General features: G+C 67.1%; 49 protein-coding genes and 1 pseudogene. 20 read left to right on the top strand and 30 right to left on the bottom strand.

The genetic code is table 11. The features are described from left to right. Positions 1–3: 3 nt before the first annotated feature. The 4 genes from ODI_RS10835 to flgB form a co-directional block, all read right to left on the bottom strand. Positions 4–1,452, bottom strand: a complete 1,449-nt coding sequence (locus ODI_RS10835; protein ID WP_067750907.1) for a flagellar hook-basal body complex protein — start codon at positions 1,450–1,452, stop codon at positions 4–6. 63 nt (positions 1,453–1,515) lie between these two features. Beyond that, positions 1,516–2,217 (bottom strand): flagellar hook capping FlgD N-terminal domain-containing protein, encoded by a 702-nt coding sequence (locus ODI_RS10830; protein WP_067750910.1) that lies wholly within the window; start codon positions 2,215–2,217, stop codon positions 1,516–1,518. A gap of 25 nt (positions 2,218–2,242) precedes the next feature. Beyond that, positions 2,243–2,659, bottom strand: coding sequence for a flagellar basal body rod protein FlgC (flgC, locus tag ODI_RS10825; protein WP_067750914.1), 417 nt, complete (start codon positions 2,657–2,659; stop codon positions 2,243–2,245). A 31-nt stretch (positions 2,660–2,690) separates the two neighbouring features. Further along, a complete protein-coding gene (flgB, locus tag ODI_RS10820) occupies positions 2,691–3,098 on the bottom strand; it encodes a flagellar basal body rod protein FlgB (RefSeq protein ID WP_067750916.1) in 408 nt (135 codons plus the stop codon). Between the two features lie 158 nt (positions 3,099–3,256). Here flgB and flgA point away from each other — a divergent pair, with 158 nt between their 5' ends. From flgA to ODI_RS10805, 3 genes are all read left to right on the top strand, one after another. After that, a complete protein-coding gene (flgA, locus tag ODI_RS10815; RefSeq protein ID WP_231968230.1) occupies positions 3,257–3,970 on the top strand; it encodes a flagellar basal body P-ring formation chaperone FlgA in 714 nt (237 codons plus the stop codon). Between the two features lie 199 nt (positions 3,971–4,169). Then, positions 4,170–4,457: a flagellar biosynthesis anti-sigma factor FlgM gene (gene flgM, locus ODI_RS22515; protein WP_067750919.1), complete on the top strand. Its 288-nt coding sequence runs from the start codon at positions 4,170–4,172 to the stop codon at positions 4,455–4,457. 68 nt (positions 4,458–4,525) lie between these two features. Further along, positions 4,526–4,999 (top strand): flagella synthesis protein FlgN, encoded by a 474-nt coding sequence (locus ODI_RS10805; protein ID WP_067750921.1) that lies wholly within the window; start codon positions 4,526–4,528, stop codon positions 4,997–4,999. A 79-nt stretch (positions 5,000–5,078) separates the two neighbouring features. On the opposite strand, the gene flhF is transcribed toward ODI_RS10805, so the two are convergent. The 14 genes from flhF to flhD all read right to left on the bottom strand — a co-directional run bounded on the left by flhF (position 5,079) and on the right by flhD (position 20,062). Then, the gene (flhF, locus tag ODI_RS10800) at positions 5,079–7,481 is read right to left on the bottom strand and encodes a flagellar biosynthesis protein FlhF (RefSeq protein ID WP_067750924.1); all 2,403 of its coding nucleotides are present in this window, start codon (positions 7,479–7,481) and stop codon (positions 5,079–5,081) included. Then, positions 7,478–9,592 carry a flagellar biosynthesis protein FlhA gene (gene flhA / locus ODI_RS10795; protein WP_067750926.1) on the bottom strand — a complete coding sequence of 705 codons (2,115 nt, stop codon included), beginning with the start codon at positions 9,590–9,592 and terminating at the stop codon, positions 7,478–7,480. Before flhA ends, flhF begins: the two co-directional genes overlap by 4 nt. Before the next feature lie 5 nt (positions 9,593–9,597). Continuing rightward, a complete protein-coding gene (flhB, locus tag ODI_RS10790) occupies positions 9,598–10,755 on the bottom strand; it encodes a flagellar biosynthesis protein FlhB (protein WP_067750929.1) in 1,158 nt (385 codons plus the stop codon). A gap of 220 nt (positions 10,756–10,975) precedes the next feature. Next, positions 10,976–11,614, bottom strand: a complete 639-nt coding sequence (gene cheZ, locus ODI_RS10785) for a protein phosphatase CheZ (RefSeq protein ID WP_067750930.1) — start codon at positions 11,612–11,614, stop codon at positions 10,976–10,978. Positions 11,615–11,627: 13 nt separating this feature from the next. Then, positions 11,628–12,017 carry a chemotaxis response regulator CheY gene (gene cheY, locus ODI_RS10780; protein ID WP_067750933.1) on the bottom strand — a complete coding sequence of 130 codons (390 nt, stop codon included), beginning with the start codon at positions 12,015–12,017 and terminating at the stop codon, positions 11,628–11,630. Positions 12,018–12,115: 98 nt separating this feature from the next. Next, positions 12,116–13,183 (bottom strand): protein-glutamate methylesterase/protein-glutamine glutaminase, encoded by a 1,068-nt coding sequence (locus ODI_RS10775; protein WP_067750935.1) that lies wholly within the window; start codon positions 13,181–13,183, stop codon positions 12,116–12,118. A 46-nt stretch (positions 13,184–13,229) separates the two neighbouring features. After that, positions 13,230–14,078: a CheR family methyltransferase gene (locus tag ODI_RS10770; protein WP_067750938.1), complete on the bottom strand. Its 849-nt coding sequence runs from the start codon at positions 14,076–14,078 to the stop codon at positions 13,230–13,232. A gap of 20 nt (positions 14,079–14,098) precedes the next feature. Next, positions 14,099–14,596, bottom strand: coding sequence for a chemotaxis protein CheW (gene cheW / locus ODI_RS10765; RefSeq protein ID WP_067750940.1), 498 nt, complete (start codon positions 14,594–14,596; stop codon positions 14,099–14,101). Positions 14,597–14,609: 13 nt separating this feature from the next. Next, positions 14,610–16,706 carry a chemotaxis protein CheA gene (gene cheA / locus ODI_RS10760; RefSeq protein ID WP_067750942.1) on the bottom strand — a complete coding sequence of 699 codons (2,097 nt, stop codon included), beginning with the start codon at positions 16,704–16,706 and terminating at the stop codon, positions 14,610–14,612. Further along, positions 16,703–17,104 (bottom strand): response regulator, encoded by a 402-nt coding sequence (locus tag ODI_RS10755; protein WP_067750944.1) that lies wholly within the window; start codon positions 17,102–17,104, stop codon positions 16,703–16,705. The genes cheA and ODI_RS10755 overlap by 4 nt, the downstream gene beginning before the upstream one ends. 7 nt (positions 17,105–17,111) lie before the next feature. Further along, positions 17,112–18,128: a flagellar motor protein MotB gene (gene motB / locus ODI_RS10750; RefSeq protein WP_067750946.1), complete on the bottom strand. Its 1,017-nt coding sequence runs from the start codon at positions 18,126–18,128 to the stop codon at positions 17,112–17,114. An 8-nt stretch (positions 18,129–18,136) separates the two neighbouring features. Next, positions 18,137–19,009: a flagellar motor stator protein MotA gene (gene motA, locus ODI_RS10745; protein WP_067750948.1), complete on the bottom strand. Its 873-nt coding sequence runs from the start codon at positions 19,007–19,009 to the stop codon at positions 18,137–18,139. A 129-nt stretch (positions 19,010–19,138) separates the two neighbouring features. Next, on the bottom strand, positions 19,139–19,717 hold the full coding sequence (gene flhC / locus ODI_RS10740; RefSeq protein WP_067750950.1) for a flagellar transcriptional regulator FlhC: 579 nt from the start codon (positions 19,715–19,717) through the stop codon (positions 19,139–19,141). Positions 19,718–19,738: 21 nt separating this feature from the next. Continuing rightward, the gene (gene flhD, locus ODI_RS10735; RefSeq protein ID WP_067750952.1) at positions 19,739–20,062 is read right to left on the bottom strand and encodes a flagellar transcriptional regulator FlhD; all 324 of its coding nucleotides are present in this window, start codon (positions 20,060–20,062) and stop codon (positions 19,739–19,741) included. Positions 20,063–20,403: 341 nt separating this feature from the next. Here flhD and ODI_RS10730 point away from each other — a divergent pair, with 341 nt between their 5' ends. From ODI_RS10730 to ODI_RS10685, 10 genes are all read left to right on the top strand, one after another. Beyond that, the gene (locus ODI_RS10730; protein WP_067750955.1) at positions 20,404–21,153 is read left to right on the top strand and encodes an RNA polymerase sigma factor FliA; all 750 of its coding nucleotides are present in this window, start codon (positions 20,404–20,406) and stop codon (positions 21,151–21,153) included. Positions 21,154–21,370: 217 nt separating this feature from the next. Next, the gene (locus ODI_RS10725) at positions 21,371–22,504 is read left to right on the top strand and encodes a FliC/FljB family flagellin (protein ID WP_067750958.1); all 1,134 of its coding nucleotides are present in this window, start codon (positions 21,371–21,373) and stop codon (positions 22,502–22,504) included. Positions 22,505–22,736: 232 nt separating this feature from the next. Next, positions 22,737–27,476 carry an O-linked N-acetylglucosamine transferase family protein gene (locus tag ODI_RS10720; protein ID WP_067750961.1) on the top strand — a complete coding sequence of 1,580 codons (4,740 nt, stop codon included), beginning with the start codon at positions 22,737–22,739 and terminating at the stop codon, positions 27,474–27,476. Between the two features lie 59 nt (positions 27,477–27,535). Then, positions 27,536–28,306, top strand: a complete 771-nt coding sequence (gene rfbF, locus ODI_RS10715) for a glucose-1-phosphate cytidylyltransferase (RefSeq protein ID WP_067750963.1) — start codon at positions 27,536–27,538, stop codon at positions 28,304–28,306. Then, positions 28,288–29,382 (top strand): CDP-glucose 4,6-dehydratase, encoded by a 1,095-nt coding sequence (gene rfbG / locus ODI_RS10710; RefSeq protein ID WP_067750966.1) that lies wholly within the window; start codon positions 28,288–28,290, stop codon positions 29,380–29,382. The genes rfbF and rfbG overlap by 19 nt, the downstream gene beginning before the upstream one ends. Continuing rightward, positions 29,379–29,930: a dTDP-4-dehydrorhamnose 3,5-epimerase family protein gene (locus tag ODI_RS10705; protein WP_067750969.1), complete on the top strand. Its 552-nt coding sequence runs from the start codon at positions 29,379–29,381 to the stop codon at positions 29,928–29,930. Before rfbG ends, ODI_RS10705 begins: the two co-directional genes overlap by 4 nt. Further along, positions 29,927–31,150, top strand: a complete 1,224-nt coding sequence (locus ODI_RS10700; RefSeq protein WP_067750971.1) for a class I SAM-dependent methyltransferase — start codon at positions 29,927–29,929, stop codon at positions 31,148–31,150. Before ODI_RS10705 ends, ODI_RS10700 begins: the two co-directional genes overlap by 4 nt. Continuing rightward, a complete protein-coding gene (locus ODI_RS10695; RefSeq protein WP_067750974.1) occupies positions 31,147–31,974 on the top strand; it encodes an NAD-dependent epimerase/dehydratase family protein in 828 nt (275 codons plus the stop codon). The genes ODI_RS10700 and ODI_RS10695 overlap by 4 nt, the downstream gene beginning before the upstream one ends. A gap of 9 nt (positions 31,975–31,983) precedes the next feature. Further along, positions 31,984–32,736 carry a cephalosporin hydroxylase family protein gene (locus ODI_RS10690; RefSeq protein ID WP_067750976.1) on the top strand — a complete coding sequence of 251 codons (753 nt, stop codon included), beginning with the start codon at positions 31,984–31,986 and terminating at the stop codon, positions 32,734–32,736. Then, a complete protein-coding gene (locus ODI_RS10685) occupies positions 32,711–33,274 on the top strand; it encodes an acyltransferase (RefSeq protein ID WP_231968228.1) in 564 nt (187 codons plus the stop codon). The genes ODI_RS10690 and ODI_RS10685 overlap by 26 nt, the downstream gene beginning before the upstream one ends. A gap of 57 nt (positions 33,275–33,331) precedes the next feature. Here the strand turns inward: ODI_RS10685 and ODI_RS10680 are convergent, their stop codons facing one another. Continuing rightward, positions 33,332–34,687: an amidase gene (locus ODI_RS10680; protein ID WP_098020894.1), complete on the bottom strand. Its 1,356-nt coding sequence runs from the start codon at positions 34,685–34,687 to the stop codon at positions 33,332–33,334. A 104-nt stretch (positions 34,688–34,791) separates the two neighbouring features. Here ODI_RS10680 and ODI_RS10675 point away from each other — a divergent pair, with 104 nt between their 5' ends. Then, positions 34,792–35,751, top strand: a complete 960-nt coding sequence (locus tag ODI_RS10675; protein WP_067750984.1) for a DMT family transporter — start codon at positions 34,792–34,794, stop codon at positions 35,749–35,751. Between the two features lie 42 nt (positions 35,752–35,793). Here the strand turns inward: ODI_RS10675 and ODI_RS10670 are convergent, their stop codons facing one another. Continuing rightward, positions 35,794–36,504 carry an ABC transporter ATP-binding protein gene (locus ODI_RS10670; RefSeq protein WP_098020893.1) on the bottom strand — a complete coding sequence of 237 codons (711 nt, stop codon included), beginning with the start codon at positions 36,502–36,504 and terminating at the stop codon, positions 35,794–35,796. Here ODI_RS10670 and ODI_RS10665 point away from each other — a divergent pair. Next, complete coding sequence (locus tag ODI_RS10665) at positions 36,503–37,171, top strand: arylesterase (protein WP_067750987.1); 669 nt, start codon at positions 36,503–36,505, stop codon at positions 37,169–37,171. The two genes, ODI_RS10670 and ODI_RS10665, sit on opposite strands and share 2 nt — an antisense overlap. Positions 37,172–37,316: 145 nt before the next feature. Here ODI_RS10665 and ODI_RS10660 read toward each other — a convergent pair whose 3' ends face one another. Further along, positions 37,317–39,275, bottom strand: a complete 1,959-nt coding sequence (locus ODI_RS10660) for a SurA N-terminal domain-containing protein (RefSeq protein WP_067750989.1) — start codon at positions 39,273–39,275, stop codon at positions 37,317–37,319. Between the two features lie 239 nt (positions 39,276–39,514). Here ODI_RS10660 and ugpQ point away from each other — a divergent pair, with 239 nt between their 5' ends. Continuing rightward, positions 39,515–40,261: a glycerophosphodiester phosphodiesterase gene (gene ugpQ, locus ODI_RS10655; RefSeq protein ID WP_067750992.1), complete on the top strand. Its 747-nt coding sequence runs from the start codon at positions 39,515–39,517 to the stop codon at positions 40,259–40,261. 49 nt (positions 40,262–40,310) lie between these two features. Continuing rightward, entirely contained in the window at positions 40,311–41,168 is an 858-nt protein-coding gene (locus ODI_RS10650) for a 23S rRNA (adenine(2030)-N(6))-methyltransferase RlmJ (RefSeq protein ID WP_067750995.1), read from the top strand. Between the two features lie 92 nt (positions 41,169–41,260). On the opposite strand, the gene ODI_RS10645 is transcribed toward ODI_RS10650, so the two are convergent. From ODI_RS10645 to ODI_RS10635, 3 genes and pseudogenes are all read right to left on the bottom strand, one after another. Next, the gene (locus ODI_RS10645; RefSeq protein WP_067750998.1) at positions 41,261–44,416 is read right to left on the bottom strand and encodes an efflux RND transporter permease subunit; all 3,156 of its coding nucleotides are present in this window, start codon (positions 44,414–44,416) and stop codon (positions 41,261–41,263) included. 13 nt (positions 44,417–44,429) lie between these two features. Next, on the bottom strand, positions 44,430–45,629 hold the full coding sequence (locus tag ODI_RS10640; protein ID WP_067751055.1) for an efflux RND transporter periplasmic adaptor subunit: 1,200 nt from the start codon (positions 45,627–45,629) through the stop codon (positions 44,430–44,432). Between the two features lie 386 nt (positions 45,630–46,015). Continuing rightward, a pseudogene (locus tag ODI_RS10635) lies at positions 46,016–46,744 on the bottom strand (pseudouridine synthase); the annotation flags it as partial. A 176-nt stretch (positions 46,745–46,920) separates the two neighbouring features. Here ODI_RS10635 and ODI_RS10630 point away from each other — a divergent pair. Beyond that, complete coding sequence (locus ODI_RS10630; RefSeq protein WP_067751000.1) at positions 46,921–47,493, top strand: chorismate--pyruvate lyase family protein; 573 nt, start codon at positions 46,921–46,923, stop codon at positions 47,491–47,493. Between the two features lie 25 nt (positions 47,494–47,518). On the opposite strand, the gene ODI_RS10625 is transcribed toward ODI_RS10630, so the two are convergent. Together ODI_RS10625 and ODI_RS10620 are read right to left on the bottom strand one after the other, a co-directional pair. Then, on the bottom strand, positions 47,519–49,132 hold the full coding sequence (locus ODI_RS10625) for a gamma-glutamyltransferase family protein (RefSeq protein WP_067751002.1): 1,614 nt from the start codon (positions 49,130–49,132) through the stop codon (positions 47,519–47,521). Between the two features lie 29 nt (positions 49,133–49,161). Further along, complete coding sequence (locus ODI_RS10620; protein ID WP_067751004.1) at positions 49,162–50,136, bottom strand: Bug family tripartite tricarboxylate transporter substrate binding protein; 975 nt, start codon at positions 50,134–50,136, stop codon at positions 49,162–49,164. Positions 50,137–50,428: 292 nt separating this feature from the next. On the opposite strand from ODI_RS10620, the gene ODI_RS10615 reads away from it, so the two are divergent. Then, positions 50,429–51,313, top strand: a complete 885-nt coding sequence (locus tag ODI_RS10615; RefSeq protein WP_067751007.1) for a LysR family transcriptional regulator — start codon at positions 50,429–50,431, stop codon at positions 51,311–51,313. Between the two features lie 71 nt (positions 51,314–51,384). Here the strand turns inward: ODI_RS10615 and ODI_RS10610 are convergent, their stop codons facing one another. From ODI_RS10610 to ODI_RS10600, 3 genes are all read right to left on the bottom strand, one after another. Next, positions 51,385–51,723 (bottom strand): P-II family nitrogen regulator, encoded by a 339-nt coding sequence (locus tag ODI_RS10610; RefSeq protein ID WP_067751009.1) that lies wholly within the window; start codon positions 51,721–51,723, stop codon positions 51,385–51,387. A gap of 14 nt (positions 51,724–51,737) precedes the next feature. Further along, a complete protein-coding gene (locus ODI_RS10605) occupies positions 51,738–53,384 on the bottom strand; it encodes an NAD+ synthase (RefSeq protein ID WP_067751011.1) in 1,647 nt (548 codons plus the stop codon). Between the two features lie 66 nt (positions 53,385–53,450). Continuing rightward, a complete protein-coding gene (locus tag ODI_RS10600; protein WP_067751014.1) occupies positions 53,451–54,755 on the bottom strand; it encodes a mechanosensitive ion channel family protein in 1,305 nt (434 codons plus the stop codon). 74 nt (positions 54,756–54,829) lie between these two features. Here ODI_RS10600 and argH point away from each other — a divergent pair, with 74 nt between their 5' ends. After that, positions 54,830–56,242: an argininosuccinate lyase gene (argH, locus tag ODI_RS10595; RefSeq protein ID WP_067751016.1), complete on the top strand. Its 1,413-nt coding sequence runs from the start codon at positions 54,830–54,832 to the stop codon at positions 56,240–56,242. Positions 56,243–56,334: 92 nt separating this feature from the next. Here argH and rlmD read toward each other — a convergent pair whose 3' ends face one another. Further along, positions 56,335–57,642 (bottom strand): 23S rRNA (uracil(1939)-C(5))-methyltransferase RlmD, encoded by a 1,308-nt coding sequence (gene rlmD, locus ODI_RS10590; RefSeq protein ID WP_082985202.1) that lies wholly within the window; start codon positions 57,640–57,642, stop codon positions 56,335–56,337. Between the last annotated feature and the right edge of the window lie 29 nt (positions 57,643–57,671).

The following is a 57,671-nucleotide window of genomic DNA, read 5'->3' as shown; positions in this document are numbered from 1 at the left end:
CGATTAGCGGATCTGCATCAGGGTCTGCAGAACCTGATCCTGGGTCTTGATCGTCTGCGAGTTCGCCTGGTAGGTGCGCTGCGCGATGATCATGTTGACCAGTTCCTGGCTCATGTCGACGTTGGAGGCCTCGAGCGCCTGGCCCTTCAGCAGCGACATGCCGTTGCTGCCCGGCACGCCCAGCGTGGCCTGGCCCGATGCCGAGGTTTCCGTCCAGGCATTGCCGCCGACGGGCTGCAGGCCCTGCAGGTTGTTGAAGTTGGCCAGCACGATCGTGCCGACTTCCATGGTCTGGCCGTTCGTGTAGTTGGCCACCAGCGAACCGTTGGTGTCGATGGAGATGCTGGCGAACTGGCCGGTGGCGTAGCCGTCGGGCTGGATGTTGTAGCGCAGGTCACCGCCGAACTGGGTGGTGCCGGTGTAGTCCAGCGCGATCTGCAGCGGCTCGGCGGGCGAATCCACGCCGCCCGGCGCGTTGTAGGTGATGTTCGTGACCGGGGCGCTGGTCAGCACGCCGCTCTGGTTAAAGGTCATCTGGACCGGACCGCCGCCCGCGGGCACGTCCATGGCCTGGCCGTCCATGTAGTAATAGGCGTCCCATTCGCTGGAGGTCCCGGCGGTACCTTCGCGCTTGACCATGTACTGGACCAGCTGGTGGGCGTTGCCCAGCGAGTCGTAGACGGTCGACGGGACGCGGTGCGTGTAGCTGGCGGGGTTGTTCGGATCGAAGGGCGTGGCGACGACGGCCGGCACGGCGGGCGTGTAGGCCTGGTAACCCGGCTGGGCGGCCAGCGTGCCGGAGGTGATCGCGCCACCGGCGCCGATCACGATGCTGCCGCCGTTGTAGTTGCCGGCGGGAGGCGCGGTCACCCAGCTGACGGTGTTGCCGACCTGCGAGAACTGATAGACCGTGCCGTCCAGCTCCACTTCACCCGGCACGGCAGGCGTGCCCGGGGTGCCGGTCAGGCTGATGACGGGGCTGTTGGCATCCAGGTTGATGCCCATGCGCTCGGCACGCGTGGTTGCCTGCGGGGCGATGTTGCCGGTGGGAACGGTCAGTTCCACCGGGTCCATGCCCACGCCGCCCACAGGATAGCCCGTGAGACGCTGGCCCTGGGCGTTGGTGATGTAGTTGTCCTTGTCGGCGAAGAACTCACCGTTACGGGAGTACAGCACCTGGCCGCTGGCGTTGACCACGCGGAAGAAGCCCTTGGCGCCATCGATCGCGATGTCGAACTGGCCACCGGTGGTCGAGACGTTGCCCACGGTGAAGCGCTGGTTGACGGCGGCCACCTGGGTGCCCAGGCCCACGCGCGAGCTGGCGTAGACGTCGGCGAAGCTGATGCCCGAGGCCTTGAAGCCCACGGTGCCGGAGTTGGCGATGTTGTTGCCGATCACATCCAGGTTCTGCGAGGCGGCATTCAAGCCGCTAAGTCCTTGTCCGAAACCCATGTCGTACCTCGTTCGTGAGAGTGTGTGCGTTAGCTCGGCGGACGCGGCGCGTCCGCCAGGTGTTTAGAGAATCTTGCGGATGTCCAGCAGGCTGGTCTTGCCGTTCAGGCCCATGTCCAGGCGCAGGCCTTCGGCGGTATAGGCCACGCTGCCCACGTTGCCGTAGGTCAGCGCGCCCACCGTCACGGCCTCGCCGTCGGCGTCCTTGGCGGCAACTTTGAAGGTGTACTTGCCGTCCGGCAGCGCGATGCCCGTGTCGTCCTTGCCATCCCAGGACATCTGGTAGATGCCCACTTCCTGGGGATCGGTGATTTCGATGGTCCGCACGGCCTTGCCGCCGGCGTCCAGGACGGTGACGGTGACCGAGGCAGCCGGGCTGATGACATCCAGGCCGAAAGGCGTGGCTTCGCGGGTGGTGCCGTCGGCGGCCGTGCCCAGCGAGATCTTGTCGCCCGGGAACAGGACGTTCTTGCCGATCAAGCCGGCGGCCTGGATCGACTGCGACACATCGACCTGGCCCGACAGCGCGAGCAGGGTATTGTTCAGCTGGGTGATGCCGTTAACCGTGGAAAGCTGGGCGATCTGCGAGGTGATCTGCGCGTTGTCCATGGGGTTGAGCGGATCCTGGTTCTGCATCTGCGTGACGAGCAGCGTCAGGAAACGGTCCTGGGTTTCATCGATGAGGCTCTTCGATGCGGCATTGGCCGACTGGAAGGCGGCCGAGGTGTTTTGCGTGCTGGTGGTGGTGTTGACAGCGGTTGCCATGGCGATCCCTCTGGGCGTTGCGTGCTTACTGTCCGATGGTCAGCGTGCGCTGCATCAGGCTCTTGGCGGTGTTGACCACCTCGACGTTGGCCTGATACGAGCGCGAGGCGGAGATCATGTTGACGGTCTCGGCGACCACGTCGACGTTGGGCATGGTCACGTAGCCGTCGTTGTTGGCGAACGGATGCTTGGGGTCGTAGACCAGGCGGGGCGGCGCGGGATCGTTGACCACCGCCGCGACGTTCACGCCGCCGATCTCGGTGCCCAGGTTCTGGCCCGGGGTGGGCGCCAGCTGGAAAACCACCTGGCGCGCCTGGTAGGGCTGGCCATCAGGCCCTGCCACGCTGTCGGCGTTGGCCATGTTGCTGGCCGAGACGTTCATGCGCTGCGACTGGGCCGCCATGGCCGAACCGGCGATCTGGAAGATGTTGATCAGGGACATGTACTTGGATTCCTGGTGTCGTCGGCGCGGCTTACTGCTGCTGCAGCACGTTCATCAAGCCTCGGATCCGGCCGGACAGGACGGTCAGGCTGGTCTGGTACTTGAGGGTGTTGTCGGCGAAATTGACGCGTTCCACGTCCATGTCCACCGTATTGCCGTCCAGGCTGGGCTGCAGCGGCTGGCGGTATTGCAGGAAAGTCGGGTCCGGCGTGGCCGCCTTCGCGGGAATGTGGCGCGACGAGGTCAGCGACAGGTGCGTGTCGGGCAGGCTGCGGTTGCCGATGGCATCCTGCAGGGTCTGCGCGAAATCGAAATCGCGCGCCTTGTAGTTGGGCGTGTCCGAGTTCGCAATATTGGAAGACAGCACCTCCTGGCGCTCGGCACGCAGGCCGATCGCGCGCTGCGCGAAGGAGAATTCCTGGCTGAGACGGTCGATCATCGGGAAAGAGAATCCTTGTTCGGCAAGAGCGGACACGGCACACAGGCCGGTCCGCCATACGCCATGAATAATAGGTTCCAGCCCCCGGCCACAATTACCCAAACAAGGCGACCTTTTTCAGTTAATTCCGGTATTGGGCTGTAGCACGGACTTCTACAATGCCTTCCATGCACCTGCCCTTGCCTCGCCTGTTTGCCCTTGCCTGCTTCGCCAGCCTGCTGGCGCTTGGCGCCGGGCGCGCGCAGGCGGCCGACCAGGATGCGGCGCAAGTCGCCACCGTGGCCGAGCAGTTCCTGCGCCAACAGCTTGCCCACCTGCCCGGTGAGCCCGAGATCGGGCTGGAAGCCGTGCGCACCGACAAACAGCCAGCCTGCGAAGCGCTCTCCGCCTTCCTGCCCTCGGGCGCGCGCCTGCGGTCGCGGATGGCCGTCGGCATCCGTTGCGCCGGACCGAAGCCCTGGACCCTCTACGTCCAGGCCACGGTCAGCGTGCCCGGCACCTATTTCGTCGCCGCCCGCGCCCTGCCGCTGGGCCACACCATCAGCGAATCGAACCTGTCTCCGCGCGCCGGCGACCTGCTCAACCTGGCGCCGGGCACCATCGTGCACCCTGCCCAGGCAGTCGGCTACATCACCAGCCAGCGCGTCGGCGCTGGGCAGGCCCTGCGCGCCAGCAGCCTGCGCCACGCCCAATCGGTGCTGCGCGGCCACACCGTCCGCGTCCAGGCGCGCGGCCCGGGCTTCATGGTTTCCAGCGAAGGCCAGGCCCTGGAAAATGCCGCGCCGGGCAACCAGGTGCAGGTCCGGACCCCGAACGGCCAGATCGTGATCGGTGTGGTGCAGGACGCCGGCACGGTGGAAATCCAGCTATGACCCCTTCCCGTGCCGCTACGCCAGGACTGGCAGGGCCCGTTTCCACCCAGATAAAAACCCGCGGGATCCGCTTTGTCACGCCCGGACAACAGACCGGCGACAAAAAAAGCAAGGACGGACTAAAGTTACGGCTTGGATGGTCGTTACCGGCAACAGGACCTGTTTCGCCGTCCCATCCGAGGTCCAGCGGAGAACCCTTTTGAAAGTCAATTCCAACCCGGCTCATGCCACGGCTTCGCCCGCCGCACCCGCCACGCGCAGCGACACCGCCCCGCTGCCCTCGGGCGCCGCGCAATCGAGCAGCAGTGCCAAAGTGGCATTGAGCAGCACGTCGCGCACGCTCCTGGCCCTGCAGAACGGGGAAACGGATATCGACGTGGCAAAGGTGGCCGCCATTCGCGAAGCCATCGCCCGGGGTGACATCAAGATCGACACCGGCAAGATCGCCGACGGCCTGCTCGCCAGCGCCCAGGAACTGCTGCGCTAACGCAGCGGTTTCCGCTCTGACGTCGTCCGTCCGGCATCGCGCCCCTTCACCGCCAAGGAACCCGCCCCATGCCCTCCCCGACCGACGACCTGCGCACTCTCCTGCTGGCCGAGACGGCCGCCGTCCAGAAATTCGCCAAACTGCTCCAGACCGAGTCCGACGCCCTGACGGAACAGGGTCTGTTCGACCAGTTGCCCGACCTTACCGCTGAAAAGAATCTGCTTGCCCAGGAATTGGGCGAGCTGGCCGTCCATCGCAACGCAGCCCTGCGGACGCTGGGTTTCGGCGCCGACCACGCCGGCACGCAGGCAGCGGCCCAGGCCCATCCGGAGATCGCCCCGATCTGGGAAACGCTGCTCGCCCACTCCGCCGAAGCGCGCGACCTGAATCTGCAGAACGGCACGCTGATCGACACCCATCTGCAGCACGTCCGCCTGTCGCTGGACGCATTGGGCGTCGTCACGGGCGCGAACCAGCAGCTCTACAACGCCCAGGGCCGCGCCAGTGGACTGCCGTCCGGCAAGAGCCTCGCCACGGGTTGAATGCAACACCGAATGCCCCAAAGGAAAACGGCCCATCCAGGGCCGTTTTCCTTTTTGCCTGCCAGCAACGCCAGGGTCATCAGCCCCTGGCTGCCTGACTGAGTTCCGTCAACGCATACAGCTTGAGCAACCCCGACACCAGTTGCCTGTCGGTCAGGTTGCCCTGCCCCTCGGCCATGTGCGCCAGTACCCTGCGCAAGGATTGCGCCCCGGCAGCGTTGCGCACCTGCCAGGCTGCCGCGCCCAACTGACCGGCCACGAGCGCCCAGGCGATCCAGCGGTCGACCCCGGTGTGGCAGGCATCGAGCGATTGCCAGGCCTGCACCATCAGTCGGTGGCCTGCCTTGCTTTCCTCTTGCAGGACCAGCCAGCGCGCCAGTTCATCGGTGCCCGCCTCCCCCTCCTCGAGGTTGGCAAGACCGTGGTATTGCGCCAGCACCTTGCCCTGTGCGTCGATGCGGCGGGCCGAGATATAGCGGCACGTCTTGCTGGCGCCACGGCGCGCGCCCAGCGAGACCGCCGCCTCGGCCACCCACAGCGCATCGGCGACCCCTTGCGCAGAAGCGCCCAACATGCCGCCCGCTTGCGAGGCAGACAGGGTCTGGACGCCATCCAGGCGCGCGGGCACGGGACGATGCGTCAGGGTCTTCGAAATGGCCTGCGCCGTCGTGGGACACGCTTCGTGTTCCAGCTTGCGCGCGCCGGTGCAGCGCGCCAGCCAAAGCGCATCGGCATTGCGCAGCAGCTCGGGCGTCAACGCCGTGTCGGCATCGAAAAGGTGGACCGTCGGCAACTGCGGCAACTGCAACGCGAACCAGGCCACCCGGCTGGCGGCGTCAGCCGACCCGGCGGGCGCCCACGACGCGATACTGCCCTGCGGCAATTCCAGCTGCTGCAGCGGCGCGGCCAGCGCCACGCCCTGGTCGCTCAGCGCAAGACTGGCGCAGAGATAGGCGCCGGCGCCGTCCTTGCCGACGGCCACCCGCGTGCGGGCATGCGACACCAGCAGATAGCGGTGGCAAGTCTTGGGATAGGCTTTTTCCAGCAGGGCAACCTGGGGCTGGACCAGCGCGTCCGGCGCCAACGCGGCGTCGGCCTGCTGCTGACGCAGCAGCACCGCGCGTGCCTGGACGCTGGCGATTTCACGATCCAGCCAGGCCAGGCCCGCGTCGAGTTCGTTGGCCGCCAGCCCGCCACGCGGACCGCTGATGGCGGCCATCAGCAGTTGACGGGTGCGCGCCTGCTGGCGCGCGTCCTGGACGCTGCCCCCCGCGCCGGGCTGATTCGCCGACCACAAGGCGCTCAAATCGGCGTCGGTCGGGGTATACAGGGCGGCGGCGTCGCCTTGCGCGCCCAGCGCCTGGTTCACCAGGTCGATGGCGCGCGGCACCGTCAGGTGCTCGGGCACCTTCTGGCCATGCGAGACATATTGGATGGGCAGGCGATGCCGGATGGCGGTATCCAGCGCGGCGCCGATGCGCGAGGCCTCGTCCAGCTTGGTGATGATGCAGCCCGCCACATCGTCGCCCGCGCCGCTGCGATAGGCATGCGCCACTTCGTCCAGGGTGTCGCCCTGGCTGGCGGCGTTCAGCACCAGCAGCTTGCGCACCGGCATGCCGGCGTTGCACAGCATGGCGGCCTGTTCCGCCACCAGCCGATCGCGCTGGCTGATGCCCACGTTGTCGATCAGCACGATGCGCCGCTCACCCATGTCGCGCAGCACCCGCTGCAGGCCATCGGCGTCCTGCACGGACAGCACGGGCACGCCCATCAACTTGCCGTAGATCTGCAACTGCTCGTGCGCCCCGATACGGTAGGTATCGGTGGTGATCATCAGCACCCGGTCCGCGCCTTCGCGCAACACGCAACGCGCAGCCAGCTTGGCCAGCGTGGTCGTCTTGCCCACGCCGGTGGGGCCCACGAGCGCGAATACGCCGCCCTGCCCCAGCAGGTCGTCTTCGTGGCGCAGCACGGGCAGATGCGTGATCAGTTCCTTGCGCGCCCATTCCAGCGCGTACTCATGGCCCAGGCCCTCGGGCAGGCGCTGCAGCATGGCGCGCACCAGCGCCGTGCTGAAACCGGCCTCCAGCAGGCGGCGGAACAGCGCGGCAGCCACCGGCGTACGGCGCAGGTGCTGGCCCCAGGCCAGTCCCTGCATGCGGTTTTCCATTTCGCCGCGCAAGGCGCTGATGGCGCCCAGCACTTCCGCGGCGCCGAGGGGCGGCGCGGACGGCGGCGCGACGGGCGCGGGCTGGGCAGCGGCAGGCCGGGGCCTGTCTTTCGGAACATCCTGGGAGACCGCGGCAGGCAGCTCGGCCGCCGTTGCTTCGGCTTCGGCCATGGCCGTGGGATCCCCGGCCATGACTTCGACGCCGCCATTGATGCGGCGGTTGGAGACGATCAGGGCATCCGGACCCAGCGCCATGCGCACCTGGCGCATCACTTCCCGGCTGGTGGCCCCGACAAAACGGCTGAGATTCATCGCGCACCCGCTCCGACGATGGTGGTGATACGGACGATGCGCTCATCAGGCAGCTCGGCATTGGACAGGACGCCCATTTGCGGCATGTGATGGCGCAGGAAACGAGACAGCGGCGCGCGCAGCGGCGGAGACACCAGCAGGACGGGCGGATCGCCGGCGGCTTCCTGACGCTGGATCGCGGCGGAGGTTTCGCGCAGCAGCGTCTCGGCCAGGCCGGGCTCCAGCGCGCCGCTGGTGGACAAGGCCTGGTTCAGCACGCGCTCGAGCTTGGCATCCAGGCCGATGGCGCGCAATTCGCCTTCGCCGGGAAACCATTGCTGCGTGATGGCACGGCCCAGTGCGCGGCGCGTGAGCGCCAGCAGTTCCTGCACATCCGGCAGGCCGCCCACCGCAGCGCCGGCCGACAGGCGCGGCGCGTGCTCGGAAATCGTGTCGAGGATCGTACGCATGTCGCGGATCGGCACTTCCTCCTCGAGCAGGCCCTGCAGCAGTTTCTGCACCGTGGTGAGGCTGACCGTCTTGGGCACGAGGTCCTCGATGAGTTTCGGCGCTTCACGGCCGACGCGGTCGAGCAGCTGCTGGACTTCCTGGCGCCCCAGCAGGCCCGCGCCATGTCGATGCAGCAGGTGGTTCAGGTGCGTGGCAATGACAGTGCCGGAATCGACCACGGTGTAGCCCGCGACCTGCGCGCGGTCGCGCTGGGACGCGTCGATCCAGATGGCGGGCAGGCCGAAGGCCGGATCGGTGGTCGGCGTGCCGGGCAGCTTGGACGTGACGCCGCCCGGATCGATGGCCAGCCATTGACCCGGGGCCGCCGTGCCCTGCCCGATCTCCACGCCAGACAGCAGGATGCGGTAATCATTCGGCTTGAGCTCCAGGTTGTCGCGGATGTGCACGACCGGCGGCAGGAAGCCGACCTCCTGGGCGAATTTCTTGCGCAGGCTGCGGATGCGATGCAGCAGCTCGCCGTTCTGGCCGTGATCGACCAGGGGGATCAGGCGATAGCCCACCTCCAGGCCCAGCGGATCGACCATCGACACGTCATCCCAGCTGGCCTCGGCCGCGGCGGCATCGGCCGCGACCTGCACGTGCGCGGGGGTTTCCGCGGCGCTGACCTTGGCGGCGGCCTGGCGTTTCTGGATTTGCCAGCCCCCCCAGCCCATCAGGCCGGCCAGCGCCAGGAAGGCGACGTGCGGCATGCCCGGGATCAGGCCCATGATGCCTACGATGGCGGCGGTGATGAACAGCACGTTCGGGTTGGCGAACAGTTGGCCGACCATCTGCTGGCCCACGTCCTGGTCGGTCGCCACGCGGGACACGACCACGCCCGCTGCCGTCGAGATGATCAGCGCCGGGATCTGGGCCACCAGGCCGTCACCGATGGTCAACAGGGTATAGACCCGACCGGCCTCGCCGAAGCTCAGGTCGTGCTGCGCCACGCCGACGACCAGTCCGCCGATCACGTTGATGACCATGATGAGCAGGCCAGCCACCGCGTCGCCGCGCACGAACTTGCTGGCGCCGTCCATCGAACCGTAGAACTCGGCTTCCTGGGAGATTTCGTTGCGCCGCCGCCGGGCATCCTCTTCGCCGATCAGGCCGGCGTTCAGGTCGGCGTCGATGGCCATCTGCTTACCCGGCATGGCGTCCAGCGTGAAGCGCGCGCCGACTTCCGCGATACGGCCCGCGCCCTTGGTGATCACGATGAAGTTGATGATCACGAGGATGACGAAGACGATGATGCCGACCGCGAAATTGCCGCCCACCAGGAAGTGGCCAAAGGCCTCGATCACCTGGCCGGCAGCGTCCGGGCCATTGTGGCCGTGCAGCAGCACCACGCGGGTGGAAGCCACGTTCAGCGCCAGGCGCAGCAGCGTGGCGAACAGCAGCACGGCCGGGAACGCCGCGAAATCCAGCGGCCGCTTGGTGAACATCGCCACCAGCAGGATCATCACCGACAACGAGATGTTGAACGTGAACAGCAGGTCCAGGATGAACGTCGGCAACGGCAGGATCATCATGGACAGGACCATGATGATCAGGATGGGGCCCGCGAGCAATCGGGCGTGCTGCGCCCCGTTGTTCTTGATCAGGCCGAGAAAGGCATTCATGAGGCTCAAGCTCCTTGCGTGGCCCGATCCGCCAGGGGATCGAGCTCACGGGGGACGGACAGGCCGGTCGGTTCGACAGGAACGACCTTGCCTTCGCCGGAACGCCAGGCCCGCAGCTGGAACACCCAGGCAAGCACTTCGGCGACGGCGGAATACAAAGCGGCTGGAATTTCCTGTTCCAGCTCGACGTGACGGTGCAGCGCCCGCGCCAGGGCCGGGGCCTCCAGCAGGGGCACGCGGTGTTCGGCGGCGATCTCGCGGATCCGGGCGGCAATGGCGCCCGTGCCCTTGGCCACCACCCTGGGCGCGCCCGTGCCGCCTTCGCGGTACTGCAGCGCCACGGCGTAGTGCGTGGGGTTGGTGACGACCACGTCGGCCTGCGGCACGGCGCTCATCATGCGGCGGCGGGCCATCTGGCGCTGCAGTTGCTTGATCTGCGCCTTGACGTGCGGATCGCCTTCGCTTTCCTTGTATTCCTGGCGCAGGTCCTCCTTGGACATGCGCAACTTCTTGAAGTGGCTGAAGATCTGCCACGGCGCGTCCAGCACCACGATGATCAGCAGCGAGGCGACGATCAGCGTGCAGGAGATCAGGATGAGCCGGATCGCGCGCGACATCGCCTCCGTGGGCGCCGCGTTCATCAGCACGAGCATGTCGTCGTGCGAGGACCAGATGACCCAGATGCCGATCCCGCCGATCAGCGCCGCCTTGGACACCGTCTTGAACAACTCGATGATGGTGTTCATCGAGAAGATGCGGGCCAGGCCCTTGATCGGATTCATCCGGCCGAACTTGGGCTCGAGCGCCTTGGTCGACAGCAGCAGCCCCCCCATGGCGACAGTGCCAAGGACCGCGGTGACCGCCAGCACGCCGAAGATGGGGACCAGCATCATCAGGGCCTGGAGCACGCTGTTGACGATGGTGGCCAGCGTCGCGCCCGGATCGGTGACCACCCGGCCATCGAAGGTCAGGCTGGTGCGCATGACCCCGCGCAGGTTGTTGTACATGGCGCCGCCGCCGATCCACAGCATGGAGACGCCCGCGACCAGCATCAGGAACGTCACCAGCTCCCGCGAGCGCGCAACCTGCCCTTCCTCACGCGCCTTTTCCAGGCGCCGCTGTGAGGCGGGTTCGGTTTTTTCAAGATCGCTGTCGTCAGCCATGCAAGCGGGATGCGGCGGTTTCGGGATATCCGGCCCGGCCGGCCAAACGCCGGACAGGCGAGCGCCGGCCAAGATGGCCTGCCGGCATTCTAGAAGCGCCGACTTGGCGCCGAATCCGCAAGAAACCGGGAATAGAGGGCGCTATTCCCCGCAACCCCGCAGGGGCTGCGGGAAAGGCGATCCGGCCATCTTCGCCGGTCCGCCCTTCCACCGCCTGGGCTCAGAAACCCAGGCTCTCCAGCAGGTCGTCGACCTGGTCCTGGCTGGTAACGATGTCCACCTTGCCCTGGGGGTTGATCTGGGGACCATTGAGCAGGCTGTTGGCTTCCTCGCGGCGATCAGCCGGGACATTGTCGATCAGCACCTGCAGCAGTTCGCGTTCGATCGTGCCGATCACGCCCATCATGCGCATGATCACCTGGCCGGTCAGGTCCTGGAAGTCCTGGGCCATGATGATTTCCATCAGGTGGGCCTGGGTTTCCTGCGTGCGGACAGGCACGTCCTGCAGGAATGCGCGCGTATCGTTGACCAGTTCGCGCGCCTCGGGCAGGTCCTTGGGTGCATCGAACCACTCCTGCCAGCGTTGGTCCAGCGCAACAGCGCCGCGCTGCATGCTCTCCTGCAGGGGACGAGCCGTTTCCGACGCGTTGATGGCGCGATGGGCGGCCTGCTCCGTCATGCGGGCGACGTAGTGCAGGCGGTCACGTGCGTCGGGAATCGCCTGGGCGGCGTCCTTGATGGCCTGGTCCAGCCCGAGTTCGCGCATGCTGTCTCGCAGCGTGCGGGTCAGGTGCCCGATGCGGACGATCAGGTCATCGGAGGCTTGGAACTGGGACGTAGGCTGCTGCTCGACTGTCATGATTGGCCCCTGCTCACTTACCGAGCTTTTCGAAGATCTTGGTCAGTTTTTCCTCGAGCGTGGCAGCCGTGAAGGGCTTGACCACGTAACCGCTCGCACCGGCCTGGGCGGCGGCGACGATGTTTTCCTTCTTCGCCTCGGCGGTCACCATCAGCACGGGCAGCGATGCCAGCGCGGGATCGGCGCGGATCTGCTTGAGCATTTCCAGGCCATCCAGGTTGGGCATGTTCCAGTCCGACACGACGAACTGGAAACCGCCATTGCGCAGCTTTTCCAGGCCGATGGCGCCATCCTCGGCTTCATCGACGTTCTCGAATCCGAGTTCCTTGAGGAGGTTGCGCACGATGCGGCGCATCGTGGGGAAATCATCCACCACGAGGATCTTCAGGTTCTTGTCTACCATTACAGCTCCAGATAAAGCGTTTGTTCGATTGTGAGGACTGCGGTGTGGCCCGCTGCGGGACAGCCCGCCTGGTACAGCTTGTTCCGATGACGCCCGTATCAGACCCGATGGGCGCGTTCGCCCAGGTTGCTCAGGCGAGCAAGAATGCGTTCACTCATGTTGCCCAGCGGCACGACCTCGTCGGCGGCGCCCAGCGCGATGGCCTCGCGCGGCATGCCGAAGACGACGCAACTGGCCTCGTCCTGGGCCAGCGTCTGCGCACCGGCGCGCTTCAAGGACAGCAGGCCGTTGGCGCCATCCTTGCCCATGCCGGTCAGGATAACCCCGATCGCGTTCTTGCCCGCGGTCGCCGCGGCGGACTCGAACAACACGTCCACCGACGGGCGATGACGGTTCACCGGCGGACCGGCTTCCAGCTCGATCACATAGTTGGCGCCGCTGCGCGCGAGCTTCAGGTGCATCTCGCCGCCCGGCGCCAGGTACACATGGCCGGGCAGCACGCGTTCGCCATGGACCGCCTCGGAGACCGTCACGGCGCACAGGGAATCGAGCCGCTGCGCGAACGAACGCGTGAAACCGGCAGGCATGTGCTGGGTGATCAGGATGGCGGGGCTGTCCGGCGGCAAGGGCTGCAGGACGTCCTTGATGGCTTCCGTGCCTCCGGTGGAGGCGCCGATGACGACGATCTTTTCCGTACTGGCAAGCGGGCGCGTCAGCCGCGCGGGCGCGGGCGTGGAAGCCGAAGCCGCCGTTTGGGGGCGCAGGCGCGCGCGCGAGGTCGCGCGGATCTTGTCGGCGATGAGCTCGGAATACTCCATCAGCCCGTCACGAATCCCCAGGCGAGGCTTGGTGATGAAGTCCACCGCGCCCAGCTCCAGCGCACGCAAGGTGATCTCGGAACCGCGCTCGGTCAGCGAGGACACCATCAACACGGGCATCGGACGCAGGCGCATCAGGCGCTCGAGGAAGTCCAGGCCGTCCATGCGCGGCATTTCCACGTCCAGCGTCAACACGTCAGGGTTGTGCTGCTTGATGAGCTCGCGCGCAACCAGCGGATCGGGGGCCGTGGCGACCACCTCCATATCGGGCTGGCCGTTGATGATCTCGGTCATCAGGCCACGCACCAGTGCCGAATCGTCGACGCAGAGAACTCGAATCTTGCTCATGGACGCTACTGGAAAAGGGGACGCACGACCGGCCGTCCCGATGGGATCAATGGGAAACGCACTCGTACACGGTTTGGCCGCGCAACCGGAAACTCTGGCTGATGTAGGTGAAATTCTCGGAGTGTCCGGCAAACAGCAAACCGCCCGGCTTGAGCAAGGGCGCGAAACGGGCCAGGATCGCCGCCTGGGTGGGCTTGTCGAAATAGATCATGACGTTGCGGCAAAAGATCACGTCGAAGGGGCCACGCACGTCCCAGCTGGGCGCCAGCAGGTTCAGCGGCGCAAAACTGACGAGATCGGCCACCTCGGGACGCACCCGCACCATGCCGGCATTCTGCCCGCGCCCCTTCAGGAAGAAGCGTTGCAGGCGCGCCGGCGACATCTTGTCCACGCGGTCCGCGGTGTAGACGGCGCGTTCGGCCTTCTGCAGCACCTGGGTGTCGATGTCGGTGGCCAGCACCGTCGCCTGCGACGCCCTCGCCCCCAGCGACTCGTGCAAGGTGATGGCGATGGAATAAGGCTCTTCACCCGTGGAGGCCGCGCAGCACCAGACCGAAATCGGCGCCTGCCGGGTGCGCACGAAATCCGCCAGGATGGGGAAATGATGGGACTCGCGGAAGAACGCCGTCAGGTTGGTCGTCAAGGCATTGACGAACTCTTCCCACTCGGGCGCGCTGTCGGCGTGCTCCAGGCTGTCCAGGTAGGTGCTGAAGCTGTGCTGCGACAGGCTGCGCAGGCGGCGCGCAAGACGGCTGTACACCATCTCGCGCTTGTGCTCGCCCAGCGAAATGCCGGCACGCCGATAGATCATGCGGCGCACCCGGTCGAAATCGGCCTGGCGGAACTCGAACTGCTTTTCCGCCTGGAAGCCGCCAGAGGGCGCGACGTGGTCCATGGAAATCCGGACGTCTGGGATCAGGCGGCGACGCGCTCGACCAGCGCCATTTCGTCGCTGGTCATGAGCTTCTCGATGTCGACCAGGATCAGCATGCGGTCATCCACGGTGCCCAGGCCGGTCAGGTACTCGGTCGAGAGCGTGGCGCCGAACTCGGGCGCTGGACGGACCTGCGCGGTCGACAGCATCAGCACATCGGACACGCCGTCGACGACGATGCCGACCACCCGGTGGGCCAGGTTCAGGATGATGACGACGGTCTGCTCGTTGTACTCGACCTTGCCCAGGTTGAACTTGATGCGCAGGTCGACGATGGGAACGATGATGCCACGCAGGTTGGTGACGCCCTTGATGAAGGGGGGCACGTTGGCGATGCGCGTCACCGTCGCGGCGTCATAGCCGCGGATTTCCTGGACCTTCAGGATGTCGATGCCGTATTCCTCTTCGCCCAGCGTGAACACCAGGAATTCGCTTCCGACGTCTTCGCCGCGGCCCGCCACTTGATGGGGGTTGTTCATGGTTGATTCTCCGTCAATTCAGAATGGCATCGGCCTGCGACCACTTCTCGCGGTTCGCACGGGCCAGCGCGAATACGTCGACGATCAGCGCAACGCTGCCGTCGCCCAGGATGGTGGCGGCCGAAATGCCGGGCACCTTCCGGTAGTTGGATTCGAGGTTCTTCACCACGACCTGGTGCTGGCCGACCAGATGGTCCACCAGCAGCGCGAACCGGCGCTCCTCGGCCTGCATGATCACGGCGATGGCCTGGGTGGGATCGGTCTGGGCGCTCGGCACCGAGAAGATCTTGTGCAGCTCGACCAGCGGCAGGTATTCGCCGCGCACGTGGATCACGCGCTCGTTGCCGGCCACGGAGTGGATCTGGTCCTGCACGGGCTGCAGCGACTCGGTCACGTGGCTGAGCGGCAGGATGAAGGTTTCCTCGCCCACGCACACCGACATGCCGTCCAGGATGGCCAGCGTGAGCGGCAGCACGATACGGGTCGTGGTGCCCTGCCCAGCCCGCGAGCTGAGCTGCACGTGGCCGCCCATCGCCTGGATGTTGCGGCGCACGACGTCCATGCCCACGCCGCGGCCCGAGATGTCAGTGACTTTCTCGGCGGTGGAAAAGCCGGGCGCGAAAATCAGCTGCCAGACTTCGTCATCGGGGGTGTTCTCGGTGACCGGCAGGCCTTGCGAGATCGCCTTGCGCAGGATCTTCTCGCGATTCAGGCCGGCGCCGTCATCGCGCACTTCGATCACGATGTTGCCGCCGTTATGCTGGGCAGACAGCACCAGCTTGCCCACCGGGCTCTTGCCGGACGCCACGCGCACGTCGGGCGCCTCGATGCCGTGGTCCAGGCTGTTGCGCACCAGGTGGGTCAGCGGATCGATGATGCGCTCGATCAGGCTCTTGTCCAGCTCGGTGGCGCGGCCCAGGGTTTCCAGCTCGATCTGCTTGCCGGTCTTGGAAGAGATGTCGCGCACCACGCGCGGGAAGCGGCTGAAGACGTAGTCCATCGGCATCATGCGGATGGACATCACGGCTTCCTGCAGGTCGCGCGCATTGCGCTCGAGCTGCTCCATGCCGTTCAGCAGGCGGTCATGCACCACCGGGTCCAGCGTCGAGCCGGTCTGGGCCAGCATGGCCTGGGTGATCACCAGCTCGCCCACCAGGTTGATGATCTGGTCGACTTTCTCCACGCCGACGCGGATGGAGGTGGATTCCTTGTCTGCATGCGCGGCGGCCGTATTGGCGGCGCGGGCAGGCGCCGGCGCAGGCGCTGCCGCGGCGGGAGCAGCCGGGGCCGGTGCAGGCGCGGCGGCGGCGGCAGGCGGGGCAACGGGCGCGGCGGCGGCGCTGAACTCGGCGGCAGCCTGGGCGAAATCATCGATCTGGCTTTCAGCCGCGGCGGGCGGCGCTGCCTCGGTGATGACGATCTGCTGCGCGTCGACGATGAAGCAGCACACGGCTTCCAGGTCGTCGTTGGTGCAGGAGGTTTCCATCCACACCGACAGCACGCCCTGCTCCGCCTGTTGCTTCAGCACGGTGCCGAGGTGGCCCAGTTCTTCAGCCAGAGACTGCTGGTCACGCTCGGAAGCACCGCGGATTTCAACACGCAGGCTGCGCTGGCCGCCCGCGGCAGGCGCAGTCGCCGGGGTGGCCGCGACAGGTGCCGCGGCGGGAACCGGTGCCGCGGCGGGAGCGGGCGCCGGTGCAGCCTCGCCCTTGTGCTCCAGCGCGATCTGGCGCAACACGGCGCAGATCCGCTCGTAGGCAGCCTGGTCGGGCTCGCCCGACGCCCGGTAGGCATCCAGCTGGCCTTTGAGCACGTCCTTGGTTTCCAGGAAGGTATCGATCATGTCCGTCCGCAGGGCCATCTCACCGCGCCGGATTGCATCGAGCAGATTCTCGAGCAAGTGCGTGGTGTCGGCGAGCATGCCAAAGCAGCCAAAAGTCGCGGCGCCACCCTTGATGGAGTGCGCGGCGCGAAAAATGGCGTTGAGTTGTTCGATATCGGGCGATTGCGCGTCGAGCGTGAGCAGCAACTGCTCCATCTCGGCGAGCAGTTCGTCCGCCTCGTCAAAGAAGGTTTCGTAGAACTGACTGAGATCCACACCGGCACTCATGGTCGGGCCGCCTTGTCCTCAAGAGGAAGTTGATGTGCCAGCGTACGCGCAACGAGCTCGACCAGCATCTGGGGGTCCAGGGGTTTGCTGAGCCACGCGCCGACGTTCAAGCCGCGCGTGACTTCCTGCAAGGTATCTGCATCTTCGGTGGTCAGCACGATCACCGGCGTCTGGACGGTCTCTGGACGCGCGCGCAGGCCGCGGATGAGATCCAGCCCCGACTGCGGCGACATGTTCCAGTCCGTGACCACCAGGTCCACGGGCTCGCGCGCGGCCACATCCAGCGCGGCGCCGCCATCGGCGGCGGCAAAGACCGTCCAGCCAGACTGCTCGAGCGCGCTCTGGACAATCATCCTCATCGTCACCGAATCATCGGCGACCAGTATCCTTGCTGCCATCTTCGTCCTATCGTGCCTGCTCGCCTCCGGGCGCCGGGACCGGCGCAGGTGCCGGGGTCGGCGCAGGGGCCTGCTGCGTGTCAGCAGCGCCGCCGGCGGCATCGATCAATTCCTGCACCGCATCCATCGCGCTGCCGGACCCAGCGCCACCCGTGCCCACTTCGGCCACGGAGGCGCCCTCGCTTTCGATCTGCCGCTCGGTGCGCTGATTCAGCACCACCAGACTGATTCGACGGTTAACGGCAGCGTACGGGTCGTCTTTAACCAGGCTCATGCTGGAAGACAGGCCCATGACGCGCATGACCTTGCTTTCGTTCATACCGCCCGCCACCAGCTCCTTGCGGGAAGCATTGGCGCGATCGGCGGACAGTTCCCAGTTGCTGTAGGCGCGCTCGCCCTGGGCGTACTGCACGGCATCGGTATGGCCGGCCAGGCTGACGCGGTTGGGCAACTGGTTCAACGCAGGCCCCAGCTCGCGCAGGATGTCCCGCATGTAAGGCTGGACCTGCGCACTGCCGGTGGCGAACATCGGACGGTTCTGGCTGTCGATGATCTGGATGCGCAACCCTTCCGTCGTCATGTCCAGCAGCAACTGCGGGCGGAAGTTCTTCAGGACCGGATTGGTCTCGATCAGGTTCTCGAGATTCTGGCGCAGGACCTCCAGGCGGCGGCGGTCACGGCGCTCGCCTTCGCTTTGCGCCTCGACACGGCGGCCATCGGCGCGGCGCACATCCCCCACGTCACGAATGGGATCGGCGCCGCCACCCGGCACGGGGCTGGGATTGGCGCTGCCATCGGGGCCGCCCACCAGCGCGACCTTCAGCGGCATCTTGAAATAGTCGGCGATGCCCTTCAACTGCTCGCGCGGCACGATGGAGATCAGCCACAGCACGAGGAAGAAGGCCATCATCGCCGTGATGAAGTCGGCGTAGGCGATCTTCCAGCTGCCGCCATGGTGGCCATGACCGCCATGGCCCTTCTTGCGGCGGATGACGATCCGATGGTTGCTGTTATGCGTATTCATGGCCCCGATCAGCCCTTGCTGCCCTGGCCCTTGGTCTGCTTCACGTGCTCTTCAAGCTCGGAGAAGGACGGACGCACCATCGTGAAGAGCACCTTGCGGCCGAACTCCACGGCCAGTTGCGGCGGATAGCCGTTCATGCTGGCCAGCAGCGTGGTCTTCACGCACTCGAGGATCTTCAGCGTTTCGGTGGCACGGCGCTCCACGCGCGAGGCCAGCGGCCCCACGAAGCCGTAGGCAAGCAGAATGCCCAGGAAGGTGCCGACCATGGCCTTGGAGATCAGGTCGCCCAGGATGGCGGGCGGCTGGTCGACGGCGGCCAGCGCCTTGATCACGCCCAGCACCGCGGCCACGATACCGAAAGCCGGCAGCGCATCGGCCGACGCCCGCAGGGCCTCGGCAGGCACGGCCTGCTCATGGCGGTAGGTGTCGATTTCCTCGTCCATGAGCGTTTCGATCTCGAAGGGGCTCATGTTGCCGCTGATCATGATGCGCATGTAGTCCGTGATGAACTCCATGAGCTTCTCGTCCTTGGTGATGCCAGGATACTCGGCGAAGATGGGGCTGGCGCCCGGGTCCTCGATGTGCGATTCGATCGCCATCAGGCCTTCGCGGCGAGCCTTGTTCAGCAACACATACAGAAGCGCCATCAGCTCCATGTAGCTGGCCTTGCTGTAGGGCGAGCCCTTCAGCGTGTTGGGCAAGGCCTTGCCCACGAGCTTGAGCGACTTGGCGCTGTTGCCGGCCAGGAAGGCCCCCACAGCCGCGCCGCCGATCAGCGTGAGTTCGAGCGGCTGATACAGCGCGCCCAGGTGACCGCCCAGTCCGGCGAAGCTGCCGAACACAGCAACCAGGACAATGATGTATCCGATGACGATTAGCACACGACCCTCTGCCTAGAATTAACACGCAATCGCCCAGAATGATCTCCTCTAAGCCCGGTTTGGAAAACCGGGTTCAAAGGGGCTTTTTCGTGGCTTTTTGGCCTTATCGGCCACGGAGAGGGATGACGCTCAGGCCTGCCGAGCGTCAGCGCCCGTCCCGACCAGCTGCCGGGCGGCCCGCTCGCGCGCGGCGGCACGGGTCTTGCCGGCCCGGGGAGGCGGACGACAGATGGCGCAGACGAAGTCCGATTGCGGATCGTGCGCATGGGCGACGAAATTGCCGCCGCACTGCGTGCACTGGGACAGCTGCAGCATGCCGCTGTCGAAGAAACGCACCAGCATCCACGCACGCGTGAAGCTCAGCACGGGCTCGGCCTTGTCTTCCACCGCCGCGTGCTCAAGGTACAGGCGATACGCATCGATGGCCGCATGCACGCCCTTGCTGGGCGTGCGCTCGACCATGAAGCGGTAAACGTTATAGAACAGCGACGAGTGGATGTTCGGCAGCCAGGTCATGAACCAGTCCACCGAGAAAGGCAGCATGCCCTTGGGAGGGGAGCACCCGCGGATCTCGCGATAGAGACGGGCCAGCCGATCATGGCTGAGGCTGGTTTCAGCCTCGAGCACCTGAAGCCGCGCGCCCAATTCGATCATCGCGCTGGCGAGACGAATTTCGTCGGCTTCTTTCGTTACGCTTTTACTGGCCATGGCAATCAGGAATCCGAAGTGTCAGCTGAGTGCTTCAACCGGCTGCTTGGCCAACAGGATGGTGGCATGGGCCTGCTGCAGCGCGCCGCCAAGCACATCGTGCGTGAGCGCGGACAGGAGACTGTAATCGTCGAAACGGAAACGGCACAGCAGGGAGCTGGACCCCGCGAGCTTGACCAGTTGGGCCGGCGACAGGCGCATCATGATGTCGGCGACTTCGTTACTGAATCCAAGTCGGAAGATGGCGGCGGAGTAGTCATCTCGCAGCATGCGCTGGGCGAGCAGGAGATAGGACAGGTTAACTTCGCGGATGTCACTTAGCAGCGCGTTTTCGGCCATTTTCATTGCTTGTCCCAGTAAGGAAGGTGAAGCCAGGTCGTAAAAGTGGTCATCCGGCGACCCCACGTCCGCAGCGGAAAACCCTTATTTGATGCTAAATGTATCAATTATCATTGCAATTGATTCAATGTAGCACATTACGTATCATTTTCCTCACAAAATATGACAACTATTGTGCACCGGGCGTTGAAACTTTTTTTATCGAAATAATTAGATACCAGCATAACTGCCATTTTCCCAGGAGAACACGCAATCCCTTGAACAAGCGCAAAAAAACTTGCGTGATCGCGCTATGTTTCTTGTTGCACGAACGACACAATTGCAGGGTCACCAATCCTGCCCTCCCTATGTACGACGCGGAAGACCGACTCGTAGCCCTGCACGCACCCATGGTGCGACGCCTGGCGCTGCAATTGCTCGCCCGCCTGCCCGCCAGTGTCGAGCTGGATGACCTCATCCAATCCGGCATGATCGGACTGCTGGACGCCGCACGCCGCTACCGCGCGCTGCCGGAGGCGCAGTTCGAGACCTATGCCACGGCCCGCATCCGTGGGGCCATGCTGGACGAACTGCGCAGCCAGGACTGGCTCCCCCGCAGCGTCCGCGCCAAGGCCCGCCGCATCGAGCAGGCCATCCAGAAGCTCGAACAGGCGCTGGGCCGCCCTCCCCTTGAAGCCGAGATCGCCCAGGCGCTGGATCTTCCGCTGCCCGAATACCGCGACCTGCTGAACGACGCCCAGGGCATGCAGGTCGTGCACTATGAAGACTTCGGCCGCGACAGCGAGGGCGACTCCGACTGGCATGACCGCGCCGCGCCGGCCGACGCCGAGGCCGACCCGCTGGCCCGCATGCTGACCGGCGACCTGCGCAACGCCCTCATGGCCGCCATCGATACCCTGCCCGACCGCGAGAAACTGCTGTTGTCGCTGTATTACGAGCAGGACCTGAACCTGAAGGAAATCGGCGCAGTCATGGGCGTGACCGAGGGCCGGGTCTGCCAGCTCCGCACCCAGGCCACCGCCCGCATCCGCGCCAAGCTGGCCGAACGCGCCTGGCGCGAAATGCCGCAACACCTGAGCGCCACCCAGGTCATCTAGGCCGCCCGGCCCCCGCCCATGCAGGGCCAATCCCGGCGTTTCACCCGGGTAATGAAAAAAACCGAAAAATTTTCGATAAACGCCTAAAGCCCAGGATCGGCCTGCCGTTACCCGGGACATCGGTTCAGATTGGCGGCCCCTCCGGATGCCGCTGAAGCGATACGCAGGGCGGCCTTGCTGCCCGGTTTGAAAAAGCCTTCTCTCTTGGGAGCCCATCATGGCTGCTGTTATCAATACCAACTACCTGGCTCTGGTTGCTCAGAACAACCTGAACAAGTCGCAATCCTCGCTGGGCACCGCCATCGAGCGCCTGTCCTCCGGCTACCGCATCAACAGCGCCAAGGATGACGCCGCCGGCCTGGCCATCGCCAACCGCTTCACGTCGAACGTCCGTGGCCTGACCCAGGCTGCTCGTAACGCCAACGACGGCATCTCGCTGGCTCAAACGACCGAAGGCGCCACCGGCGAAATCACGACCCACCTGCAGCGCATCCGCGAACTGTCGCTGCAAGCCGCCAACGGCACGTACTCCTCCAAGGACCTGGCTTCGATGCAAGCCGAAGTCGAACAGCGCCTGGAAGACATCGACCGTATCAGCCAGCAAACCGACTTCAACGGCGTGAAGGTTCTGTCGGAAGACACCAGCCTGACGCTGCAAGTCGGCGCCCGTGACGGCGAAACCATCACCCTGAACCTGAAGGAAATCAGCGTCTCGACCCTGAGCCTGGACACCTTCAGCATCGCTGGTCCCTCGGGCACCACGACCGCCTACGGCAGCGGCGCTTCGGTCTCGGGCCGCAACTCGGCTGGCGAACGCGTCGAAGTCGGTTCGGGCACCACGTCCCTGACCTTCTCGAACGCCACCGCCGGCGGCGGCACGTTCTCGGCTGCCAACCTGGTGCAAGACACCCGCGGCAACTGGTACGTGTCGAACGGCGCCACCGGCGACGCCGCTCGCTACTACGCTGCTGACATCCGCGTGACGGACGCCACCCAAGACGCCAACATTACCGGCGCCGCTGGCCTGCCCACCGCCACCGTCACCTTCGACAGCTCGAAGGAACTGCGCGTTGCCAGCACCAACCCGCTGGCCGCCGTTGACACCGCACTGAACACCGTCGACACGCTGCGTAGCGACCTGGGCGCGATCCAGAACCGTCTGGAATCGACCGTCTCGAACCTGAACAGCATCGTCAACAACCTGACCGCCTCGCGTTCGCGCATCGAAGATGCCGACTACGCCGTGGAAGTCTCGAACATGACGAAGAACCAGATCCTGCAACAGGCTGGCACCTCGGTTCTGGCCCAAGCCAACCAAGTGCCGCAAACCGTTCTGTCGCTGCTGGGCTAATCCCCACGGCGCCAGTGCGCGGGAAGGCCTTCGGGCCCTCCCGGCAGGCTCAAAGCCCACCCTTCGGGGTGGGCTTTTTACGTTTCAGGCCACGGTTTGCCGCGCAAGCCCCTCCAGGGTCGCCGGGAATCCGCAAGAAATACGGCTGCTTTCTCGCTTTCACCGGGCCATTGCGGGGCGCGGGCTTCGTTTAGCCTGCTGGCACGCTCAAATTCGTCCCGTCATCATTTCCATGTCCCGGTCCTCCCGCCCCACTCCTCCTGCCACCGTCTCGGCCGCCGTCATCGCCGGCTTCACTCTCCAGCAGGCCAAGGCACGTACCCGCAGCCATCCACAGGATGCCCTTGCGTGGAAAAGCCTGGGTTACCACCAGTACCGCAACGGCGAGATCGACCAGGGACGAGCCAATCTGCAGCGCTCGCTGGCTCTGGACGACCAGGACGCCGACACGCATGCCATGCTCGGCCTGCTGGAGCAGCAACAGGGCGATGACGAACTGGCGCGCAATCACTTCTCCCGGGCGCTCAAGCTGTCCCCCAACTCGACCGAAGCCAATCTTGGCATGTCCGACGTCCATGCCAAGGCGGGCGGCTATGACCAGGCGATGGCCTGCCTGGACCGCCTGTCTCCCCAGGCGGCCGACGGCCTGCCCGCGCTGACGCGCAGGGGCCCGCTGCTGTTCAGCAAGCACCGCTATGGCGACGCCGAGGCACTGTTCCGCAAGCTGACGGAACGACAACCCAATCAACCGGAGCACTGGAACAGCCTGGGCAATGCCCTGCGCGCCCTGGGCCGCCTGGACGAGGCTTACGTCTGCTACGACCGGGCCACGACCCTGCTGCCGACCGACCCGGTACCGCGTTCGAACTACCTGACCTCGCTGCACTACGACCCCAAGGCGTCCGTCGACACCATCCTGAAGGCAAGCCAGGCCTGGGGCGCCATGTTCACGCCCACCAAAGCGGTCGTCCGTCCGTCGCCCGCCGACAAGTCCGCCAATCGCGTCCTGCGCATCGGCATGATCTCCGACGGTTTCCGCCAGCATCCCGTGGGCGCCATGACGACGCCCGCCCTGGTGCACCTGGGCCGCTACGGCATCGAACTGCATGCCTACACGACCAGCAACGTCGTGGATGCCATCACCAAGCGCATCATGGGTGCGTGCGCGTCGTGGCAGCCCATCTCTCACATGAGCGACGAGGCGCTGGCCCAGCGGATACGCGAAGACCGGATCGACATCCTGATCGACCTCTCGGGCCACAACACGGGCACGCGCATGCGCGCGCTGACCATGGAGCCCGCCCCGGTGCTGGTGAAATGGGTGGGCGGCCTGATCGGCACGACCGGCGTGAAAGCCATCGACTACCTGATCAGCGACCGCGTCGAATCGCCCCCTGGCAGCGACGCCCAATACACCGAGAAGCTCATCCGCATGCCGGATGACTACATCTGCTACCTGCCACCCGCCAACGTGCCGCCGGTCGCGCCCCTGCCCGCGCTGCGCAACGGCTACATCACGTTCGGCTGCTTCAACAACCCGACCAAGATCAATCCCGAGCTGCTGGGCCAGTGGGCCTTCCTGATGCACCAGGTGCCGAACTCCCGCCTGCTGCTCAAGGGCGGGCAATTCGAAAGCCTGCACCTGCGCGAGCAGATCACGCAGACGATGGCCGGCCACGGCATCGATGCATCGCGCGTGCGCATGGACGGCCACTCGCGTCACGTCGACCTGCTGGCCACCTACAACGAGGTGGACGTCGCGCTGGACCCCTGGCCCTACTCCGGCGGCCTGACCACCTGCGAAGCCATGCTGATGGGCGTGCCCGTGGTGACCCTGCCCGGCCCGACATTCGCCGGCCGCCACTCGGCCACCCACCTGGTCAACGCCGGCATGCCCGAGCTGGTCGTGGACGACTGGGACGCCTATCGCGCCCGCGTGCTGGAGCTGGTGGGCGACCTGCAAAGCCTGTCCACGATCCGCAGCCACCTGCGCGACATCCTGCTGCAATCGCCCGTCTGCGACGGCGAGCGCTTCGCCGTGAACCTGGCCAACGCCCTGCGCGCCATCTGGCAGCGCTATACCGAAGGCAAGGCGCCCGCCGCGCTGGTGCTGGACGCCGAAGGCCTACCGTACTTCGAGGACGAGGCCGGCCCGACCGACATCCAGCATCCGGCCATCGCTTCTGAAGATCCGAGCTTCCAGTGGCAGTTCCAGGGCAAGATCATCGCCATCGACAACGGTGGCAACCTGGTCTCGCGCGCCAACGTGCAGAAGATGCTCAAGCGGCGCACGCTGGAGCTGGTGGTGTTCGACCCGGCCAGCAATGCGGCCAACTCGCCCGCCACGCAGCAACCCGACCTGCACTACTACGCCAACATGAGCCTGGGTGACGGCAAGCCCGCCACCCTGTTCGCCTGCCTGGATGCCACACAGAGCGGCTCGCTCGAGCCCCTGCCCGCCGACGGCCCGGGCGCGCCCACCGGCGTGCTGGCCCGGCTGCCCCTGAACACCGTCGCGCTGGACCGCATCAACGGCCTGCCCAGCCTGGACTGGCTGGTGCTGGACGCCTATAACGACAGCGCCGCCATCCTGGACAACGGCGCGCGCGTGCTGGCCAATGCGCTCATCATCGAAGCCCGGGTCAGCTTCCAGCCCACGCATGCGCGCCAGCCGAACCTGGCCGAACTGCAGCACTGGGCCAGCCATCACGGCTTCCAGCTGTACCGCCTGCACGACATGGCGCACGCGCATCCATCGAAGCATCCGGGCATGCAGGGCCTGCAAGCCACCGCCACCCTGCACGCCGACGCGCTGTTCATTCCCGGCAAGGCGCGCCTGCAGGCGCTGGACACGAATGCCCGCACGAAGCTGGCTTTCCTGCTGCACGGCATCTATGGCCTGGAAGACATTGCCTACGAGGTGCTGTCGCCCCTGCCGAAAAGCGGCCGCTACCTGGACGACGTACATGTCGCCAAGGTGCTGGGCGCCAACAGTGACGCCTTCACGCTGAACAACGTGCGGTCGGTGCCCGAGGCCGAAAGCATCGCCGAGGTGGTCGGCCACATGGGCGCCTGGAGCGACGCCGCGCTGGATGCACTGATCAACCGGGGCAAGGCGGCCCGTGACCGGGACGGCGCCAACAACACCGCGCACTTCGTGCAGACCCATGCCCTGCTGGCCAAGGGCGGCAAGGCGGCGCCCGCCGAACTGCGGATCGACCCGTCACTGCTGGCGCGCCTGACCGACATGGGCTGGCGCCACAAGGCCGCGCTGTACGCGCACTGGTTCGACAGCGCCAGGCGCTATACCGAACGTCCCGACGCGAAGATCAGCGCCGTGCTGATCTCGAACCGCTACAAGCCGGAAATCGTCGAAACCGCCAGGATCCTGCGCGCGCAGAAGCAAGGCGAGATCGAGATCCTCTTCGTCAACAACGGCGCGCCGGCGGAAGACTTCGCCGCGTTGGTGCCGTTCCTGGACGTGTGGGTCGAGCTGAACGGCAACTCGGGCGCCTACCTGGCGCGCAACCTGGGCGCTGTCTTTGCCAAGGCGCCCATCCTGTTCTTCGTGGAAGACGACGGCATCCCGCAGGACGGCTTCGTCGACGCCCACCTGGCCGTGCACGCCTCGCACCAGCCCGTGTGCCTGCGCGGCGTCTATACCCCCCGCACTCCGGGCTCGGAATGCCCGCCGCACTACCGCCTGGGCGACCAGATCATGGCCGCCCCGCCCATCCTGGAGGGCAATGCCTCGTTCAACACCCAGGCCTTCGTGGCGCTGGGCGGCTGGGGCGACTATGTCCTGTTCGGCCACGGCGGCTTCGAGTTCTCGCGCCGCCTGGAACAGGCCGGCGTGCCGGCCGACAAGCAGCTCTACACGCCGGATTCGGTGCTGCTGCACGATTACCTGCGCGGCGACGACCACCGCAAGGAGAAGTTCTCGAAGCAGCAAGCCTCGCACCTGCTGCTTCAGGCGGGCAGCCGCTGGAACGGCCGGGCGGCGGCGGGTCGAGCCTGCCATGCAGCGGAGATTCTCCAGGCGCTCGGCGCGCCAGCCGCACTTCTTCCCCGGACGGCTGCCGCCACCTCCACGCTTGCGTCCTCCACTGTGCCCCCAATCCCCGTCGTGCGCACGGCAGCCGCGCTGCGTTGCGGTACACACAAGGTACGCACGTTGGTCGCCGTGCCGCTCTACAACGAAGAGAAATACGTCGAACAGACGATTCAGTCACTGAAAGCACAAGATGCCGACGGCGTGCACTTTCTGCTCGGTGACAACGCGTCCACGGACAGGACCCTGGAGATCGCTCAGGACGCCATCAGCGGCGATGCCCGATTCGAAATCCTCGGCCACGCTGAAAACGTGGGGGCCTTCAACAACTTCCGCTTCCTGCTGGAGCAGACTCGGTCGGACTACTTCATGTGGCTGGGCGGCCACGACTACCTGTCGTCCAACTACCTGAGCCTGGCGACCCGGTTGCTGGATACGGAGCCGGACGTCTCGATGGCTTGCGGAACCCCCTTCCGCGTGCAGGACGGCAACACCAGCCCCCTGGGCGAAGCCATCTATGACTTCAGCGACCCGCACCCGCTCAAGCGGTACCTGAAGTCAGTCACGCAACTGGTGAACTGCACCATCGTCCAATCGCTGTTCCGCCGCAGTCAGGCCAGCGACCTGGAACTGCGCGAAGTGTTGTCCTGGGACAAGATATTCATCAGCCACCTGCTGTGGAAGGGGCGGCTGGCCTACCTGGAAGACGCCAGGTATTTCCGGCGCTATTTCCAGGAGCGGGTCAGTACCGCTTCTGAACGCATCACCGGCAAGAAAGAAAAACTCGAGCGTGGCCCGTTCCGTGAGTATTACCGCGACGACCTCAATGTGCTTGCACGCGAGACGCTCGCGCCCGCCGAACTCGCACGCATACAAGAACAGGTCGAGAACTACCTGATCGACCGCTACCGTCACTATTGATCCGCAGGACCTGGCGCGCCGGGTCCTGCAAGCACGCATTACCCAGACAGGCAAACACCATGAAAGCAGTCATCCTGGCTGGCGGATTGGGCACCCGGATCTCCGAGGAGTCCTATCTCAAGCCCAAGCCCATGATCGAGATCGGCGGCAAGCCGATCCTGTGGCACATCATGAAGACGTATTCCCACCACGGGATCAACGACTTCGTGATCTGCTGCGGCTACAAGGGCTACGTGATCAAGGAATACTTCGCCAATTACTTCCTGCACATGTCGGACGTCACCTTCGACATGACGCGCAACAGCATGACGGTGCACCACCGCTATGTCGAGCCCTGGCAGGTCACGCTGGTGGACACCGGTGAAAACACGCTGACGGGCGGCCGCCTGAAGCGCGTGCGCAAGCACCTGGGCGACGAGCCGTTCTGCTTCACCTATGGCGATGGCGTGTCGGACATCGACATCAGCGCCCTCACCGCCTTCCACGCCAGCCACGGCAAGCTGGCCACGGTCACGGCCATCCAGCCGCCCGGCCGCTATGGCGCGCTGGGCATCGAGGGCGACCGGGTCAGCAGCTTCCAGGAGAAGCCCGCGGGTGACGGCGCCTGGATCAACGGCGGCTATTTCGTGCTGGACCCGGCCGTGATCGACCGCATCGAGGGCGACCAGACGAGCTGGGAATCCGAGCCCCTCATCGCGCTGGCCGCCGAGCAGCAGCTGATGGTCCACAAGCACGCGGGCTTCTGGCAAGCCATGGACACGCTGCGCGACAAGAACCAGTTGGAAGCGCTGTGGACGCAAGGCACCCCGCCATGGAAGGTCTGGGCGTGAGGCAATTCCAGGGCCGCTATGCCGGCAAGCGCGTGCTGCTGACCGGCCACACCGGCTTCAAGGGCAGCTGGCTGGCGTGCTGGCTGGCGCAGCTGGGCGCGGAAGTCACCGGCTATGCGCTGGACCCGGCCGCCACGCCCAATCACTGGGACCTGCTGGCCGCGCCCGCCACCGATATCCGCGGCGACGTGCGCGAACTGTCCTCCCTGATGGACGCCTTCGCCCGCTCCCGGCCCGAGGTGGTGTTCCACCTGGCCGCGCAGACGCTGGTGCGCCAGTCCTATGGCGCCCCGCTCAACAGCTGGTCCAGCAATGTCATGGGCACGGCCAACGTGCTGGAGGCCTGCCGCCGCACGCCCGGCGTGCGCGCGGTGGTCGTCATCACGACGGACAAGGTCTATGCCAATCGCGAATGGCCCTGGGGCTACCGCGAGAACGACACGCTGGGCGGCCACGATCCGTACAGCGCCTCGAAGGCCGCCTGCGAAATGGTGGTCGACAGCTACCGCAAGGCCTTCTGGCATGCGTTGGACGCGCCCCTGGTGGCCAGCGCGCGCGCCGGCAACGTCATCGGCGGCGGCGACTGGGCGGCCGACCGCCTGGTGCCCGACCTGGTGCGCGCGGTGACCGCGGGCGTACCGCTGGAGATCCGGCATCCGCAGGCCACGCGGCCCTGGCAGCACGTGCTGGAATGCCTGTCGGGTTACCTGATGCTGGGCGAGCGCCTGCTGGCTGGCGATCGCGCCTGCGCCGACGCGTGGAATTTCGGCCCGGCCCACGCGGACAACCGCCGGGTCGGCGACATCCTGGCCGCGCTGGCGCGCCATTGGCCCGAACTGCGCTGGCAGGCCGGGCCACCGAGCCCCCTGCACGAGGCCGGCCTGCTGCAGCTGGACTGCGCGCGCGCGCACAGCGTCCTGGGCTGGCAGCCCGTGCTGGGCCTGGACGAGGCGCTGGCGCTGACGGCGCAATGGTATCGCCACCATCACGCCACCGGCCAAGCCCAGACGCGCGCCCAGCTCGATCATTACCTGGCCGCCGCGCAGGCGGCCGGCGCCCGCTGGATCACGCCGTGAACGTCACGCCCACCCCGATCGCAGGCGTCATGCTGGTGGAGACGCCCTTGCGCGAAGACCATCGCGGCGCTTTCGGGCGGCTGTATTGCGACCGCGAACTGGCCGACCTTGCCGGCACGCGCCGCATCGTCCAGATCAACCAGTCGCGCACCCGGGAAGCCGGCGCCGTGCGCGGCCTGCACTTCCAGCACGCCCCCCACGCCGAAATGAAGTTCGTACGCTGCCTGCGCGGCCGCGTCTGGGACGTGGCCGTGGACCTGCGCGCGGGCTCGTCCACCTTCCTGCGCTGGCACGCCCAGGAACTGCGCGCCGACCGGCACGCCATGCTGGTGATCCCGGAAGGCTGCGCCCACGGTTTCCAGGTGCTGGAAGCCGACAGCGAGCTGCTGTACCTGCACACGGCGCACTATGACCCCGACGCCGAGGGCGGACTGCGCCACGACGACCCCCGCCTGGCCATTGCCTGGCCGCTGCCCGTGGCGGACCTGTCCGAGCGCGACCGCGCCCACCCCCTGCTCTCTCCTGATTTCGCCGGACTCGACGTATGAAATGCCGTCATTGCGGAACCGACCTGCACCAGACCTTCGTGGACCTGGGCACCGCGCCGCCCTCGAATGCCTATCTGCGCGCGGATGAACTGTCCGCGCCCGAGACCTACTATCCGCTGAAGGTGAAGGTCTGCCATCACTGCTGGCTGGTGCAGACCGAGGACTACGCCGAGGCCGATGCGCTGTTCTCCAAGGACTACGCCTATTTCTCGTCGACCTCGTCGAGCTGGCTGGCGCATGCTCGCCATTACGCGCAGGCCATGACCCAGCGGCTGGCCCTCGGCGCCGACGACCTTGTCATCGAGCTGGCCTCCAACGACGGCTATCTGCTGCGCAATTTCGTGGAAGCGGGCATTCCCTGCCTGGGCATCGAACCCACCGACAGCACGGCGCAAGCCGCGCAAGCCCTGGGCATTCCGGTGTTGCGCGAGTTCTTCGGCGAGGCCCTGGGCAGGCGCCTGGCCGCCGAAGGCCGCCAGGCAGACCTCATCGCCGGCAACAACGTCTATGCGCACGTGCCCGACATCAACGACTTCACGCGGGGCATCCAGGCCGCGCTGAAACCGGGCGGCACGGTGACGCTGGAATTCCCGCACCTGCTGCAACTGATCACGCACGCGCAGTTCGACACCATCTATCACGAGCACTTCTCGTACCTGTCGCTGTACACCGTGGCGCGCATCTTCGCGGCCGCCGGCCTGCGCGTGTGCGACGTGGAGGAACTACCCACCCACGGCGGCAGCCTGCGGGTATACGGTTGCCATGCCGATGACGCGCGCGCCGACACGGCGGCCGTGGCCAACGTCCTGGCCCGCGAGGCCGAGGCCGGCCTGCAGGATGCCCAGGTCTATGCCGACTTCCAGGCGCGCGTGGAAGCCATCAAGGACAATTTCCTGGACTTCCTGATCGCGCAGAAACGCGCAGGCAAGCGCGTGGCGGCGTATGGCGCCGCCGCCAAGGGCAACACCCTGCTGAACTATGCGGGCGTGAAGCCCGACCTGCTGCCGCTGGTGTGCGATGCGGCCCAGGCCAAGCAGGACAAGTTCCTGCCGGGCAGCCGCATTCCCGTGCGCGCGCCCGCGGCGCTGGCCGAGTTCAAGCCCGACCTGGTGGTGATCTTTCCCTGGAACATCGCCCAAGAGATCGTTGCCCACCATGCCTATATCGAGGCATGGGGCGGACGCTTCGTCACCGTCGTGCCAAGGCTGGAGATCCGATGACGGCAACCCAGGGCACGGCATCCCACTACACCATCCTGGGTGCCACGGGATTCGTCGGCTCGCACCTGCTGCGCCACCTGCGCCAAACCGGACAGGCCTGCCTTGCACCGGGACGCGACGAAGACCCCGCCCTGCTGGGCGACCTTGGTCACGTGATCTATTGCATCGGCCTCACCGCCGATTTCCGCCAGCGCCCGCTGGACACCGTCGACGCGCATGTGTGCGTACTGCGCCGGCTGCTGGCCAAGGCGACCTTCACCTCGCTGACGTATCTGTCCAGCACACGGGTCTATGCGAATGCATCGGACACGCGCGAATCAGCCAGCCTGCTGGTGAATCCCAACGAGGCGGGAAACCTGTACAACCTCTCCAAACTGACCGGCGAAGCATTGTGCCTGCATGGCGGCCGCCCGCATGCGCGGGTGGTGCGCCTGTCGAACGTCATCGGCCCTCGTGCTGATCCCGACACCTTCATTGATCAGTTGCTCGCCGAAGGCGCGCGTACTGGCGCCGTGCACTTGCGCACGGCATTGGCGTCACGCAAGGACTACATCCACATCGACGACGTGGTGGCGCTGCTTGCGCGCATCGCGCGCTCCCAGCAGGGCGGCATCCTCAACGTGGCCAGCGGACAGGGCACCAGCAACGCCGAGATCCTGGAGATCCTGTCGCGCGAAGCCGGGTATGTCTGCACTGCCGACGAAGACGCGCCCGCGTGGCAATTCTCGCCCATCGACATCACCCGCCTGCAGGAGACGTACGGCTTCCGGCCGCGCGACTTCCAGGAATATTTCCCCTCATTCATCCAGAGCCAGAGCTCGTAAAGGATCATCGTGACCTACCTCGAAACGACGCCAAGCGCCGCCCCCGACTACCGCGAAGAGAAGCGCCAACGCATCGCCAGCTTCGCCAACGACGCCGAATTCCGCGCGCTGGCGGAAACCTGGCGCGTCAAGGCGCTGGAACGCAAGTACATGAACAACTTCTCCTGGCTTGGCCGGCCGCTGATACAGCTCCCCACGGATGCCATGGCGATACAGGAGATCATCTGGGCAACCAAACCCGATCTCGTCATCGAAACCGGCGTGGCACACGGCGGCTCTCTCGTCATGTCTGCGTCCATCCTGGAAATGCTGGGCCATGGCCAGGTGCTAGGCATCGACATCGACATCCGCCCCCACAACCGCGAAGCCATCACCTCGCATCCGCTGGCACACAGGATCTCGCTGCTCGAAGGCTCGAGCGTCGACCCGGCCCTGGTCGCGCAGGTCCAGGCCCAGGCACAGGGCAAGCGCGTCCTGGTTTTCCTCGATTCGAACCATACCCATGAGCACGTGCTGGCGGAGCTAAACGCCTACGCGCACCTGGTGGCGGTCGACAGCTACGTGGTCGTGTTCGACACGTTCGTGGAAGACCTGCCCGACGAATACGTCTGGACCGACCGTCCCTGGAGCAAGGGCAACAACCCCAAGACGGCCGTCTGGGAATGGCTCAAGTCGCACCCTGAATTCCAGATCGACAAATCCATCGAGGACAAGCTGCTGGTCACGTCGGCGCCCGATGGATTCCTGCGCCGCATCGCCTGATCACGTTCACTCCCAGCCCCTGCCGGCAGACCCGATCATGATTTCAATCCACGACAGCGCGCGCGTCTCCAAGCTTGCGGATATCGAAGATTCGGTACGCGGCACTCGCATCCTCATCGGCGCGCGCAGCGTCGTGGATGCCTTTGTCAAGATCAAGCCCGCAGGCGGCACAGGAGACATCCTGATCGGCGAAGACTGCGTCATCAACGCCGGCTGCGTGCTGTATTCAGGGCATGGCATCTCGCTGGGCGACCGGGTCGCCATTGCCGCCAACTGCACCCTGGCGCCGACCAACCATGAGTTCGCCGACGCCAGCAAGCCCATCCGGTCGCAAGGTTTCCGCCCCAGCAAGGGCGGCGTCCGGATTGGCGATGATGCATGGATAGGCGCCAATTGCGTCCTCTTGGACGGCGCTGACATCGGCGAGGGGGCCGTCATTGGCGCGGGATCGGTCGTGCGCGGCAAGGTCGAGCCGTATACCGTCCACGCGGGCAACCCGCTGCGGCAGCTCGGCACGCGACAGCCGCTTTCCGACTGATCGACTAGGACACCAGGCCTGCGCGCCCGGGCGCAGGCCTGGTGTCCCTGTGGCGTGTCAGGCCTCCCTGGACATCTTTGCTTCGACGGCGAGCGCCAACCCCAGCAGGCGCCTGTCATGCCCGCCCGATGCGGCCAGGCTGATCCCCACCGGCGCCTCGCCGGGCACATGCGCCGGCACTGACACCGCGCAGCCATCCAGGAAGTTGATGAAGGTGGGATTGCGCAGTATCAGCGCATTGAAGTGGAAGTACGCGGCCTCGTCACGGACCAGCTCCGCCAGCGGCGGCGCCACGACGGGCACCGTAGGCATCAGCAAGGCATCGTACGACGCGATGCGCGCCGTCACGCGGGCAATCCATTGCTTGCGCGCCGCCAGCAGGTCGATGAAGTCGGCGGCGCTTTGCTCGCTGCCGCGTCGGATGCGCGACACCACGCGCGGATCGTAGCGGTCTTCCGCCCGGGCGATCAGGCCGCGATGCCAGGCCCAGGCCTCGGCGGCGGTGAAGCCGCCCTTGGCATTGATGTCGGCCACCTCGGCCAATTCGGACAATGCGATCTCCGTGACCTGCGCGCCGGCCTGGCGCAAAGTGGCGCAGGCGCGTTCGAACACGCGGCCCACCGTAACGTCCATGCCGTCCAGCACCTTGGTGGTGGGCACGGCCAGGCGCAGACCCGCCAGCGGCAGGGCCTGCGGCAGATCCTCCCAGGACTCGCCCGCCATCACCGCATCCAGCAAGGCGCAGCAGGCAACCGAAGGCGCGATGGGGCCCAGGGAATCAAGGTGGGCAGACAGCGGCAGCACGCCGTCCATCGGCACCCGCCGCGCGGTGGGCTTGAACCCCGTCAAGCCACACAAGGCTGCCGGAATCCGCACCGAGCCGCCGGTATCGGAACCGATACCGGCCAACGCCATGCCGTCGGTGACCGACACCGCCGCGCCGGACGAGGAGCCACCGGGGATGCGGCCCGTGGCGCGGTCCCAGGCGTTCAGCGGCGTACCGTAGTGCGGGTTGATGCCCAGGCCGGAGTACGCGAACTCGGTCATGTTGGTGCGCCCGATCACGATGGCGCCCGCGGCCTGCAGGCGTTCCACGACCAGCGCGGTACGCGTGGCAGGGGGCGCCTCGGCCAGCACGACGGAACCGGCACGCGTGTTGCGCCCCGCGATGTCGAACAGGTCCTTCACCGAAATGGGCAGGCCTTCCAGCGGCGAGCGTGCCAGGCCCCTGGCGCGGAGAAGATCGGAGGCCTGCGCCGCCGCGCGGGCGGCGTCGGCATGGATTTCGGTATAGACGCGCGCGCCTTCACCTGCCGGATGCTGCGCGCGCGCCAGCGCGGCATCGACCAGGCTTTGGGCGGTCTCGTGGCCGGATTGGAGGGTCAGGGCAGCTTGGGCAAGGGTCGGCATGATGTGAACAGGCTCGGTGCAAGGAAAGCGGGAAGCACGCGTATCATGTCAGCTTTTCGCCCGCGCAGCAGCGTACTGCCGGCAGCAATACCCTCAGGAGACTCGCCATGACCCGGCCCGGCGCCGACGGCTCCGCCGGCCCTGCCCCCCGCCACACGCTGCCCGCGGGCCGCCTGATGGTGGGCATTGCCGTGCTTTACGCGTCGATGTGGTGCCTCTCCACGCTTGATGCAAGCAGCAAGTGGGTCCTGGCCGCGGGGGTACCCGTGCTGGTGGTCGCGTGGTTCCGCTATGTCGCCCACCTGCTGCTGGTGGCCGGCCTGCTGGTGCCGATGCGCGGCTGGCGTATCCTGCGGCCCAAGCGGGTGCAGGACCAGATCCTGCGCGGCGGCACCATGCTGTGCGCCACCCTGATGTTCTTCCTGACCCTGCGCCGCCTGCCCCAGGCCGAAGCCACGGCCATCATCTTCCTGGCCCCGCTCATCGTGCTGGCCACGGCCCCCTGGCTGCTGAAGGAAAAACCGCAGCTCTCGCGCTGGATCGCGGCCGCCGTCGGCTTCGCCGGGGTCATGATCGTGGTGCGGCCGGGATCGGGCCTGGACCCGCTGGGCGTCGTGCTGGGGCTCATCACCGCGGTGTTCTTCGCCGCCCAGTTCATCGCCACCCGGCGCGTGGCCAACGAGGACCCCTTCACGACCCTCATCTGGAGCGGCGCGGTCGGCGCCCTCGGCCTGACCGCGATCCTGCCCTTCGTGCTGCCGCCCGCCATGCCCGTTCTGGCCAACCTGGGCCTGTGGGAGTGGGTGGTCATGCTGTCTACCGGCGTGTCCGGCGCGCTGGGCCACCTGCTGCAGATCCAGGCGTATCGCAACGCGCCCGCCTCGGTGCTGGCGCCGCTGGTGTACCTGCAGATCACCTGTGCCGCCACGCTGGGCTGGCTGATCTGGGGGCAATTCCCCGGGCCGCTGACCTGGCTGGGCATCGCCATCACCTGTGGCAGCGGCGCGGGCATCGCGCTGTATGAATGGCGGCGCAACCGCCTGGCGCGGGCGGCGGCCTCCACCTGATCTTGCCCTGTCAGGCTGGGCGCGAGACCCTGCCCGCGTGGCTCAAACCGGCGCGGCTACCGGTTCGACCACCTTCCCCGCCTGCAACACCAGTTGCTGGTCGCAGCGCGCGGCCAGCGCGGGATCGTGGGTGACCAGCACCAGCGTGGCGCCCTGCTCGCGATGCAGGGCGAACATCTGGTCGATGATCGCCTCGCCGTTGGCCGCATCGAGGCTGCCCGTGGGCTCATCCGCGAACAGCAGCGCCGGGCGCACCACGAAGGCTCGCGCCAGCGAGACGCGCTGCTGCTCGCCGCCGGACAAGGTGCGCGGATAGTGATGCAGGCGCGCCCCCAGGCCCACGCGTCCCAGCATGGCCTCGGCCGCTGCACGTGCCGGTTGCCCCGCGAGCTCGAGCGGCAGCATGACGTTTTCCAGCGCCGTCAGATTCGGCAACAACTGGAAGGACTGGAATACGAAACCGACCTGGCGGGCGCGCAGCCCCGCACGGCCGTCCTCGTCCAGCGAAAACAGGTCCTGGCCGTTCAGGCTGATGCTGCCCGCGCTGGGAACATCCAGGCCGGCCAGCAGTCCCAACAGCGTCGATTTGCCGGACCCCGAGCTGCCCGTGATGGCCACGGCGGCGCCGACGGGAACCGTAAAATCAATGCCGTCCAGGATGACCAGCTCGCCCGAGGCGTCCTGGACCCGCTTGCTGACGCCACGCGCCTCGATTGCCACGTGGTTCGCCACTTTCTTACTGGGATTCATCATGCTTGTCCGTTTGTTGTCCTGCCTGACCCTGGTCTGCGCCCCGCTGCTGGCGGCCCAGGCTCAGACCGCCGCGCCGGCCAGTGGTTCCGAGTCCGGTTCCGGCATTGCGCCCCGCATCCTCATCATAGGCGACAGCCTGAGCGCCGAATATGGCCTGTCGCGGGGCAGCGGCTGGGTCACCTTGCTGGAAAAGCGCCTGGCCGAGTCCCACCCGGGCGCGCGGGTGGCCAATGCCAGCATCAGCGGCGACACCACCAGCGGCGGCGTCAGCCGGCTGCCGGGGCAGTTGAAGACCCACCAGCCGACTATCGTGATCCTGGAGCTGGGCGCCAATGACGCCCTGCGCGGCCTGTCGCTGGACATGACCGAGAAGAACCTGCGCACCATGACCCGTGCTGCACGCGACGCGGGCGCCACCGTCATCATCGCCGGCATGCAGATCCCGCCCAACTACGGCAGGCAATATACCGACCGCTTCCGCGACGTGTTCCCGCTGGTCGCCAAAAGCGAAAAAGCCGAGCTGATCCCGTTTTTCCTGGATGGCATGGCGGCCGACCGCGCGATGTTCCAGGCCGATGGCCTGCACCCGACGGAAGCGGCGCAACCGGCGATCCTGGAAAATGTCTGGGAGGTGCTGGGGCCGGTGCTGAAGCAGCCGAGCTCGTGATCGCCCGGCAGGCGCTGCGCGATGGACTCACTACCGCTGCGCCATGACGGGCTGTCCCCCTCCCGCAAAGCCACCGCAAAAAACAAACGCCCGCGATGCGGGCGTTTGTTTTTTTGCTGCCGGCAATACTGCCGGCAGCCTGCGATCAGTTCGTCTGGGCTTCGCCTTCGACGGCAGCCTTGGCAGCGGGCAGCACGCGCACGTCGTAGCGCTGGCGCAGTTGCTGGATCACGGCCTGCTGTTCGGCCTGGCCCCAGGCCTGGCTGATCTGCTCGCGCAGCGCGGCCTGCTGCTGGGGCGTCACGGTGCCGGCCTCGACCTTCTCCAGGCGGGTGATGACGAAATTGCCGCCATCGGCCGCACCGGCGTAAGCGGGCAAGGTGGCGCTGGGCAGGCGCATCACGGCCTCCAGGGCCTGGCGCGACAACGCGCCCGGATCCTGGCGGCTGACGGTGACCGGCTGGCCAAACCCTTCCGGCGCATCGCCGACGGGCGCGGCCTTGAGCTCGGCCAGCGCGGCTTCGCCAGCCTTGCGAGCGGCTTCGCCAGCACGCTCGTCCACCAGACGGTCACGGATGGAAGCCGACACCTTTTCCAGCGGCGGCACTTGGGCGGGCGTAAGCGCACCGGCGCGCACCGCAACCAGTTGACCGGCAGACAGCTCCATCACGCGGGAATTCTGCTTGTCACGCAGGACCTCCTGCGAGAACAGCGCTTCGCGCACGCGAGGATCGTTCAGCAGGTTGACGTCCTTGCTGGCGCTGGCGGCATCGGCGCCGGCATCCGCGGCGTCAAGCAGGCCCGTACGGGTGATGCCCGAGGCCTTGCGCACCTGCACGCGCAGCGCATCGGCCGCCGGTTGCAGGCTGTCGCCCTGACCCGCGGCGTTGGTGAACTGCTTGGCCAGTTCGGAGAAGCGCGTGCCTGCCTGCTGCTTCTTGATTTCAGTGACGATCTGCTCGCGCACGTCGGCCAGCGGCTTGACGTCCGCGGCCTGCAGTTCGGTCAGGCGGATGACGTGGAAACCGAAGTTGCTTTGCACCACGCCGGAGACTTCGCCCTGCTTCAGGCCGTAGATGGCCTTCTCGACCGGCTCGACCAGCATGTTGCGGCTGACCCAGCCCAGGTCGCCGCCGGACGCGGCCGAACCCGAATCCTGGGAGTTCTTGCGCGCCAGCTCGGCGAAGCTGTCAGGGTTGGCGGCGGCTTCCTTGGCCAGGCTTTCGGCCTTGGCACGGGCGGCGTCACGCGTGGCCTGGTCGGCGCTGGCCGGCGCCTCGATCAGGATGTGGCTGGCACGGCGGCGCTCTTCGCGGCCGAAGCGGCTGGCATTGTTCTTGTAGTAGTCGGCGATGTCGGCATCGCTGACCGTGATGCCCTGCGTGGCGACGGCTTCGTCCAGCACCACGTATTCGGCGCTGACGTGCTCGGGCACTTCCAGTTCCTTGCCGTTGGCGTCGTACCAGGTCTTCACGTCGGCGTCGCTGACCGTGATGTCCTTGCGGAAAGCGTCGGCGCTGAAGGCGCGCAGGCGCAGCGTACGCTGTTCAGACAGGGCAGCCTGCACCGACGCCAGCACGACCTCGGGCACATAGGACGACACGCCGACCGGCTCCAGCACCTGGGCCGTGGCCAGGTCGCGGCGCAGGCCGGCCTCGAACATGGCGGGCGTCAGGCCTTGTCCAGCCAGGGCTTCGCGATAGCGCTCGGCCGAGAAACGGCCATCGACCTGCACCGCCGGGATCGTGGCGATCGTGCGGCGCAGCGTCTCGTCGGACACCGAATAGCGGCCTTCGACGGCGGCGGTGGCGACGACGCGCTGGTCGATCAGCTGGTCCAGCAGGCGCTGGCGGACCTGGGGCGTATCGACGAGCGCCGGATCGAACTGGCCGCCCAGCATGGCACGGTATTGCTCCAGCTGGTTGGTATGCACGCGGCTGAATTCCTGCGCCGTGACGGGCTCGCCCTTGACGCTGGCCAGCTCGGTGTCCCGGGTACTCATGCTGGTGTAGCTTTCGAGCCCGAAGAACACGAACGACGGCACGACCAGCAGGAACAGGAGGAACATCGTCACGCGACGATGGGTGCGAATGAACTCGAACATGGGGTATCCGGACTGGGCCGCTTGGCGTGTCGAAGGAAGTGCGACACACGCTGCGGCAAGGTGAAAAAAGGCGAGCCGGACTCGCCTCGCATCCACGAAACCCCTGGCGCGACGGGCCGGGGCGCGGAAAGTTTATCACTATGTGAAGGGAGGGAAAGGGGGAAGGGAAAGCGGCGCGCCGGGCCCCTGCGGTATCCTTGTGCGTGCCAGCCCCCCTTTTCGCCCTCCCGCCCGCTCGCATGAAGACGCTCGCTCCCTGGCCTTACCCCCGCCTGGCCGCCCATCGTGGCGGCGGACGGCTCGCGCCGGAAAACACGCTGGCGGCCATGCGCACCGGCCTGGCGCACGGGTTCCGCATGGCCGAGTACGACGTGAAGCTCAGCCACGACGACGTGCCGGTACTGCTGCACGACGACACGCTGGATCGCACCACGGACGGCCGCGGCCCTGCCGCCGAGCGCACGCACGGCGAACTGGCGCGGCTGGACGCTGGCAGCTGGCACTCCGCGCCCTACGCGGGCGAACCCATTCCCACGCTGCGCGCGGTGGCCCGCTACACCCAGGCCAACCAGATCGCCAGCAATGTCGAGATCAAGCCCTGCCCGGGCCGGGAGGCCGTCACGGGCGCGCGCGTGACACAAGCCGTGCGCGAACTCTGGCACGGCGCGGCCACGCCGCCGCTCATCTCCTCGTTCTCGGAAGCGGCCCTGGCCGAATCCGCGCGCGTGGCGCCCGAACTGCCCCGGGCGCTGCTGCTGGAAGGTCCCCTGCCCGGCGACTGGCTGGCGCGCCTGGCCCGGCACGATTGCATCGCCCTGCACATGGACCAGCGCCACGTGGACGCCGAGGTCGCGCGGCAGGTGCGCGAAGCCGGCTACCGCCTGGGCGCCTGGACCGTCAACGACCTGGCCCGCGCGGATGCGCTGCGCGCGTGGCAGACCGACCTCATCTTCACGGACGAGCTTGCGCTCATCCGTCCCGACTGATTTCCCCGACTCTTTCCTTTACCGCCCGCCCTCCGGGCCATCGACGACCTTGTTCAGCTATCGCCACGCCTTCCATGCCGGCAACCACGCCGACGTCCTCAAGCACGCCATGCTCGTGCACATGCTCGACCACCTGGGCCGCAAGGATGCCCCCTACTGGGTGATCGACACCCACGCGGGCGCGGGCCTCTATGCCCTGGATGGCGAATGGGCCAACAAGAAAGGCGAGTTCCTGGACGGCATCGCCCGCCTGTGGCCGCGCCACGACCTGCCGCCCATGCTGGCCGACTACATCGAGCAGGTGGCGGCCCTGAACCCGGACGGCGCGCTGCGCCACTATCCTGGCTCGCCCTGGCTGGCGCTGGCCGCCTTGCGCGATCGCGACCGCCTGCGGCTCTTCGAGCTGCATCCGTCCGAGGCCAGCGTGTTGGGCGGCAACCTGCAGAAGCTGGACCGCCGTCAATTGCGCCAGACGACCCTGTATGCCGCCGACGGCTTCGAGGGCATGAAGTCGCTGCTGCCCCCGCCCACCCGGCGTGGCATGGTGGTCATCGACCCGCCCTATGAAGACAAGCGAGACTACCGCCGCGTGCAGGACGCCGTGCGCGAAGGCCTGAAACGCTTCGCCACGGGCACCTTCGTGGTCTGGTATCCCCTGGTGTCGCGGCGAGAATCGCAGGAACTGCCGCGCCAGCTGTCCAAGCTGCCGGTGGAAAACTGGCTGAACGCCACGCTGACCGTGCGCAAGCCCTCGTCGGATGGCCTGGGCCTGTACGGCAGCGGCATGTATGTGGCCAACCCGCCCTGGACCCTGCAGGCGGCATTGCGCGAGACGCTGCCCTGGCTGGCCAGGGAGCTGGCCCAGGATGACCGGGCCGGGTATACGCTGGACGGCAAACAGAAATAAGGCTGTCGCCGTCCCCTGAATGAAAAAGACCGGGTGCGCGCACCCGGTCTTCTTCTTGGCAGCCTGTGCCCGCCTGGACGGCAGGCGCCAGCTCAATGCGCCGCCGGGCCCTGCGCGTCCTCCTCCGCCTGCCGATCCGACAGGCGCCTGACCTTGAAGGTCTTCAGCACCACGACGAAGAACACCGGCACGAAGAAGATCGCCAGGAAGGTGGCGCTGAGCATGCCGCCGATGACCCCGGTGCCGATGGCGTTCTGGCTGCCCGAGCCCGCGCCGGTGGAAATGGCCCGCGGGACCACGCCCAGGATGAAGGCCATCGAGGTCATCAGGATGGGACGCAGCCGCTGGCGCGCGGCATGCAGCGCGGCCTCGGCCAGGCTGGCCCCTTCCTCGTAGTGGGCCTTGGCGAATTCCACGATCAGGATCGCGTTCTTCGCCGCCAGGCCGATCGTGGTGAGCAGGCCCACCTGGAAGTAGACGTCGTTGGACAGCCCACGCATCAGGGTGGCCGCCAGCGCCCCCAGGATGCCCAGCGGCACCACCAGCATCACGGAAGTCGGGATGGACCAGCTTTCATACAGCGCGGCCAGGCACAGGAACACCACGATCAGCGAGATGGCGTACAACGCGGGCGCCTGCGCACCCGACAGGCGCTCTTCGAAGGACAGTCCCGTCCACTCGAAGCCCGTGCCGCCCGGCAGCCTGCCCGCCAGTTCCTCCATGGCGGCCATGGCGTCGCCAGAACTGTAGCCCGGGGCGGGTTCGCCCTGGATCTGGTAGCTGGGCACGCCGTTGTAGCGGCCCAGCTTCTGCGGCCCGTAGGTCCACTCGGCCGTGGCGAAGGCCGAGAACGGCACCATGCCGCCCTCGGCATTGCGCACGTACCACTTCTCCAGGTCTTCCGGCAGCATGCGGGCCGCGGCCTCGCCCTGCACGAAGACGCGCTTGACGCGGCCACGGTCGATGAAGTCGTTGATGTAGGACGAGCCCCAGGCCACCGAGATCGTGCTGTTGACGTCGGCGATCGACACACCCAGCGCGCGGATGCGCTCACGGTCGATGTTCAGCTGGTATTGCGGCGCGTCCTCGATGCCGTTGGCGCGCACCGAGCGCAGCGCCGGATGCTTGCCGGCCTCCTGCAGCAACTGGTTGCGCGCGGCCAGGAAGGCCTGGTGGCCGATGCCCGCCCGGTCCTGCAGCTGGAAGTCGAAGCCCGAGGCATTGCCCAGTTCCATCACCGCAGGCGGCGTGAAGGCCACCACCTGCGCATCCTTCACCTGCGACGCCCCGTAGGCGATGATGCGGCCCGCCACGGCGCTGGCGCGCATGGCGTCGCCCGAACGGTCCTTCCAGTCGCGCAGGCGCACGAACATGATGGCCGCGTTCTGGCCACGGCCCGCGAAGTTGAAGCCCGTGACCTCGAAGACGGACAGCACGGCATCCTTCTCTTCCGTCAGGATCCAGTCGCGCACCTGGTCGACCACCTGCTGCGTGCGCTCCGACGTGGCGCCGGCGGGCGCCGCCACCTGCACATAGACGATGCCCTGGTCTTCGCCCGGCAGGAAGGACGTGGGGATGCGCGTGAAGAGCCAGGCCATGACCAGCGTCAGCAGCACGAAGATGAGCATCACGCGGCCCGAGCGGTTGATCAGGCGCGACACGCCGCTGACATAGCGGTCGTTGCCGCGGTCGAAGGTGCGATTGAACCAGCCGAAGAAGCCCCGCTTGGCGCCGTGATGGCCCTTGGGGATGGGCTTGAGCATGGTCGCGCAGAGCGCGGGCGTCAGCACGATGGCGACCACCACCGACAGCACCATGGACGAGACGATGGTGATGGAGAACTGGCGGTAGATGACGCCCGTGGACCCGCCGAAGAAGGCCATGGGCACGAACACGGCCGACAGCACCATGGCGATGCCGACCAGCGCCCCGGTGATCTGTCCCATCGATTTTCGCGTGGCGGCCTTGGGTGACAGCCCTTCCTCCGCCATCACCCGCTCGACGTTCTCCACCACCACGATGGCATCGTCCACCAACAGCCCGATGGCCAGCACCATGCCGAACATGGTCAGGGTGTTGATGGAGTAGCCGAAGGCGGCCAGCACCCCGAAGGTGCCCAGCAGCACCACCGGCACGGCGATGGTGGGGATCAGCGTGGCCCGCAGGTTCTGCAGGAACAGGTACATCACCAGGAACACCAGCAGCACGGCCTCGGCCAGCGTCTGGAACACGCCCTGGATCGACAGCTTCACGAAGGGCGTGGTGTCGTAGGGATACACCACGTCCAGGCCGGTCGGGAAGAAAGGCCGCAGCGTGTCGATGGTGGCGCGCACGGCGTCCGCCGTATCCAGCGCGTTGGCGCCGGGGGCCAGCCGGATGGCCAGGCCGGCAGCCGGACGGCCGTTGTATTGGCTGTTGATGGCGTAGTTCTGGCCGCCCAGTTCGACCCGGGCCACGTCACGGATGCGAACCTGCGAGCCGTCGCGGTTCACGTGCAGCAGGATGGCGCCGAACTCCTCGGGCGTCTGCAGCCGCGACGGGCCGATGATGGTGGCGTTCAACTGCTGGCCCACCGCCGCGGGCAGGCCGCCCAGCTGGCCGGACGACACCTGCACGTTCTGCTCGCGGATCGCGGCGGTCACGTCGCTGACGGCCAGGCCGAAGTTGCTGAGCTTTTCCGGGTCCAGCCAGATCCGCATGGCGTACGGCGCGCCGAACAGCTGGAAGTCGCCCACGCCATCGGTGCGGCTGATGGGATCCTGCACGCTCGAGGCCACGTAGTCGGCGATGTCCTGGCGCGTCAGCGAACCGTCGGTGGACACGAAGCCCGCCACGATCAGGAAGTTGCGCGTGGCCTTGGTGACCCGCAGGCCCTGCTGCTGCACTTCCTGCGGCAGCAGCGGCATGGCCAGTTGCAGCTTGTTCTGCACCTGCACCTGGGCCGTGTCGGCGTTGGTGCCTTGCGAGAAGGTCAGCTGGATTTCCATGCTGCCGTCCGAATTGCTGGACGAAGACATGTATTCCAGCCGGTCGATGCCGTTCATCTGCTGCTCGATCACCTGCACCACGGTGTCCTGCACGGTCTGCGCGGACGCGCCCGGATAGGACACCTGGATGCTGATCGAAGGCGGCGCGATGTTCGGGTACTGCGACACCGGCAGCGTGGTGATCGACAGCGCGCCCGCCATCATCAGGACGATGGCGATCACCCAGGCGAAGACGGGCCGGTCGATGAAGAACTTTGCCATGCGCGCGCTCCGCTCAGTTCGCCGCGGGCGCAGTTGCCGGCGCGGCAGCGGGCGCCGCGGCGCCGGCCTGGGCCGGGCTCGCCTGCCTGGCGGGCACGGCACTGGCCTTGGCGCCGGGGCGCACGCGCTGCACGCCTTCGACGATCACGCGGTCGCCCGCGGCCAGACCCTGGGTGACCAGCCACTTGTCGCCAATGGCGCGATCCGTCCGCAGCACGCGCAGCTCGACCGTGTTCTCGGCATTCAGCACCAGCGCCGTGGGCTCGCCGCGCTGGTTGCGCGTGACGCCTTGTTGCGGCACCAGCAGGCCCTGCTCGTCCACGCCCTGTTGCAGGCGCGCGTGCACGAACATGCCGGGCAGCAGGCGGCGCTTGGGATTCGGGAAGACCGCGCGCAGCGTGACGGAGCCCGTGCCCGGGTCCACCGTCACTTCCGAGAACTGCAGGTGGCCTTTCTGTTCATAGACGCTGCCATCGGGCAGGCGCAGCGACACTTCGGCCTGGCCCGACGCTCCGCCCTTCAGGCGGCCCGAGGCCAGCGCATCCTGCAAGGCCAGGCGCTGCACGCTGGATTGCGTGACGTCGACATAGATGGGATCGATCTGCTGCACAGTGGCCAGGGCATTGGCCTGGTTGGCGGTGACGAGCGCGCCTTCGGTCACGCTGGAGCGGCCGATGATGCCGTCGATGGGCGACAGCACGCGCGTGTAGACCGTGTTGATGCGCGCCGTTTCGAGCGCCGCGCGGGCCGACTGCACGTCGGCGTTGGCCTGGTCGCGCGCGGCGATGGCGTCGTCGAAGGTCTGCTTGCTGACGGCATTGCTGGCCACCAGCGGCTTGTAGCGGTCGGCCAGCAGCGCGGCCGATTTCGCGGAGGCCTGCGCGCGCGCCAGCGCCGCCCGGCGGCTGTCCAGCTCGGCCTGGTACAGCGCGGGGTCGATCTGATAAAGCTGCTCGCCCGCCTTGACCGTGCCGCCTTCCTCGAACAAGCGCTTCTTCACGATGCCGTTGACCTGGGGGCGCACTTCGGCGATGCGCGTGGGCGTGGTGCGCCCCGGCAATTCGGCCGACAGGGCCACCGACTCGGTCTGCAGGGTCACGACGCCGACTTCGGGCGTGGACGCCTGGGGCGTCTCGGGCGCGGTCTTGCCGCAGGCAGCCAGGCCCAGCAGGACCGTCGTCAGTGCCGCGACGCGGCAGGTGATGTTCTTCATGGGAGGCGCGGAATGGAGGAAAAGCGGAAGCCGGCGCACCACGGGAGCGGACATGCCGGCCTGTCGGACGAAAGATTTGCTGCAGCGCAAAAACGAAGCGCGTATTGTGCGCTTTTTCTTTGCCTAGTCAAAGAGTCTGGCGGAACAAGAGAGTTCCGCAATCAGGACAATTATTTCAGCCGCCTGCCCAGGGAAATCCCGCAGGTCGCGGGCGAACCCCTGGCAAATCAGTCCTTTGCCGGACCGCGGCGCACACCGGCGACGGGACGGCGTGGCGCCGTCCTGGCTGCCGGCCGGCCCGCGCCTTCGCGCTTGAAGGGCGCGGCAGGCGGGGAGGATGCCGGCGCGCGGGGACGCGGCGCGGGCCTGGCGGCCACGGGCCCATCGAACTTCTCATCGGGGCGCAGGTAGCGCCACTGCCCCACCGGCAGGTCGCCCAGCACCACATTGCCAATGCGCACGCGCTTCAGGCCGATGACCTTCAGTCCCACCAGTTCGCACATGCGGCGGATCTGGCGCTTGCGGCCTTCGCGCAGCACGAAGCGCAACTGGTCGTCGTTCTGCCAGGACACCTGGGCGGGACGCAATGCGCGGCCATCCAGCGTCAGCCCGTGATTGAGCAGCGCCAGGCCATCGGCACCCAGCTTTCCCTGCACGCGCACGAGGTATTCCTTGTCGACGTCGGAGTCCTCGCCGATCAGCGTGCGCGCCACCGCGCCGTTCTGGGTCAGCACCAGGAGGCCCGTGGAATCGATGTCCAGGCGCCCGGCAGGCGCCAGGCCGCGCAGGTGGGCACGGTCGAAGGCTGGACCGGCCGCGCCGCCGCGCCACTGGTTCTGCGGCGTGACCAGCACGACGGCAGGCTCGTAGCCGTCCTCGGCCTGTCCCGACACATAGCCCACCGGCTTGTGCAGCAGCACGGTCATGCGCGCGGCCTGCTGGGCCTGCGCGCCGCGCTCCAGCGTGATGGCCTGCGAAGGAAAGACGCGCGCGCCCAGTTCGGACACGACCACGCCGTCGACCTTGACCCAGCCGCGTTCGATATAGCCGTCGGCTTCGCGGCGGGAACACAGTCCGCGTTCGGACATGAGCTTGGAGATGCGTACTTTTTCCATGGAATGCCTGGGAAACAATGGTCGAATGTTAACCCCACCCGGCGGACCGAAAGCCACCCCGCTCCCGGCGCCCGGGGCGTTTCGTCCATAATGGCACCCCCACGCCGCGCCTTCGGCTTGCTGCCCCCCGAGGGGGCGCTTTTGCCTTGGGGCGGCCCGGCGGCAAAAGGCACCCCATGAATCAGGCATCGCAACACTCTGGGGGCTGGCGCGCTAGCCCAGCCCCTTCCTGGACATCCCTGCAACACCATTGGCTGCTGCGCCCCGGCGCGCTCACCGCCGGCCTGCGCCAGCTGGGGCACGTCGAGCTGCGCGTGCTGGCCGAGTATCCCGCCGGCCTGGCGCCCGACGAAGCGCCAGGCCTGCGTCGCGCGCCACGCAGCGCGGTGTGGGTGCGCGAAGTCGCCATGGCCGTCGATGGCATCGACAGCGTGGTGGCGCGCAGCGTCACGCCGCTGGCGGCATCGCATGCCACCTGGCAAGGCGTGCGGCGGCTACGCACGCGGCCGCTGGCCGACATGCTGTATCACGACCGCAGCATCGCGCGCTCCCCCTTCCAGGTGGCGCGCCTGACACCCGCGCAAGCCATCCACGGGGTGGCGCTGCCGCTGGCCGGCGCCGATGCGCACGAACCCGGCGACCTGCCCCGCCTGCTGGCGCGGCGGTCGGTGTTCTGGCGCCACGGCCAGCCGCTGATGGTGGCCGAGTGCTTCCTGCCGGCGTTCTGGGAACTGGCGCTGCCCCGTTGATCCCGCCGGGACAGTGGCAGGCAGATCAGCAACCGACCGCGTAGCCGTCCTTGCGATGGTCGGACGCGGCCAGGTAGCCGCCGCCGTCCAGGCGCATGGCCATCTGCGCGCAACCGAACTCCATGTCGAAGCGCGGCGCCACCTGCACCGGATGGCCCAGCGCCTTCAGGCCTTCCACCGCCTCGGCCGGCATGTTCCACTCCACCGCCACGCCGTGGTTGTCGTCCTTCACGCGCCAGCGCGGCGCGTCGCTGGCCGCTTGCGGGTTCTGGCCATGGTCGGCCAGGCGGCAGGTCATCTGCACATGGCCTTGCGCCTGCATCGATCCCCCCATGACGCCCAGCGTGGCATAGGGCTGGCCGCCGCGCATCAGGAAACCCGGAATGATCGTGTGGAAAGGCCGCTTGCCCGGCGCCACCACATTCGGGTGGCCGGCCTTGTTGCTGAAGCCCCAACCGCGGTTATGCAGCGCGATGCCGCGTCCGGGCACCACGACGCCGGACCCGAAACCCTTGAAGTTCGACTGGATGAAGGACACCATCATGCCCTTGCTGTCGGCCGTGGTCAGGTAGACCGTGCCGCCCGAATGCGGCTGGCCGGGACGCGCATCGCTGGCGCGCGACGGGTCGATGCGCTTGGCGCGCTCGGCCAGATAGCCCTTGTCCAGCAGGTCGCCGGCACGCACCGACGTCATCGCGTCGGGGTCTGCCACGTAGGCCTGCATGTCGGCGAAGGCCAGTTTCATGGCCTCCATCTGCAGGTGGATGCCCTGCGCCGTGTCCCGCTCCCCGGGATCCACGCCCAGGCTGTCCAGCATGCCCAGCGCCATCAGTGCGCCGATGCCCTGCCCGCTCGGGCCGATTTCCAGCAGTTCCAGGTCGCGATAGCCCATGCGGATGGGATCGACCCAGTTCGATTCGTGCGCGGCCAGGTCGGCCTCGGTGATCAGGCCGCCGGTGGCGCGCGCATGCGCGGCGATGGCCGCGGCCAGCTCACCGTGATAGAACGACTCACCTCGCGTGCGGGCGATCTCGCGCAGCGTACCGGCCTGGCCGGGGCACACGAAACGCTCGCCCGGCAGCGGCGCGCGTCCACGCGGCGCGAAGGCGTCGGCGAAGCCCGGCTGCGGCGACAATTCCGCCACCTGCTCCTGCCACTGGCGATGCACGGTATGCGACACCAGGAAGCCGTCATGCGCATAACGGATGGCGGGTTCGAAGAGGTCCTCGAACGGCAGCGAGCCGAACTTCTCCCAGACCATCCGCCAGGCCGACACGGCGCCCGGCACCGTCACGGCATCCCAGCCCCGGAACGGCATGCCGGGCAGGTCCTTGAACCGCTCGTGCGTCCAGGCCTTGGGCGCGCGCCCGCTGGCGTTCAGGCCATGCATACGCGTCCCATCCCAGATCAGCGCGAAGGCATCGCCGCCGATGCCGTTCATGCAGGGCTCGACCACCGTCAGCGCGATGGCGGTGGCCAGCGCGGCATCGACGGCGTTGCCGCCGCGTTGCAGCATCTGCAGGCCCGCGGCGCTGGCCAGGGGCTGCGAGGTGCTCACGACGTTGTCGGCCAGGACCGGCATGCGTTGCGAGGGATAGGGAAACGACCAGAAATCGGTCGGTTGCGTAGGCATGGTCATCCTCCAGGGTTCCTATAGGTATAACGGGATTATGGTTTGTTCTGGGACACGCCGGCCGCCTTGACCACGTCGCCCCAGAAAACATGCTCCTGCTTGATCGCCGCCCCCAGCTCGGGGCCCGGCGCATAGTGCAGCTCCGCGCCCTGCGCCGCCAGTGAGGCTTTCAGGTCAGGCTGGGCCAGCGCCTTTTCCAGGGCGGCGGCCACGGTGTCGATCACGGCTTGCGGCGTGCCGCGCGGCGCGACGAGGCCGAACAGGTTGTTGGCCTCCACCCCCTGCACGCCCGCCTCGGCCAGCGTCGGCACGTCGGGCAGCAGGCTGACGCGCTGGCTGGATGCCACGGCCAGGAACTTCAGCTTGCCGGCGGTCACCAGCGGCATCGAGCCCGGAATGCTGTCGAACATCATCACGGAAGAGCCATTCACCACATCGGGCAAGGCCTGTGAACTGCCCTTGTAGGGCACATGCACCAGGTCCAGCTTGGCCTTCATGGCGAACAGCTCGGACTCCAGGTGCGACAGCGTGCCCGTGCCCTGCGAGGCGAAGTTGTACTTCCCCGGCGTGGCGGCGATGTGCTTGACCAGGTCGCCCACGCTGGACACCGGCAAGGAACTCGGCACCACGAGCGCATGCGGCACGTAGCCCACGCTGCCGATGGGCGTGAAGTCGTCGATCAGGCTCACCTTCTGGTCGGCATAGACCGACGCCGCAATGGCCTGGTTGGTGACGGCCGCCAGATACAGCGTGTAGCCGTCGGCAGGCGCGCGCGCCGCGGCTGTCAGGCCGATGGCCCCGCCCGCGCCGGGACGGTTCTCGACCACCACCGACTGCCCCAGCGCCGCCGACAGTTTCTGGCCGACGGCACGCGCCAGCACATCGGTGGCCCCGGCGGGCGGGAAGGAAATGAGGAGCTGCACGGGTTTTTCTGGATAGGCTGCTTGCGCGCCTGCTGCAAGCCCCAATGCCAAGGTCAGGGCGCAGACGCTACGTACGACGGATTGCATGTTGTTTTCCCCAAGAGTGGTTATGAATCGGCAAACGCCTTTGCTGCCCCTTCCAACCTCGCTCCTTCCCCCGTGCGTTCGATGCCTTTTTGCCGCCGGGCCGCCCCAAGGCAAAAACCGCCCCTTGGGGGGCAGCAAGCCGAAGGCGCGGCGTGGGGGCGCTTTTTCCTGCGCTGGCCCGATACGGCCGGGGGTTCCCGCAACGGCTTCGCCGCCATGGGAAGCGGATAAGGTACGCCTGTGGTTCAATCAAATCAATTTGCTTTCTTTCCGGCATTCAATAAAAAAACTTATGAATACCCTGCGCTTCTTCCGCACCTTCCTGGCGGTGGCCCGGCACGGCTCGTATACCGAGGCAGGCGAGCACGTGGGCCTGACGCAGGCGGCGGTCAGCTTCCAGATGCGCGCGCTGGAAAACGAACTGGGCCGCAAGCTGTTCGAACGCAGCGGCCGGCTGGCCGTGCTGACCGCCGCCGGCCACGAGCTGGTGCCCGAGGCCATCGGCCTGCTGGACCACTACGAGCGCCTGCGCGGCGGCCGCGCCGCCGATGGCCGCCTGGCCGGCGCCGTGTCGCTGGGCGCCATCGTCTCGTGCATGGCAACGCTCTCCCAGGTCGTGTCGGCCTTGAAGCAGCAGCACCGCGACCTGGACGTGCGCGTGTTCTCCGGCAAGGCCGAAGACCTGGCCCACAGCGTCGAAGCGGGCGAGCTGGATGCCGCGCTCGTGGTGGAGCCGCGCCACGCCAGCGCAGCGCTGCGCTGGACGCCGCTCTATGACGAACCGCTGGTCGTCATCGCGCCCGCGTCCCTGCCGGTGCGGCGCGCGCGCGACGCCGTGGCGCGCAGCCCCTTCCTGCGTTTCGACCGCAACGAACTGACCGGCAGGCTGGTGGAGCAGACGCTGCACCGCCTGCAATGGCCGGTGAACGAGTTCCTGGAACTGAACGCCATCGAGACGCTGGTGGAACTGGTCCGGCAGGAGGTGGGCGTCACGCTGCTGCCCAAGCTGAACCGCGCCAGCTGGCACGCCGACCCGGCGCTGACACTGCTGCCGCTGCCCGCCCAGGCGCGCAACGCGGCCCGGGCCATCGGCATGATCGAACGCATGGGCCACGGCCGCCAGGACGTGACCGCCGCGCTGCTGGCGCTGTGCGCGCAGCGTTTCGGCGGGAGATAACGGCCGGGCAATAAAAAACGCACGCGTCCCCGCGTGCGTTCTTCACTGGCGCCCGGCTGGGCAGCGCAGCCTTACAGCGCCGCGTCGCCCGACTCGCCCGTGCGGATGCGGATGGCCTGCTCGACGGGCGTGACGAAGATCTTGCCGTCGCCGATCTTGCCGGTGCGCGCCGCGCGCACGATGGCTTCGATGGCCTGCTCGACCAGTTCATCGGCCAGCACGACCTCCACACGGATCTTGGGCAGGAAGTCCACCACGTATTCCGCGCCGCGATACAGCTCGGTATGGCCCTTCTGGCGGCCAAACCCCTTGACCTCGGTGACGGTCAGGCCGCTGACGCCCACTTCGGCCAGCGCTTCGCGCACTTCGTCGAGCTTGAACGGTTTGATGATGGCGGTAACTTGCTTCACGATGCACGTGTCCTTCAGGAGGTTTGTTTTTCTCGGAATCCGTTGACGAGAGGATAGCGCCAATCCCGGCCGAACGCGCGCGGCGTGATGCGCGGCCCGGGCGGCGCCTGGCGGCGCTTGTATTCATTGATGCGCAAAAGCCGCAACACCTGCTCCACCGCGTCGGCCGGCAGTCCGGCCGCCACGATATCGGCGCCCGACTCGTTCTCTTCCATGTGCCGGCGCAGGATCTCGTCCAGGATGTCGTAAGGCGGCAGGCTGTCCTGGTCGGTCTGGTCCGGACGCAGCTCGGCCGAGGGCGGGCGCGTGATGATGCGGGTGGGAATGACGTCGCCCACCGTGTTGCGCCAGCTTGCCAGGCGGTACACCAACGTCTTGGGCACGTCCTTGATCACCGCGAAGCCGCCGGCCATGTCGCCGTACAGCGTGCAATAGCCCGTGGCCATTTCCGACTTGTTGCCAGTCGTCAGCACCATCCAGCCGGTCTTGTTCGACAGCGCCATCAGCAGCGTGCCGCGCGCGCGCGCCTGCAGGTTCTCTTCCGTGGCATCCACGGGCAGACCCGCGAACAGCGGCGCCAGGCCCGCCTCGAACTGGTCCACGATGGGACCGATGGCGATGTCGTCATGCCGCACCCCCAGCCGGCGCGCCATCTCGGCGGCATCCGTCGTGGAAATGTCGGCGGTATAGCGCGAGGGCATCATCACCGTGCGCACGCGGTCCGCGCCCAGCGCGTCCACGGCCACGGCCAGCACCACTGCGGAATCGATCCCGCCCGACAGGCCGATGATGGCGCCCTGGAATCCGTTCTTGCCCAGGTAATCACGCACACCCAGCTTCAGCGCGCCCCAGACGCGCGCCTCCAGCGGCAGCGCCTCCACCGCGGGCGTGGGCGCATCCGGCGCGTCTTGCACGCCGCCCTCGGCGGTCACCGTCAGCACGCGCAGCGCTTCCTCGAAATCGGGCAGGCGCGCGGCCAGCCGGCCCGAGGCATCGCAGGCGAACGACGCGCCGTCGAAGATCAGCTCGTCCTGCCCGCCGACCGCATTGGCATACAGCACCGCGCAACCCGTGTCGCGCACGCAGCGCGCCACCACGTCGGCGCGCAGGCGCTGCTTGCCGACATTGAAAGGCGAGGCATTGGGCACCAGCAGCACGCGCGCGCCCTGCTCCGCCGCGGCGCGCGGCGCGGTCTCGAACCAGATGTCTTCACAGATGGTGACGCCCAGCTTCACGCCCTTGACCTCGAAGACCAGCGGCGCGCCATCGGACGTGAAGTAGCGCTGCTCGTCGAAGACGGCGTAGTTTGGCAACTCACGCTTGCCGTACACGCCCAGGCAGTCGCCCTGGTGCAGCACGGAAGCAGCGTTGTAGAGGTGGCCGGCGCGGAGCACCGGATGGCCCACCACGACGTACAGGCCCTTCAGCGCGGCCAGGTCGCGCCGCAGCGCGTCCAGCGCCTGGCCCGCCTGCGCGATGAACTGCGGCCGCAGCAGCAGGTCTTCGGGCGGATAGCCCGTCAGCGACAGCTCGGTGGTCAGCAGCACGTCGGCGCCCTGGGCATGGGCCTGGCGGGCGGCGTCCAGGATCCTGGTGGCATTGCCGGCCAGGTCTCCGACACGGACGTTGAGTTGGGCGATCGCGACCCGCGCGGCGGTCATGGGCGGCTTCCGGTGTTGGGGAAAGGGGAACCGGGGATTATTGCATGGGCCCAGGCCTCTCGATCGCTAGGGCGCCCGATGCCCCTCCACCAACGCCTCCACCCCACCATCCCTTCCCACCCGCTCAGCCATCCCCGCCGCAAAATCAAACCCCGACGGCGCCTGGTACAGCCGCAAGCCCAGCTCCGGCAGGATCGCCAGCAGGTGGTCGAAGATGTCCCCCTGTATCCGTTCATACTCCACCCAGGCGGTCTTGTTGGCGAAGCAGTACACCTCCACCGGTATGCCGTTCGCATCCGGCTCCATCATCCGCACCAGCATCAGCATTTCCTTGTGCAGCTCGGGATTGCCCTTCAGGTACGCCAGCGCATAGGCCCGGAACGTGCCGATGTTCGTCAGCCGCCGCCGATTCGCCGGCAAGGCCGCATCCTCGCCCAATGACTGGTTGGTCTGCTCGATATCGGTCTGCTTGCCTTTCAGGTAATCGTGCAGCAGGCGAAAACGCATCAGCGAATCGCGCTCGTCGTCGCGCAGGAAACGCACGCTGGCCGCGTCGATGCGCAAGGTGCGCTTGATGCGGCGCCCGCCCGATTCGAACATCTGGCGCCAATTGCGATAGCTTTCCGAGAACAGCTTGTAGGTGGGCACGGTGGTGACGGTCTTGTCCCAGTTCTGCACCTTCACCGTGTGCAGGGCGATATCGATGACGAAACCATCGGCGCCGGCCTGGGGCATCTCGATCCAGTCGCCGATGCGCAGCATGTCGTTGGAAGTAAGCTGGGTGCTGGCCACCAGCGACAGCAGCGTGTCCTTGAACACCAGCAGCAGCACCGCCGACAGGGCGCCCAGGCCGGAGATCATGAGCAACGGCGAGCGATCGACCAGGATGGACACGACCAGCACGACGCAGACCACCAGCACCGCGATCTTGCCCAGCTGGATGTAGCCCTTGATGGAGCGGGTCTGCGCCCGGGTGGTGGCGGCGTAGGTATCCTGCGCGGCGCTCAGCACGCTGCGCAGGGCCATCAGGATGTAGACCCAGGCAATGGACAGGCCGATGCGGGAAACGGCCTCGAGCAGGCCCTCACGGGCATGGGGAATGAGCGGTGCGCCATAGGCCACCACCAGGAAGGGCACGGCGTACCAGAGGCGGTGATAGGCCCGGCGGCGGCGCAAGGCCTCGTCCCAGTCCTGTTTGTCGCTCAGCACCAGCAGCCGGTGCGCCACGTAGAGCACGGCGCGGGCCACCAGCCACTGGACGGCGAACGCCCCGAGCACCAGCGCCAGGATGCCCAGCAGGGTCTGTATCCAGGGCTGCTGGGGCAGATGGGCCGCCACCGGGGCGGCCAGTTCGGCAAGAGTGTCTTCCATTCCTGGGGCGGGCGCGGCGGGCCCGGCATCTGATAGGGGACGGAGGATTATCGTCCATCTATAATCCGTCCACCATGTCCAATACTCCCTCCTCCCCGCAAGACCAGTTCGCCAACAAGGCCCAAGCCTGGTCCGCCCGGTTCTCGGAACCGGTATCCGATCTCGTCAAGCGCTATACGGCCTCGGTCGACTTCGACAAGCGCCTGGCCCGCTTCGACATCCAGGGCTCGCTCGCCCACGCCGAGATGCTGTCCGCAGTGGGGGTGATCTCGGCCCAGGACCGCGCCGACATCGAGCGCGGCATGACCCAGATCCTGGGCGAAATCGAGCGCGGCGAGTTCCAGTGGCTGCTGGACCTGGAAGACGTGCACCTGAACATCGAGAAGCGCCTGGTGGAACTGGTCGGCGACGCCGGCAAGCGCCTGCACACAGGCCGTTCGCGCAATGACCAGGTGGCCACCGACATCCGCCTGTGGCTGCGCGCCGAGATCGACACCGCCATCGACCTGCTGGGCCAACTGCGCCGCGCGCTGGCCCAGGTGGCGCTGACCCATGCCGACACCATCCTGCCGGGCTTCACGCACCTGCAGGTGGCCCAACCCGTCACCTTCGGCCATCACCTGCTGGCCTATGCCGAGATGTTCGGCCGCGACGCCGAGCGCCTGGCGGACTGCCGCAAGCGCGTGAACCGCCTGCCGCTGGGCGCCGCCGCGCTGGCCGGCACCAGCTACCCCATCGACCGCGAGCGCGTGGCCGCGACGCTGTCCTTCGACGGCGTATGCCGCAACTCGCTGGACGCCGTGTCCGACCGTGACTTCGCCATCGAGTTCTGCGCCGCCAGCGCGCTGATCATGACGCACGTGTCGCGCCTGTCGGAAGAACTGGTGCTGTGGATGAGCCCGCGCGTGGGCTTCATCGACCTGGCCGACCGCTACTGCACCGGCAGTTCGATCATGCCGCAGAAGAAGAACCCCGACGTGCCCGAGCTGGCGCGCGGCAAGACCGGCCGCGTGAACGGCCACCTGGTGGCGCTGCTGACCCTGATGAAAGGCCAGCCGCTGGCCTACAACAAGGACAACCAGGAAGACAAGGAAGGCCTTTTCGACACCGCCGACACCATCCGCGACACGCTCACGATCTTCGTGGACATGGCCGCCGGCATCACGGTGAAGCAGGACGCCATGCGCGCGGCCGCCCGCCAGGGTTTCGCCACCGCCACCGACCTGGCCGACTACCTGGTCAAGCGTGGCCTGCCCTTCCGCGACGCCCACGAAACCGTGGCGCATGCCGTGCGGGCCTGCGAGGAACGCGGCTGCGACCTGGCGGACCTGAGCACCGCTGAATTGCAGGCCTTCCACCCGTCCATCGAGGACGACATCCACCAGGTCCTGACGCTGGAAGGCTCGGTGGCGTCGCGCTCGCACATCGGCGGCACCGCCCCCGAGCGCGTGCGCATCGAGGCGCAGCGCATCCTGGACGGGGCCTGATCACGGCCTTGAACACACATCGCGCAACGTAAAAAGGGCAGCCCCGCGGGGCTGCCCTTTTTACTGCGCCTGACCAGGCCGGCCAGCAAGCCTTACTCGAACACCGCGATCGACTCCACGTGCCCGGTATGCGGGAACATGTTGACCACGCCCGCGCTGCGCAGTTTGTAGCCGCCTTCGTGCACGAGGATGGCCGCGTCACGCGCCAGCGTGGACGGGCTACAGGACACATAGACGATGCGGCGCGGCCGCTCTTCCGGCGCCAGCAGCGCCAGCGCCTGCGACACGGCATGGGCACCCTCACGGGGCGGGTCGATCAGCATGCGGTCGAAGTGGCCCAGGTCGCGCAGCCATTGCACATCCACCTCGAAGAGGTTCAGCGTGGCAAAACGCGTGCGGCCATCCAGGCCGTGACGCGCCGCGGCTTCCAGCGCGCGATCGGTCAGGGTCTTGCTGCCTTCGATGCCGACGACCTCGCGGGCCTGCGTGGCCAGCGGCAGCGTGAAGTTGCCCAGGCCGCAAAAGAGATCCGCCACGCGGTCTTCAGGCTGCACGTCCAGCAGGGTCAGCGCGCGCGAGACCAGCGCCTGGTTGATGTAGGGATTGACCTGCGTGAAGTCGGTGGGCCGGTACGGCATGCGCAGGCCGAACTCGGGCAGGCGATAGGACAGGATGTCGTCGTCGGCCGGATCCAGCGGCTTGACCGTCTCGGGGCCCTTCGATTGCAGCCACCACGAGATGCCGTGCTCGGCCGCGAAAGCGCGCAGCTTGGCGATGTCGTCGTCCGTCAGCGGCTCCAGGTGGCGCAGCACCAGCACCACGGCGGCATCGCCCACGGCGACCTCGATCTGCGGCATGCGTTGCGGCGCCGACATGACCGTGATGAGCGCGCGCAGCGGCATCAGCAGCGCCGCCACCTTGGGCGGCAGCACATGACAGGTCCGCATGTCGGCAACATAGCTGCTCTTGCGCTCGTGGAAGCCCACCAGCACGCCGCCCTTCTTGGGCACCACGCGCACCGACAGGCGGGCGCGGAAGCGATAGCCCCAGGTGGGACCGTGCAGCGGCGGCAGCATGCGCGCGGGCGAGAGGTTGCCCACATGCTGGAAGCAGTCTTCCAGCGCGCGCTGCTTGATGGCGACCTGGGCGGTGGGCTCCAGGTGCTGCATGGCACAGCCGCCACAGACGCCGAAATGCGGGCAGCGCGGTTCGACGCGCTGCGACGAGGCGCGGCGCACGGTGTCCACGCGGGCGATTTCGTACGAAGGCTTGCGGCGCACGGTGGTGGCCGTCACGCGTTCGCCGGGCAAGGCGCCTTCGACGAAGATGACCTTGCCGTCACGGCGGGCGATGCCCCGGGCCTCGAGGTCCAGGGATTCGATGCTGAGGAGTTCTTCCACGGGTGTTAAGTCGCGTCGCGGACGCGATC

It is taken from the genome of Orrella dioscoreae, from assembly GCF_900089455.2.
Lineage (GTDB): Bacteria > Pseudomonadota > Gammaproteobacteria > Burkholderiales > Burkholderiaceae_B > Orrella > Orrella dioscoreae.
Note: the sequence above shows the minus strand (reverse complement) of the source record. Positions and strands in the feature narration are given on the sequence as shown.

Excerpts from the sequence above, each read along its gene's own strand:
- ODI_RS10835 (WP_067750907.1), bottom strand. The coding sequence starts at position 1,452 with ATGGGTTTCGGACAAGGACTTAGCGGCTTGAATGCCGCCTCGCAGAAC.
- ODI_RS10640 (WP_067751055.1), bottom strand. The coding sequence starts at position 45,629 with ATGAAGAACATCACCTGCCGCGTCGCGGCACTGACGACGGTCCTGCTG.
- ugpQ (WP_067750992.1), top strand. The coding sequence starts at position 39,515 with ATGAAGACGCTCGCTCCCTGGCCTTACCCCCGCCTGGCCGCCCATCGT.
- ODI_RS10700 (WP_067750971.1), top strand. The coding sequence starts at position 29,927 with ATGAAATGCCGTCATTGCGGAACCGACCTGCACCAGACCTTCGTGGAC.
- flhA (WP_067750926.1), bottom strand. The coding sequence starts at position 9,592 with ATGAATGCCTTTCTCGGCCTGATCAAGAACAACGGGGCGCAGCACGCC.
- ODI_RS10645 (WP_067750998.1), bottom strand. The coding sequence starts at position 44,416 with ATGGCAAAGTTCTTCATCGACCGGCCCGTCTTCGCCTGGGTGATCGCC.
- flgB (WP_067750916.1), bottom strand. The coding sequence starts at position 3,098 with ATGATCGACCGTCTCAGCCAGGAATTCTCCTTCGCGCAGCGCGCGATC.
- ODI_RS10665 (WP_067750987.1), top strand. The coding sequence starts at position 36,503 with ATGCTTGTCCGTTTGTTGTCCTGCCTGACCCTGGTCTGCGCCCCGCTG.
- rfbF (WP_067750963.1), top strand. The coding sequence starts at position 27,536 with ATGAAAGCAGTCATCCTGGCTGGCGGATTGGGCACCCGGATCTCCGAG.
- ODI_RS10670 (WP_098020893.1), bottom strand. The coding sequence starts at position 36,504 with ATGATGAATCCCAGTAAGAAAGTGGCGAACCACGTGGCAATCGAGGCG.
- flgA (WP_231968230.1), top strand. The coding sequence starts at position 3,257 with ATGCCTTCCATGCACCTGCCCTTGCCTCGCCTGTTTGCCCTTGCCTGC.
- cheA (WP_067750942.1), bottom strand. The coding sequence starts at position 16,706 with ATGAGTGCCGGTGTGGATCTCAGTCAGTTCTACGAAACCTTCTTTGAC.
- ODI_RS10830 (WP_067750910.1), bottom strand. The coding sequence starts at position 2,217 with ATGGCAACCGCTGTCAACACCACCACCAGCACGCAAAACACCTCGGCC.
- flhD (WP_067750952.1), bottom strand. The coding sequence starts at position 20,062 with ATGAAAATGGCCGAAAACGCGCTGCTAAGTGACATCCGCGAAGTTAAC.
- ODI_RS10725 (WP_067750958.1), top strand. The coding sequence starts at position 21,371 with ATGGCTGCTGTTATCAATACCAACTACCTGGCTCTGGTTGCTCAGAAC.
- flhC (WP_067750950.1), bottom strand. The coding sequence starts at position 19,717 with ATGGCCAGTAAAAGCGTAACGAAAGAAGCCGACGAAATTCGTCTCGCC.
- ODI_RS10770 (WP_067750938.1), bottom strand. The coding sequence starts at position 14,078 with ATGGACCACGTCGCGCCCTCTGGCGGCTTCCAGGCGGAAAAGCAGTTC.
- ODI_RS10605 (WP_067751011.1), bottom strand. The coding sequence starts at position 53,384 with ATGACCGCCGCGCGGGTCGCGATCGCCCAACTCAACGTCCGTGTCGGA.
- flhB (WP_067750929.1), bottom strand. The coding sequence starts at position 10,755 with ATGGCTGACGACAGCGATCTTGAAAAAACCGAACCCGCCTCACAGCGG.
- ODI_RS10805 (WP_067750921.1), top strand. The coding sequence starts at position 4,526 with ATGCCCTCCCCGACCGACGACCTGCGCACTCTCCTGCTGGCCGAGACG.
- ODI_RS10695 (WP_067750974.1), top strand. The coding sequence starts at position 31,147 with ATGACGGCAACCCAGGGCACGGCATCCCACTACACCATCCTGGGTGCC.
- ODI_RS10630 (WP_067751000.1), top strand. The coding sequence starts at position 46,921 with ATGAATCAGGCATCGCAACACTCTGGGGGCTGGCGCGCTAGCCCAGCC.
- ODI_RS10755 (WP_067750944.1), bottom strand. The coding sequence starts at position 17,104 with ATGGCAGCAAGGATACTGGTCGCCGATGATTCGGTGACGATGAGGATG.
- flgC (WP_067750914.1), bottom strand. The coding sequence starts at position 2,659 with ATGTCCCTGATCAACATCTTCCAGATCGCCGGTTCGGCCATGGCGGCC.
- ODI_RS10675 (WP_067750984.1), top strand. The coding sequence starts at position 34,792 with ATGACCCGGCCCGGCGCCGACGGCTCCGCCGGCCCTGCCCCCCGCCAC.
- cheY (WP_067750933.1), bottom strand. The coding sequence starts at position 12,017 with ATGGTAGACAAGAACCTGAAGATCCTCGTGGTGGATGATTTCCCCACG.
- cheZ (WP_067750930.1), bottom strand. The coding sequence starts at position 11,614 with ATGACAGTCGAGCAGCAGCCTACGTCCCAGTTCCAAGCCTCCGATGAC.
- flhF (WP_067750924.1), bottom strand. The coding sequence starts at position 7,481 with ATGAATCTCAGCCGTTTTGTCGGGGCCACCAGCCGGGAAGTGATGCGC.
- argH (WP_067751016.1), top strand. The coding sequence starts at position 54,830 with ATGTCCAATACTCCCTCCTCCCCGCAAGACCAGTTCGCCAACAAGGCC.
- ODI_RS10775 (WP_067750935.1), bottom strand. The coding sequence starts at position 13,183 with ATGAGCAAGATTCGAGTTCTCTGCGTCGACGATTCGGCACTGGTGCGT.
- ODI_RS10625 (WP_067751002.1), bottom strand. The coding sequence starts at position 49,132 with ATGACCATGCCTACGCAACCGACCGATTTCTGGTCGTTTCCCTATCCC.
- ODI_RS10600 (WP_067751014.1), bottom strand. The coding sequence starts at position 54,755 with ATGGAAGACACTCTTGCCGAACTGGCCGCCCCGGTGGCGGCCCATCTG.
- ODI_RS10720 (WP_067750961.1), top strand. The coding sequence starts at position 22,737 with ATGTCCCGGTCCTCCCGCCCCACTCCTCCTGCCACCGTCTCGGCCGCC.
- ODI_RS10615 (WP_067751007.1), top strand. The coding sequence starts at position 50,429 with ATGAATACCCTGCGCTTCTTCCGCACCTTCCTGGCGGTGGCCCGGCAC.
- ODI_RS10685 (WP_231968228.1), top strand. The coding sequence starts at position 32,711 with ATGGATTCCTGCGCCGCATCGCCTGATCACGTTCACTCCCAGCCCCTG.
- ODI_RS10660 (WP_067750989.1), bottom strand. The coding sequence starts at position 39,275 with ATGTTCGAGTTCATTCGCACCCATCGTCGCGTGACGATGTTCCTCCTG.
- rfbG (WP_067750966.1), top strand. The coding sequence starts at position 28,288 with ATGGAAGGTCTGGGCGTGAGGCAATTCCAGGGCCGCTATGCCGGCAAG.
- ODI_RS10620 (WP_067751004.1), bottom strand. The coding sequence starts at position 50,136 with ATGCAATCCGTCGTACGTAGCGTCTGCGCCCTGACCTTGGCATTGGGG.
- ODI_RS10730 (WP_067750955.1), top strand. The coding sequence starts at position 20,404 with ATGTACGACGCGGAAGACCGACTCGTAGCCCTGCACGCACCCATGGTG.
- motB (WP_067750946.1), bottom strand. The coding sequence starts at position 18,128 with ATGAATACGCATAACAGCAACCATCGGATCGTCATCCGCCGCAAGAAG.
- cheW (WP_067750940.1), bottom strand. The coding sequence starts at position 14,596 with ATGAACAACCCCCATCAAGTGGCGGGCCGCGGCGAAGACGTCGGAAGC.